Origin of the sequence: Paenibacillus sp. p3-SID1389, from assembly GCF_025151705.1 — a bacterium.
Taxonomy (GTDB): domain Bacteria; phylum Bacillota; class Bacilli; order Paenibacillales; family Paenibacillaceae; genus Fontibacillus; species Fontibacillus phoenicis.
The window spans coordinates 1-57671 of the sequence record NZ_JALXVO010000003.1; the positions used below are offsets into that span (position 1 = coordinate 1).

At 53.4% G+C, this 57671-nt stretch carries 57 protein-coding genes, 1 pseudogene and 1 riboswitch (1 of these 59 running past the window's edge); of the genes and pseudogenes, 46 read left to right on the plus strand and 12 right to left on the minus strand.

Features of this window, described 5'->3' with window-relative positions; all coding sequences use genetic code 11:
* Positions 1-20 precede the first annotated feature (20 nt).
* Together M3G15_RS01855 and M3G15_RS01860 are read right to left on the minus strand one after the other, a co-directional pair.
* On the minus strand, positions 21-473 hold the full coding sequence (locus M3G15_RS01855) for a DUF441 domain-containing protein (protein ID WP_009223120.1): 453 nt from the start codon (positions 471-473) through the stop codon (positions 21-23).
* 30 nt (positions 474-503) lie between these two features.
* A complete protein-coding gene (locus M3G15_RS01860; RefSeq protein WP_009223121.1) occupies positions 504-1496 on the minus strand; it encodes a YpdA family putative bacillithiol disulfide reductase in 993 nt (330 codons plus the stop codon).
* Positions 1497-1716: 220 nt separating this feature from the next.
* On the opposite strand from M3G15_RS01860, the gene M3G15_RS01865 reads away from it, so the two are divergent.
* Together M3G15_RS01865 and M3G15_RS01870 are read left to right on the plus strand one after the other, a co-directional pair.
* Positions 1717-2193 (plus strand): DUF3939 domain-containing protein, encoded by a 477-nt coding sequence (locus M3G15_RS01865; RefSeq protein ID WP_260069914.1) that lies wholly within the window; start codon positions 1717-1719, stop codon positions 2191-2193.
* Between the two features lie 98 nt (positions 2194-2291).
* The gene (locus M3G15_RS01870; RefSeq protein ID WP_036643783.1) at positions 2292-3002 is read left to right on the plus strand and encodes an HAD family hydrolase; all 711 of its coding nucleotides are present in this window, start codon (positions 2292-2294) and stop codon (positions 3000-3002) included.
* Positions 3003-3358: 356 nt separating this feature from the next.
* On the opposite strand, the gene M3G15_RS01875 is transcribed toward M3G15_RS01870, so the two are convergent.
* Positions 3359-4144, minus strand: coding sequence for an alpha/beta hydrolase (locus tag M3G15_RS01875; protein ID WP_009223124.1), 786 nt, complete (start codon positions 4142-4144; stop codon positions 3359-3361).
* A 237-nt stretch (positions 4145-4381) separates the two neighbouring features.
* Between M3G15_RS01875 and M3G15_RS01880 the strand changes: the two genes are divergently transcribed.
* Entirely contained in the window at positions 4382-5593 is a 1212-nt protein-coding gene (locus tag M3G15_RS01880; protein WP_036643950.1) for an MFS transporter, read from the plus strand.
* 126 nt (positions 5594-5719) lie between these two features.
* Here the strand turns inward: M3G15_RS01880 and M3G15_RS01885 are convergent, their stop codons facing one another.
* The gene (locus tag M3G15_RS01885) at positions 5720-5959 is read right to left on the minus strand and encodes a hypothetical protein (RefSeq protein ID WP_009223126.1); all 240 of its coding nucleotides are present in this window, start codon (positions 5957-5959) and stop codon (positions 5720-5722) included.
* Positions 5960-6283: 324 nt separating this feature from the next.
* Here M3G15_RS01885 and M3G15_RS01890 point away from each other — a divergent pair, with 324 nt between their 5' ends.
* From M3G15_RS01890 to M3G15_RS01900, 3 genes are all read left to right on the plus strand, one after another.
* A complete protein-coding gene (locus M3G15_RS01890; RefSeq protein ID WP_260069915.1) occupies positions 6284-7102 on the plus strand; it encodes a hypothetical protein in 819 nt (272 codons plus the stop codon).
* A 143-nt stretch (positions 7103-7245) separates the two neighbouring features.
* Complete coding sequence (locus tag M3G15_RS01895) at positions 7246-8055, plus strand: SDR family oxidoreductase (RefSeq protein ID WP_009223128.1); 810 nt, start codon at positions 7246-7248, stop codon at positions 8053-8055.
* A 162-nt stretch (positions 8056-8217) separates the two neighbouring features.
* Positions 8218-8589: a DnaJ family domain-containing protein gene (locus M3G15_RS01900; RefSeq protein WP_009223129.1), complete on the plus strand. Its 372-nt coding sequence runs from the start codon at positions 8218-8220 to the stop codon at positions 8587-8589.
* Positions 8590-8593: 4 nt separating this feature from the next.
* On the opposite strand, the gene gluQRS is transcribed toward M3G15_RS01900, so the two are convergent.
* On the minus strand, positions 8594-9565 hold the full coding sequence (gene gluQRS / locus M3G15_RS01905) for a tRNA glutamyl-Q(34) synthetase GluQRS (protein ID WP_260069916.1): 972 nt from the start codon (positions 9563-9565) through the stop codon (positions 8594-8596).
* 99 nt (positions 9566-9664) lie between these two features.
* The gene (locus M3G15_RS01910) at positions 9665-11023 is read right to left on the minus strand and encodes a hemolysin family protein (protein WP_260069917.1); all 1359 of its coding nucleotides are present in this window, start codon (positions 11021-11023) and stop codon (positions 9665-9667) included.
* A gap of 79 nt (positions 11024-11102) precedes the next feature.
* On the opposite strand from M3G15_RS01910, the gene hrpB reads away from it, so the two are divergent.
* The 7 genes from hrpB (at position 11103) to M3G15_RS01945 (ending at position 20984) form a co-directional block, all read left to right on the plus strand.
* The gene (gene hrpB / locus M3G15_RS01915) at positions 11103-13826 is read left to right on the plus strand and encodes an ATP-dependent helicase HrpB (protein WP_260069918.1); all 2724 of its coding nucleotides are present in this window, start codon (positions 11103-11105) and stop codon (positions 13824-13826) included.
* Positions 13827-14464: 638 nt separating this feature from the next.
* Positions 14465-16555 (plus strand): glycosyl hydrolase family 18 protein, encoded by a 2091-nt coding sequence (locus M3G15_RS01920; protein WP_009223134.1) that lies wholly within the window; start codon positions 14465-14467, stop codon positions 16553-16555.
* Between the two features lie 288 nt (positions 16556-16843).
* Positions 16844-17341 carry a PTS sugar transporter subunit IIA gene (locus M3G15_RS01925; RefSeq protein ID WP_009223135.1) on the plus strand — a complete coding sequence of 166 codons (498 nt, stop codon included), beginning with the start codon at positions 16844-16846 and terminating at the stop codon, positions 17339-17341.
* A gap of 32 nt (positions 17342-17373) precedes the next feature.
* Positions 17374-18837 carry an N-acetylglucosamine-specific PTS transporter subunit IIBC gene (gene nagE / locus M3G15_RS01930; RefSeq protein WP_260069919.1) on the plus strand — a complete coding sequence of 488 codons (1464 nt, stop codon included), beginning with the start codon at positions 17374-17376 and terminating at the stop codon, positions 18835-18837.
* A gap of 166 nt (positions 18838-19003) precedes the next feature.
* The gene (locus tag M3G15_RS01935; protein ID WP_260069920.1) at positions 19004-19867 is read left to right on the plus strand and encodes a sensor histidine kinase; all 864 of its coding nucleotides are present in this window, start codon (positions 19004-19006) and stop codon (positions 19865-19867) included.
* A complete protein-coding gene (locus M3G15_RS01940) occupies positions 19839-20486 on the plus strand; it encodes a response regulator (protein WP_260069921.1) in 648 nt (215 codons plus the stop codon). Before M3G15_RS01935 ends, M3G15_RS01940 begins: the two co-directional genes overlap by 29 nt.
* Positions 20487-20597: 111 nt before the next feature.
* Positions 20598-20984, plus strand: a complete 387-nt coding sequence (locus M3G15_RS01945; protein ID WP_260069922.1) for a cupredoxin domain-containing protein — start codon at positions 20598-20600, stop codon at positions 20982-20984.
* A gap of 112 nt (positions 20985-21096) precedes the next feature.
* Here the strand turns inward: M3G15_RS01945 and M3G15_RS01950 are convergent, their stop codons facing one another.
* Genes M3G15_RS01950 through M3G15_RS01965 form a run of 4 tightly spaced genes read right to left on the minus strand, consistent with a single transcriptional unit; the run spans position 21097 to position 24282 of the window.
* Positions 21097-21396 carry a metal-sulfur cluster assembly factor gene (locus M3G15_RS01950; protein ID WP_036643790.1) on the minus strand — a complete coding sequence of 100 codons (300 nt, stop codon included), beginning with the start codon at positions 21394-21396 and terminating at the stop codon, positions 21097-21099.
* Positions 21397-21423: 27 nt separating this feature from the next.
* Positions 21424-22665, minus strand: a complete 1242-nt coding sequence (locus tag M3G15_RS01955) for a cbb3-type cytochrome c oxidase subunit I (RefSeq protein WP_260069923.1) — start codon at positions 22663-22665, stop codon at positions 21424-21426.
* A 13-nt stretch (positions 22666-22678) separates the two neighbouring features.
* Positions 22679-23239: a DUF2249 domain-containing protein gene (locus M3G15_RS01960; protein ID WP_260069924.1), complete on the minus strand. Its 561-nt coding sequence runs from the start codon at positions 23237-23239 to the stop codon at positions 22679-22681.
* A 44-nt stretch (positions 23240-23283) separates the two neighbouring features.
* Complete coding sequence (locus tag M3G15_RS01965; RefSeq protein WP_009223143.1) at positions 23284-24282, minus strand: multicopper oxidase domain-containing protein; 999 nt, start codon at positions 24280-24282, stop codon at positions 23284-23286.
* 219 nt (positions 24283-24501) lie between these two features.
* Positions 24502-24699: riboswitch (cobalamin riboswitch) on the plus strand.
* 143 nt (positions 24700-24842) lie between these two features.
* Between M3G15_RS01965 and metE the strand changes: the two genes are divergently transcribed.
* The 25 genes from metE to M3G15_RS02090 all read left to right on the plus strand — a co-directional run bounded on the left by metE (position 24843) and on the right by M3G15_RS02090 (position 51207).
* Complete coding sequence (gene metE, locus M3G15_RS01970; RefSeq protein ID WP_260069925.1) at positions 24843-27149, plus strand: 5-methyltetrahydropteroyltriglutamate--homocysteine S-methyltransferase; 2307 nt, start codon at positions 24843-24845, stop codon at positions 27147-27149.
* A gap of 140 nt (positions 27150-27289) precedes the next feature.
* Positions 27290-27916, plus strand: coding sequence for an FMN-dependent NADH-azoreductase (locus M3G15_RS01975; protein WP_009223145.1), 627 nt, complete (start codon positions 27290-27292; stop codon positions 27914-27916).
* A gap of 436 nt (positions 27917-28352) precedes the next feature.
* Positions 28353-29066, plus strand: coding sequence for an MgtC/SapB family protein (locus tag M3G15_RS01980; protein WP_009223146.1), 714 nt, complete (start codon positions 28353-28355; stop codon positions 29064-29066).
* Positions 29067-29179: 113 nt separating this feature from the next.
* The gene (locus M3G15_RS01985; RefSeq protein ID WP_260069926.1) at positions 29180-31012 is read left to right on the plus strand and encodes an ABC transporter ATP-binding protein; all 1833 of its coding nucleotides are present in this window, start codon (positions 29180-29182) and stop codon (positions 31010-31012) included.
* Positions 31005-31685, plus strand: coding sequence for a response regulator transcription factor (locus tag M3G15_RS01990; RefSeq protein ID WP_260069927.1), 681 nt, complete (start codon positions 31005-31007; stop codon positions 31683-31685). The genes M3G15_RS01985 and M3G15_RS01990 overlap by 8 nt, the downstream gene beginning before the upstream one ends.
* A 26-nt stretch (positions 31686-31711) precedes the next feature.
* The gene (locus M3G15_RS01995) at positions 31712-32746 is read left to right on the plus strand and encodes a sensor histidine kinase (protein WP_232282199.1); all 1035 of its coding nucleotides are present in this window, start codon (positions 31712-31714) and stop codon (positions 32744-32746) included.
* Between the two features lie 105 nt (positions 32747-32851).
* A complete protein-coding gene (locus M3G15_RS02000) occupies positions 32852-33556 on the plus strand; it encodes a response regulator transcription factor (protein WP_009223150.1) in 705 nt (234 codons plus the stop codon).
* Positions 33546-34637: a sensor histidine kinase gene (locus M3G15_RS02005; protein WP_009223151.1), complete on the plus strand. Its 1092-nt coding sequence runs from the start codon at positions 33546-33548 to the stop codon at positions 34635-34637. Before M3G15_RS02000 ends, M3G15_RS02005 begins: the two co-directional genes overlap by 11 nt.
* A 191-nt stretch (positions 34638-34828) precedes the next feature.
* Positions 34829-35320 (plus strand): sigma-70 family RNA polymerase sigma factor, encoded by a 492-nt coding sequence (locus M3G15_RS02010; RefSeq protein WP_009223152.1) that lies wholly within the window; start codon positions 34829-34831, stop codon positions 35318-35320.
* A 375-nt stretch (positions 35321-35695) separates the two neighbouring features.
* Entirely contained in the window at positions 35696-36940 is a 1245-nt protein-coding gene (locus M3G15_RS02015) for an MFS transporter (RefSeq protein WP_260069928.1), read from the plus strand.
* On the plus strand, positions 36940-37527 hold the full coding sequence (locus M3G15_RS02020; RefSeq protein WP_260069929.1) for a nucleotidyltransferase family protein: 588 nt from the start codon (positions 36940-36942) through the stop codon (positions 37525-37527). The genes M3G15_RS02015 and M3G15_RS02020 overlap by 1 nt, the downstream gene beginning before the upstream one ends.
* Before the next feature lie 322 nt (positions 37528-37849).
* Positions 37850-38248: a hypothetical protein gene (locus M3G15_RS02025; protein WP_009223155.1), complete on the plus strand. Its 399-nt coding sequence runs from the start codon at positions 37850-37852 to the stop codon at positions 38246-38248.
* Between the two features lie 48 nt (positions 38249-38296).
* Entirely contained in the window at positions 38297-39187 is an 891-nt protein-coding gene (locus M3G15_RS02030) for an NAD-dependent epimerase/dehydratase family protein (protein WP_009223156.1), read from the plus strand.
* A 10-nt stretch (positions 39188-39197) separates the two neighbouring features.
* Positions 39198-39947 carry an SDR family NAD(P)-dependent oxidoreductase gene (locus M3G15_RS02035; RefSeq protein ID WP_260069930.1) on the plus strand — a complete coding sequence of 250 codons (750 nt, stop codon included), beginning with the start codon at positions 39198-39200 and terminating at the stop codon, positions 39945-39947.
* Between the two features lie 139 nt (positions 39948-40086).
* On the plus strand, positions 40087-41352 hold the full coding sequence (locus M3G15_RS02040) for an MFS transporter (RefSeq protein ID WP_260069931.1): 1266 nt from the start codon (positions 40087-40089) through the stop codon (positions 41350-41352).
* A gap of 42 nt (positions 41353-41394) precedes the next feature.
* Entirely contained in the window at positions 41395-42417 is a 1023-nt protein-coding gene (locus M3G15_RS02045; RefSeq protein ID WP_397376578.1) for a TIR domain-containing protein, read from the plus strand.
* Positions 42414-42641, plus strand: coding sequence for a hypothetical protein (locus tag M3G15_RS02050; RefSeq protein ID WP_009223167.1), 228 nt, complete (start codon positions 42414-42416; stop codon positions 42639-42641). Before M3G15_RS02045 ends, M3G15_RS02050 begins: the two co-directional genes overlap by 4 nt.
* A gap of 153 nt (positions 42642-42794) precedes the next feature.
* Positions 42795-43727, plus strand: coding sequence for a Gfo/Idh/MocA family protein (locus M3G15_RS02055; protein ID WP_260069933.1), 933 nt, complete (start codon positions 42795-42797; stop codon positions 43725-43727).
* 91 nt (positions 43728-43818) lie between these two features.
* A complete protein-coding gene (locus M3G15_RS02060; protein ID WP_009223169.1) occupies positions 43819-44748 on the plus strand; it encodes a hypothetical protein in 930 nt (309 codons plus the stop codon).
* A 103-nt stretch (positions 44749-44851) separates the two neighbouring features.
* Positions 44852-46549: a glycoside hydrolase family 13 protein gene (locus M3G15_RS02065; RefSeq protein WP_260069934.1), complete on the plus strand. Its 1698-nt coding sequence runs from the start codon at positions 44852-44854 to the stop codon at positions 46547-46549.
* A 94-nt stretch (positions 46550-46643) separates the two neighbouring features.
* Complete coding sequence (locus M3G15_RS02070) at positions 46644-47585, plus strand: DUF7916 family protein (RefSeq protein ID WP_260069935.1); 942 nt, start codon at positions 46644-46646, stop codon at positions 47583-47585.
* A 5-nt stretch (positions 47586-47590) separates the two neighbouring features.
* Positions 47591-48097 (plus strand): metallophosphoesterase family protein, encoded by a 507-nt coding sequence (locus tag M3G15_RS02075; protein WP_009223172.1) that lies wholly within the window; start codon positions 47591-47593, stop codon positions 48095-48097.
* 280 nt (positions 48098-48377) lie between these two features.
* On the plus strand, positions 48378-49457 hold the full coding sequence (locus M3G15_RS02080) for an ABC transporter substrate-binding protein (protein WP_009223173.1): 1080 nt from the start codon (positions 48378-48380) through the stop codon (positions 49455-49457).
* A gap of 38 nt (positions 49458-49495) precedes the next feature.
* The gene (locus M3G15_RS02085) at positions 49496-50410 is read left to right on the plus strand and encodes an ABC transporter permease (RefSeq protein ID WP_009223174.1); all 915 of its coding nucleotides are present in this window, start codon (positions 49496-49498) and stop codon (positions 50408-50410) included.
* Entirely contained in the window at positions 50410-51207 is a 798-nt protein-coding gene (locus M3G15_RS02090) for an ABC transporter ATP-binding protein (protein ID WP_260069936.1), read from the plus strand. The genes M3G15_RS02085 and M3G15_RS02090 overlap by 1 nt, the downstream gene beginning before the upstream one ends.
* 74 nt (positions 51208-51281) lie before the next feature.
* On the opposite strand, the gene M3G15_RS02095 is transcribed toward M3G15_RS02090, so the two are convergent.
* The gene (locus tag M3G15_RS02095) at positions 51282-51656 is read right to left on the minus strand and encodes a DUF2512 family protein (RefSeq protein WP_009223176.1); all 375 of its coding nucleotides are present in this window, start codon (positions 51654-51656) and stop codon (positions 51282-51284) included.
* A 95-nt stretch (positions 51657-51751) separates the two neighbouring features.
* Between M3G15_RS02095 and M3G15_RS02100 the strand changes: the two genes are divergently transcribed.
* From M3G15_RS02100 to M3G15_RS02125, 6 genes are all read left to right on the plus strand, one after another.
* On the plus strand, positions 51752-52702 hold the full coding sequence (locus tag M3G15_RS02100; protein WP_260069937.1) for an NAD(P)/FAD-dependent oxidoreductase: 951 nt from the start codon (positions 51752-51754) through the stop codon (positions 52700-52702).
* Entirely contained in the window at positions 52692-52994 is a 303-nt protein-coding gene (locus M3G15_RS02105; protein WP_009223178.1) for an antibiotic biosynthesis monooxygenase family protein, read from the plus strand. Before M3G15_RS02100 ends, M3G15_RS02105 begins: the two co-directional genes overlap by 11 nt.
* An 11-nt stretch (positions 52995-53005) precedes the next feature.
* Positions 53006-53134, plus strand: a complete 129-nt coding sequence (locus tag M3G15_RS02110) for a hypothetical protein (RefSeq protein WP_260069938.1) — start codon at positions 53006-53008, stop codon at positions 53132-53134.
* 10 nt (positions 53135-53144) lie between these two features.
* Positions 53145-53660 (plus strand): GNAT family N-acetyltransferase, encoded by a 516-nt coding sequence (locus tag M3G15_RS02115; RefSeq protein ID WP_009223179.1) that lies wholly within the window; start codon positions 53145-53147, stop codon positions 53658-53660.
* A gap of 30 nt (positions 53661-53690) precedes the next feature.
* On the plus strand, positions 53691-54299 hold the full coding sequence (locus tag M3G15_RS02120) for a TVP38/TMEM64 family protein (RefSeq protein ID WP_009223180.1): 609 nt from the start codon (positions 53691-53693) through the stop codon (positions 54297-54299).
* A 64-nt stretch (positions 54300-54363) separates the two neighbouring features.
* Positions 54364-55602 carry an MFS transporter gene (locus M3G15_RS02125; RefSeq protein WP_311202246.1) on the plus strand — a complete coding sequence of 413 codons (1239 nt, stop codon included), beginning with the start codon at positions 54364-54366 and terminating at the stop codon, positions 55600-55602.
* A gap of 53 nt (positions 55603-55655) precedes the next feature.
* Here the strand turns inward: M3G15_RS02125 and M3G15_RS02130 are convergent, their stop codons facing one another.
* The gene (locus M3G15_RS02130; RefSeq protein ID WP_260069939.1) at positions 55656-56342 is read right to left on the minus strand and encodes a metal-dependent hydrolase; all 687 of its coding nucleotides are present in this window, start codon (positions 56340-56342) and stop codon (positions 55656-55658) included.
* A 200-nt stretch (positions 56343-56542) separates the two neighbouring features.
* Between M3G15_RS02130 and M3G15_RS02135 the strand changes: the two genes are divergently transcribed.
* Positions 56543-57181, plus strand: coding sequence for a DsbA family oxidoreductase (locus M3G15_RS02135; RefSeq protein WP_009223183.1), 639 nt, complete (start codon positions 56543-56545; stop codon positions 57179-57181).
* 266 nt (positions 57182-57447) lie between these two features.
* Positions 57448-57671, plus strand: a pseudogene (gene rpoD, locus M3G15_RS02140) (RNA polymerase sigma factor RpoD); its annotated part runs 664 nt beyond the window's last position; the annotation flags it as partial.

The window sequence follows — 57671 nt, forward strand, 5'->3', positions numbered from 1 at the left end:
CTGCAGCTTAATGCTGAGCCTCACAGCTTCCCGATCACCAGCGACAAAATGCCGGCGGCGATCAGCGGGCCGACAGGGACGCCGCGGAAGAAGGCGACGCCCAGCACGGTGCCTATCAATAGGCCGGCGACGACAGTCGGCTGATTGCCCATCAAGGTCGCGCCGCGACCGCCGAGCCAGGCGACAAGCATGCCGACGCCGATGGCGAGCAGGGACTTCCAATGGAAGAAGGAAGCCCATAGCGTCTGGATGGAGATTTTGCCGCTGGCGACCGGCGTCATCACGCCGATGGTGAGGATGATGATGCCCAGCGTCAAGCCGTATTTCTCCAGCCAAGGGAAGGTATAGTGCAGATGCAGCACGCGAAGCAGCAGCAAGACAATCATCGCCACGGTAATGGGCATGTTGCTGCTGAAAATGCCCAGCGCGGCTAACAACAACAGCAGCAAGGCTGTCACGTCAATTTGTTGCATGATCCACCTCCTGCGGTGAATATCGATAATTTATACGTTGCTCGAAGTTCTCGACCCTACGATATGCTCTGCGATCAGCTTCCCGTGGCCGCGACCGGTTTCGATGAACACCTCGTTGGCGTTACGTCCGGAAGCGATAACCCCGGCAACGTATAGACCGGGCACGTTCGTTTCCATCGTCTCCGGATTAAACACCGGCTTCTCCATGTCACCGGTCATTTCAACTCCGGCGGAGAACAACAGCTTGCGATCAGGGCGGAACCCGGTTAACGCCAAGACAAAATCGTTTGCCAGTTCGGACGTTTTACCGTCAGCACCTTCGATGATCACGCGGTCAGGCAGGATTTCGATGACCCGGGATTTCAGGCGCAAAGCGACCTTTCCTTTGTTGACCGCACTTTCGAACAGCGGCCGTACCCAAGGCTTGATGTTCGCGGACAAGTCCTCTCCGCGATACACGACAGTAACCTCGGCGTTCACACGCACCAGCTCCAGCGCGGCATCCACTGCGGAGTTGCTACCGCCGATAATCGTCACTTTCGTACCGGTGTACGGATGCGCCTCTTGGAAGTAATGCGTCACCTTGTCGGTATTTTCTCCCGGAATTCCTAAAATATTGGGGTGATCGAAATAACCTGTCGAGATGATGACATAACGGGCCTGGTATTCCGCCTGCTCACCGCCGCGTTTCACCGAACGAACCACAAACGTGCCGTCCGGCTGCCGCACCACTTCGGTGGCTTCTTCATAGGCCGATACCGGGACGTTATAATGATCGCTGACCTTGCGGTAGTAGGCTAGCGCTTCATGGCGGTAAGGTTTGTCGTTCGCCGAAGCAAACGGTACATCTCCGATTTCTAGCAGCTCAGCGGTACTGAAAAACTGCATATACGTAGGATAAGAGTAGATGGAATGGACAAGGCAATGTTTCTCTAGAACAAGCACCTGCAGTCCGCGACGCTGGCATTCGATGGCTGCCGATAGACCGCAAGGCCCTGCTCCGATGATGATCACATCCAGCATGAGAACCTCCTCATAGACATTGAGTTCAAACGAATTTTCAAAACAATTCCATCCTACCGCAAATGACGGAGAATTGCCAACCATCCGCTGCGGATTTTCCAGGGGAAGGATGTGGCAATCCGATGAAATCTTTGGCTTCGGGGGTTCAAAGCAGGAGATTTGGAGTACACTAATAGTGTAAGCGGTTACCTTGGTTTAGAAAGTGAAGGAGGTGCCGAACATGCTGTCCTGGTTTAAAAAACGCAAGCCCAAACAGGTAAAACAGGTAACGGTTCCTACAGCCATCAAGGTTACGTTGGATGAGGTTCGACGCGCGGTGCTGCGTTATGAAGCCGACATGCCGGAAGGGATCAACCGGTTGTCGTTGCTGCTGCCGGACGGAAGTCTGGATATGAAACGCCTGTCGCGATATTTGGGCGGAGTGACGGACCAACGTTTTTACTTGTCGAGGGAAACCTATGAAATATTTCCGGAAGAAGAGCGTGACATCCCTTATTATCTAGACATGGTGCAGGTTGCGGTGGATCATTACGTGGAGGACCAAGGCAAGCTGCCGGTGCTGGAGGACTCTCGCCAGTTGGAGGTCGATTATCGTCTGCTGATGCGGGAGCATTATTTGAAGGAGATGCCGCCGTTTCCGCTGTACGTGACAGATCAAGAGATGTTGTTGACCCATCGCCCCAAACAAGTGATATAACGCGGAAAGCGCATTTTCCGGTGAGCCGGAGGTGCGCTTTTGATTTGACAGACTGTTTTACAATAGAGAGAGACAACTGGGGAAAGTGGGGAAAAAGTTTGCAGCTAAAAGCCGTACTGTTTGACCTTGATAATACGTTAATGGATCGCGATCACATGTTCCGCAGTTTCGCCTCTCAATTAGTACAGGAGTGCCTGGTGCCAATAGACGAGACGCAGCGGGGAGCGTTGATCGCTGAGATGATTGAACGGGATAACGATGGATATCGGCCGAAGGAGGGCTTTTTTCAGGAGCTGTTGGATTGGTTGCCTTGGCGTCAAGAGACGAGCTTGGAGGAAGTGAAAGCCTATTACAACCGACATTATATGACCTATGCGAAGGCGATGGACTATGCGGAGGATACCCTGCGGTATTGCCGTGATCAGCAGCTTCGGCTGGGGATCGTCACGAACGGACACAGCCACAGACAGCATGAAAAAATCGATTTGATCCACCTGCGGCCGTTCTTCGATGCGATCATCGTATCCGGGGACGTGGACATCCAGAAGCCCGATCCTCGGATCTATCAACTGGCATTGGATCGGCTTGGTGTTCAAGCGGAGGAGACGGTGATCGTTGGCGATCATCCTCGCAACGATATTTGGGGAGCCGCTCAGGTGGGGATCCGCGGCATTTGGCTGAAGCGCAAGCATGAGTGGGACGAGACGCTGGAAGGCGGCACACCGTGGCGGACGATTCACGAGCTGAAGGAAGTCCCGGCGCTGTTGGACCAATATACCCAGAAGCTATGCGGGACAAAAATGGATTGACAAAGCTTGCCAAGACGCGGGATGCGAGGATCCCGCGTCTTTTTTTGCGGCTAAGGAGACGGGAAGGGAAGTTGGAACAGGGTTGAACCATTTTGATCGTATAGGAGGAATTGGGATTGAATTTATATGAACTCGGATGGAACCCGGAGCGGGAGAACGCTTTTCGCGAAATGGGTTTAGAGCATGTCTCACCGGGGCGGATCATCGCGGATCATGGCCACAAATATCGCGTGGCAACCGAGCGGGGAGAAGGCTGGGCTGAAATGAGCGGCTGCCTGCAGTTTGAATTCATAAATGCGGACAAAAACCTAGCCGGCCGAGAGGAAGCTCCCAGCCGGCTAAGTGTACTTGTAAGATTAAGCTTCTTTCGGTTGAAGCGGCAGCCATTTCAGCACGTCCTGAATCTTCGCATCCCAATAGCCCCATTCGTGGGAGCCAGGTCCTTCTTCATAGGTGAGAGGCAGGCCGGCGCGGGTGCATGCTTCGCGGAACGTTTGGTTGTCCTCGTACAGGAAATCTTCCGTCCCGCAGCATTGGTACAGCTGCGGAACCGGCTTCCCTTCCTGCATGGCCTTGGCGAGCGGGTCCAGCAGTGTCAGCAGGTCGTTATCCGTGCCCTTAGGTCCGGATTCGCCGAAAATCCGCAGGAACAGCGGCGACAGCCCATGCCGGCTGTTCGCGATATCAAGCGCCCCCGATAAGCTGGCAGCAGCAGCGAACGTCTCGGGCTTGCGCAACGCCAGCTTGAAGGCGCCGTAGCCGCCCATCGACAACCCGGCAACGAAGGTGTCCTCGCGTCGATCGGACAATGGGAAGAACGACCGGCAAAGGCGAGGCAGCTCCTCGCTGACGAACGTCCAATAGTTGTTGCCGTACGCCATATCCGCATAGAAGCTCAAATCAACCTGAGGCATCACTACGGCCAGACCCATACCCGAAACATAACGTTCAATCGAGGTGCGGCGCAGCCAGATCGAGTCGTCGTCGGACATGCCGTGCAGCAGATAGAGGGTTGGATAAGGTCCGGCGATCGCCGGTGCGGACATCCCGATTTGCGATTGCGCAGGTTCCGGCAGGATGACGGTCATGGAGGTGCTCAGCCCTAATACTTCGGAGAAAAAACGACATTGAAATAGTGCCATAATGCTCAAGCTCCTTTGGCTCCATGCCATCTCGGTGCAAACAGCAAGTAAGCGCTTACCGAAACGGGCATGGATTATTTTTACTAAACAGATCATCCAACTTCCATTATATCTCGAACATCTTGACCTCGAAATCTAAAATTCGAAATCTTTCGAACAGTTGTCAACGAATTGTGCTAGAATAAAAAAACGGGTTAGTTCCAGGGTTGGCAAGTAACAATGCTGGGGGTGGATGAAGTGAATTTCCCCTGGAAAAGAAATCTGTACGTGCTGTGGCTTGGCGTTTTTTTTTGCAGCACCGCGTATTCCATGGTCATTCCATTCATGTCTCTGTTTATTGCTCATGATCTTGGAGTAACGAAGCATCTCACCCTCTGGTCGGGGATCGCGTTTGGGGTGACGTTTTTGGCCGGCGCGTTGATCTCTCCGTATTGGGGTTCGCTGTCGGATAAGTACGGCCGGAAGCCGATGCTGCTTCGATCCGGGTTTGCGCTTAGTGCGGTGTATATCCTTTACTTCTTCGTCCGGGATCCTTATCAGCTGATCGCCGTCCGCATTTTGTCCGGGCTCTTGGCCGGGTATGTGCCTTCCGCGATTGCGTTGGTTGCAACCAATACGCCAGAGAAGCATGTCGGATATTCGCTGGGAGTCATGTCGACAGCTGGAGCGGCCGGAGGTATTATCGGACCTTTGGTGGGCGGTTCCCTCAGCAAGTTTATCGGTTATCGGGAGGCGTTTCTGGCGTCGGGTGCCGTCGTGTTGATCTCAGCACTGATAGCCTTGATCTTCGTGAAGGAGCAGAACTTCGATCGTAACCGGGAGCGTTCGCATGTGCTGGATGATCTCAAGGAGGCGTCAGCTAACCGGCCGTTGATGGGCAAGCTGCTTGTCGTGCTGATCGTCACCTCTTCCGTGATGGTGCTTGAGCCGCTGCTTTCGCTGTATGTGCTGGATCTGGGCGCTTCGGCTTCCGACGCTTCGCTTAGCTCGGGCATTATTTTCTCGGCGGTAGGTATCTCCACGATCATCGCCGCACCGTTCTGGGGCAAAATTGGGGAGAGGATCGGCTACCACAACACGTTGATGATCGGATTGATTGGTGGCGGGGTTGGCAACATTTTGCAGCATTTCTTTCATTCGTTGGTTGGGTTCGGAATTCTGCGCTTTGTGTACGGCTTGTTCTTCGCCGCCGTGTTCCCGGCGTTAAACGCTTTGATCGTACAGTCGACTAAACCGGAATTCCGCGGCCGCGCCTTCAGCTTGAACCAGTCCGCCAGCCAGCTTGGCAATATGTTCGGACCGATTGCCGGCGGGGCGCTCGGGTCATGGATCTCTATCCCGGTGGTGTTTGTCCTGAACGGGTCAATCCTAGCAGTAACGGCAATGACACTCCGGTTCAAGTCCCTCTTTGGAAACCGCCGCTTGAACGAAAGCGAAGTTCGAAATTGAGAGGGTAGCCGGAACGAAACGGAACGTAAGATGGATATCGATTTGAAAAAAAGCTCCGTGCCATCAGCGTGATGCTGAGGTACGGAGCCTTTTTTCTACAAAACGGTCATCGCAACTAATACTAGATTAATAGAGTGAAAGCGCAAGAGAATCAAATTCGCTCTTACTGTGGAGAATCGCTTCGGAACCTTCGATTTCAATGCTGATTAAGGAGTTCAAGCACTTCTTCAAAGCTTGCTTGCCGTTATAGTATTTGTACTCGAGCGCGCTCGTCAGCAGCTTCAATGTACGCTGCACAGGTTGCTTGCTATCGACGTTGAAATAAACCGGAACCAGATTATTTTGGAAGTTGATCAGGATTTTCATTAGAATCACCTCTATACAGTGGTTTCATATTAAACATTGTAGATCGAAAAACTTAAGAAAAGATTAAAAAAACATGATATTTCGATAAATGTTTAATGACAGCGAACGAAACAGGACGGAAGTCTCGGTTTTGCACGCTTACATCAATATTACGGATAGGCGGATTAAAAAGTTTCAGCATCTTTAAAAAATTGTGCTTCACCTCCTATTTTTATGGGTACATTGTAATAGATTGGTAAAAAATTCCGAGCACAGGGAAATTGAATAGTGGTATGATTACTGCATCGGAAGCGAGACCCAATCTGTAGGAGGTGGAAGAAATTGATGACAGATTCCTCCCGCAAGGAAAATGTGGTGCTTCAAGCGAAAGAATGGCTAACTTTGATAGAGTGGTTAGGAATTCAAACGTGGCAGGATCCAGAGCATCCCTTTCACGTTTTTTTGCAGGCGATGCTAGATTCGGATGCCGAAGACACGCGTGAGACGTTGAAAAGCAAGGAAGAGGTGTCGGAGACGGTGCAAGGAGCTCGGATCAGCTTGCCGCAGCACGTCCTAGACGACCTGACCGCCGCATCGGCGGCCGTCAAGGCTTGCTGGCTAACCTATACTTGCGGAAAGCAAACCTTTGAGGAATATCTGCATATCACCGGCAATCAGATTATCCGATTCAGACGGCTGCCCGGGAAAATCAACCGCTTATTCGTCGAACGAATTACCGAAGGGAAACAACTAAGCGTTTTGTTAGCCGGTCGGATGAAGTGGAACTCGCGCACGCCGGGGGAGCTTCCCGCCTTGATGATGTCAAGAAAACAATTTGACGCAGCACTGAGCCAGGCCCGGGAGCTGGAACTTAACCGCTTGGCCACCCTCCTGGCTGACATGACGAACGATGAAGAAGGCAGTATCGCCTTAGCAAAATGTATGAAATCTCCGCTCGCGCATGGGGATATCCGGTTCTATGCGAACTGCGGCGGACGCTGGGAGATCCAGCAGATGCAGTTTATGAACAACCCGCAGTTGAACTGGTTGATCCGTTGCAGCGCGAAGGACGAAGAGGATTGGATGATTGCGACGCCCACGCCCCGCCAGCAATTTCAGAAGATTTTGCTGAAGTGGTTCCGTAAGCCGCATAACGCTGAGTGAGTGGGACCTAAGGAAACCCAAGTTTTTTTCATGGTATAAACCAGCCATCCCTGACTAAAAAACACTCCGAAATGGGCAATCTGGATAGAGGCAGGTAAAAAGTTTCACCAATGAACCCATTTCATCTTCAGGAGTGTGAAGTCATGACAAGCAATCAGACGACGAACCGCGAACGGTTTCGGGGCAAAACGGCGATCATCACCGGAGCCGGTTCCGGGATCGGCAAGGCGGCTGCGGTGAAGCTGGCCAGCGAGGGGGCGGGGGTCGCGCTGTTCGATCTGTTGGATGAGCGCACGGAGCAGGCAGCGCGGGAAATCAATGCCATGCGCGAGGGTGCGGCCCGCGCGTATGATGTCGACGTGGCGGACCCGGCGCGGGTCGAACAGGCGGTACGCGAAGCTGCCGAGCATTTTGGCGGCATCGATATCGTCTTCGCCAATGCAGGCGTCAACGGCAAGCTGGCGCCAGTCGAGGATTTAAGCTTCGAGGATTGGGAGAAGACACTGAGCATCAATCTGACGGGTACGTTCCTGACCGTGAAATATACGGTTCCCTACTTAAAGCAACGGGGCGGCGGCAGTATTATCATTACCAGTTCGATAAACGGCAATGATAAATTTTCCGGCTTTGGGATGTCGGCTTATAGTACGACGAAAGCGGGACAAGTTGCTTTCGCGAAAATGCTGGCGCTGGAGCTGGCCCAATTCAAAATTCGCGTTAATGCCATCAGTCCCGGCGCCATCGCCACCAATATCGATACATCAACGGAGAAGAGCAAGGAGCTGCAGGAGATCGTCATTCCGGTAAAATATCCAAAGGGCTCGCAGCCCTTAGCGGACGGCCCGGGTCAACCGGAGAACGTCGCGGATCTCGTCGCCTTTTTGGCTTCGGACGAGTCCATCCACATTACCGGAGCCCGAATTGTCATCGATGGGGCGGAGTCGCTGTTATAACGTTTCACCTGATGGAGAAACGATCCTAGAGTTTAACGCTTTCGCAATCGCGGAGGCGTTTTTTTAAGATTCAGAAAGTATAAACTTTCGGGGCATGGCATCTGCGGAGATGATTCCGATGGCGGCTGTGGTATGATACAGGAAGGAAACGCTTGAGGAGGGATGGATATGCTGTCCTGGTTAGCGGAACAGAAGATTGCAGAAGCGATGGCCCGCGGGGAGTTTGATCATTTGCCCGGGAAGGGCAAGCCGCTGAAGGTGGAGGATTTATCCGGGGTTCCGGAGGATTTGCGGATGGCCTATAAGCTGATGAAAAATGCGGGTTACGTTCCCGAAGAAATTCAGCTGCAGCAGGAGATGGTTCGGCTTACCGACCTGCTTGCCGCTTGTGAGGACGGGCCGGAGAGGCAGGCTTTGAAGAAGCGGCTGACGGAGCAGGAGCTGAGGCTGAATATGCTAATGAGCGAGCGCGGTCTATCAACGAATCCGGCGTTCCGGCAGTATGAAGATGCAATCCGCCGGAAGCTGGAATAGGAAGTCAAATTGGGGTGTCAGGCATCAGCTTCCGTATCATCGCTTCGGTTAACAGAAACGGCTCTCGCGAGATCCGGTCCAGCCGGAAGCCGGAGATCAACTCTTTGGCCGTTACAGCTTCAGGGCGGTCGATCAAGCCGCTGATGTAGGCCAGCCAGCCGATGACCGTCTCCGGCTTCGTACCGGCGGCGCGCAGCGCGGGGAGCCCTAAATCGCCATGCCGTTTGGCCAACCGCCGTCCGTCCTCTCCGAGGATGAGCGGGGCATGGGCGAACTTAGGCGGCGTCAAGCCTAACGCTGCATAGAGGTGGAGCTGGCGGGGCGTGGAGTCGAGCAAATCGTCACCGCGCAGTACATCGGTGATCCCCATCAAGGCATCGTCTACGGTCACCGCCAGTTGATAGGAATACATATGGTCGGCCCGGCGCACGACAAAATCCCCGCCGCTGCCCGGCGGGAAAACCTGCGGCCCGGCGATGCCGTCGACGAAGCGAATTTCCTCCGGGCCAATCGCAAATCGGAGTGACGGATCTTTGTGTTGCGCTCGGCGCTGCTGCTCCTCCGGGCTTAAGCCGCGGCAGGTTCCGGGATAAGGCGCCCCTTCCGAGGACAAGCCGTGCGGCGCCCCGGCCACCGCGAGCAGCTCCGCCCGGCTGCAGAAGCAAGGGTACAGCCGGCCGGCCGCGTCCAGCTTGGCCAGCGCCTCCTCATAAAGCTCGGTCCGCTGGCTTTGCAGGTAAGGACCGGACGCATCCGAAGCGCCTGGTCCTTCATCCCAGTCCAGCCCCAGCCAACGAAGGTCGGCGAGAATCCGTTCCGTGATCGCCGGCTTGGAGCGTTGGGTGTCGATATCTTCAATGCGCAGCACGAAGATTCCTCCGGCTGCGCGCATTTGCAGCCAAGAGAGCAGCGCGATTTTGGCGTTGCCTAGATGCATGTCGCCGGATGGCGTAGGTGCAAATCGTCCGCGTTTCATGATGCTTCACTTCCTCGATTGTTCACTTGTTCACTTTTTGTAGAGTTGTCCGAATGTCCCATTTGATGAATGTGGACGAGGACGACGTCGGAACGAGCATTACAAGCCTGCTTCGGGGCCTTGGGCGTTCCGGGCTTCGTCTTCACCCTCTGATGTATACGCGCTGTCCATGAGGGGCATGTCCAGCCTTTTGATTTCAATTTTCCGTATCCGGGTGTCTTCGCGCTCGAGGACTATAAACTGCAAGTCCCCATAGACCAGCTGGGTTCCTTCTTCGATGTCCAGGTTATGCCCATAGATCCAGCCGCCGATTGTATCCGCGTCATCTTCCTCCAAATCGGCGTCCAGCAATTCGTTGATCAACGACACCGAAACTTTGCCGTCAACTATGAGGTGATTCGCCGCGACCTCGGTAATTTCCTGCTCTTCCTCCGCATCGAATTCGTCGCGGATGTCGCCGACGATTTCCTCCAGTATATCCTCTATCGTCACCATCCCGCTCGTACCGCCGTATTCGTCGATCAGCACAGCAATATGCGAACGTTCCTTCTGCATCTTGGTCAGCAGCGCCGGAAGGGGGATGTTCTCCGAGACGGTCATCACAGGCCGGACCAGGGAAGCCAAAGGGACATCCGCCTGATTTTCGGGGGCCAGGAACAACGCTTTTGTATTAATGACCCCGATAATATTATCTTTATTTCCACGGATGACGGGAAATCTCGTGTATTGCTCCCGGCGAATGATCCGCAAGTTTTCCTCGCGCGACTTGGCCGCATCCAAGCAGACCATATCGGTTCTCGGAACCATGATATCTTTGGCGAGCAGATCATCAAAGGCGAAAATCCGGTTCATGAAGCGGTACTCGCTTTTGTTAATCCGGCCGCTGGCCAGGCTTTCCCTCAGCAATATTCGCAGCTCCTCCTCGCTGTGCGCGTCGTCCCAGTCCGCAGCAGGTTTAAGGCCTAGCCATGCGACGATGCGGCCGGAGGAACGGTTGAGCAGCCAGAGGAACGGGGACAGCAGGGTGCTGAATGCCAGGAGCGGCCGGGCAAACGCCAAGATGATGGCTTCGCCCCGTTGAGCAGCCAGCACCTGCGGGACTAATCCGCCAAGCACCACATGCAAATAGGTAATCGACACGAACGCGATGAGAAAAGAGAAAAAGGTTTCTACGGAATCCGATAAGGGCAGGCGAACAAATAACGGGGCGAGCAGGCTGCGGACAGCCGGCTGGCCCAGCCAACCCAGGGTCAGCGAGTTCACCGTAATGGCCAGTTGGCAGGCCGACAACGCCTGGTCGATCCGCTGCGACAGGGCGCGGAGGGCGGAGGCCCCACGATGGCCTTCCCGCGCCCAAGCTTCGATGGTCCGCGGGTGCAATGAACGCAGCGACGCTTCAATGATGACGAACAATGCGGTGAAGACGATAAGCAGTAAAAGGACGAGCAGCTTCAACAATCGTTTTTCCTCCGATCCCTTCGTTTCTTAGAACCGTATGGTAAAATGTTTTCATAGTGTAACCCGTAAGGAGAGAATCATGACAAAGCTTCCTTTGCCTATTGATGAAGTAATCCCTGAGCTGCAAAAAGCGCTTGACCAAACGGGAACCGCCGTGCTGCTGGCGGAGCCCGGGGCGGGCAAAACGACGCGTGCTCCGCTGTCGCTCCTTAGCGAACCATGGCTTAGGGGACAGCGGATTTTGCTGCTGGAGCCGCGCCGGTTAGCGGCTCGGGCTGCCGCTGTATATATGGCGTCCCAGCTAGGTGAAGCGGTTGGTGAGACGGTGGGCTACCGCATGCGAGGCGACAGCCGGGTGTCGGCAAAAACGCGGATCATGGTCGTCACCGAAGGGATTTTAACGCGAATGCTGCAGCAGGACCCGGCCTTGCTCGGGACGGGTCTGGTCATCTTCGACGAATTTCATGAGCGCAGCCTGCATGCTGACCTTGGCTTGGCCTTGGCTTGGCAAAGCCGCCAGCTGCTCCGCGACGACCTGCGGCTGCTCGTCATGTCGGCGACGCTGGACGCCCGGCCGATCGCGGAGATGCTGGACGGCGCACCGGTTGTGCAAAGCCGGGGACGCATGTTCCCGGTGGAGACGGTATATGCGCCGGGAGCAGCAAACGAGCCGCTGGAACGGAAGGTGGACCAGGCGGTTCGCCGGGCCCTTGCCGAGCATGACGGCAGCGTGCTCGTGTTCCTGCCAGGCGCACGGGAAATCCGGCGCACCGAGTCGTTGCTGGCCGCGGGCGGGCTGCCGGCGGGCGTGATGTTGGCGCCGCTGTACGGCGCGATGCCGCAAGCGGAGCAGCGGCGGGCGATTGAGCCCGCGCCGGCGGGGCAGCGCAAGGTCGTGCTGGCGACGTCGATCGCCGAGTCGAGCCTGACCGTGGACGGCGTGACCGTGGTGATCGACAGCGGCCTCCGCCGCACGTCGCTGTTCTCGCCGCGCACTGGCATGAGCCGGCTCGTGACGGTGCGGGCGGCCCGCGACTCCGCCGACCAGCGGCGGGGCCGCGCCGGGCGAACGGCGCCCGGCGTGTGCTACCGCCTCTGGAGCGAGGCGGAGGACCGCCTGCTTCCCGCGCGGACGGCGCCGGAGATGCTCGAGGCGGACCTCGCGCCGCTCGCGCTGGAGCTGGCGGCGTGGGGCGCCGCCGCGCCAGACGAGCTGGCGTGGCTCGACGCGCCGCCGCCGGCGCCGTACGCGCAGGCGGTCCAGCTGCTGCGCCAGCTGGACGCCTTGGACGCGGCCGGGCGCATCACCGCCCACGGCCGCCGCATGGCCGCGCTCGGGCTGCACCCGCGCCTCGCGCACATGCTCCTGCGGGCGCGCGAGCGGGGGCTCGGCGCGCCGGCATGCGCGCTGGCCGCGCTGCTCGAAGAGCGCGACCTGCTGCGTGGGCCAGCCGGGCGCGACGCGGATTTGCGCGGCCGGCTGGCGCTGGTGCTGGCCGCGTCCGGACGCGCGGCCGAGGCCCCGGGCTCCCGGGGCAGGGGCGGCCTGGCGGCCGCCGCCGCAACACAGGAGCCCGGGCCCGACGGGCTGCGGCGCATCGCTGCGCTCGCCCGCCAGTGGGAGCAGCGGCTCGCTGAGCTGGAGCCGCTTGCTGAGGCTGTGCCGCCCGGCGCGCCCGATGTGTCCGCCGAGCTCGGCGAGTGGGTCGTCCCGGATGCCGGAGACGACCCCGATTTCGAGCCGCCGGACGGCGAAGCAGCGGCCGGTGCCGAGCTGGCCGATCCAACGCCGCCGACAGCTCCCGTGCCGGCAGCCTCCGTTCCAACGGATCTGGACCGCTGCTGCGGCTTGCTGGTCTCCTTCGCTTATCCGGATCGGATCGCGTTCCGCCGCCCGGATGGGCGGTATTTGATGCGGAACGGGCGGGGGGCGCAGTTGCTCCACAAGGATTCCCTAGGCCAATCCGCGTTCCTGGCGATTGCCGAGGTTGACGACGAAGGAGCAGAAGGACGTATTTTGCTGGCGGCCCCGCTGGAGGAAGAGGACGTGTACCGCCATCATGCGGAGGGGATTACCGAGGAGCGAAGCGCGGAATGGGATGATGCTTCGGGAACGGTGCGGGCGAGAATCCGCCGGACGTTTGGCGCGATCGTTCTGCGGGAGCAGCCGGACCCGTCGCCGAGTCCAGAGCAGATCACACAAGCCTTGCTCGAGGCCGTTGCCGCCAAAGGCGTCGCCATCTTGCCGTGGACGGAGAAGGCGCGGAAGCTGCAGGAGCGGCTGATGTTTTTGCACTGCCTAAATCCTGACTGGCCGGATGTATCGGATGAGACGCTAGCCGCAACCGCCGAGGAATGGCTGGCACCGTATTTGTCCGGCGTGCGTAAGCGGGCGGATCTGCAGGCGCTGTCCTTATACAACATACTGGAGGGCCTTCTGACTTGGCCGCAGCAGCAGGAGTTAAACGCCGAAGCGCCAACGCACCTGCTTGTCCCCAGCGGCTCCAAAATTCAAATTCACTACGACGGCCCCCAAGCCCCTTATGCGGCAGTACGCTTGCAGGAAGTGTTTGGCATGATGGAAACGCCGCGGATCGGGTTTGGACGGGTTCCAATTACGCTGCATTTGCTGTCGCCCGCCCGCCGGCCGGTTCAGGTCACGTCGGACCTGCGCAGCTTTTGGCAACACACTTATTTTGAGGTCAAAAAAGACCTGAAAGGCCGTTACCCGAAGCATTACTGGCCGGACGATCCGCTTCAGGCCACCGCGACCCGAAAAGTAAGGCCGGATGGACAACGTTAGTTTAGTTTGGAAGTAAACGGACGGCTAGATCCGGGCTTGCACGTGATTGTATGCGAAAAATCGAATACATTCAGCGGACAGGGGGCCATTTTTGCCAGTTATATATGAAATTTCATATAGATTCGGGCTGCGGGGAGCCGAAAGCCACATTTTTATATGAAAAATCATATAGATTTCCCAATTTCAACGTTTTGCCACAAAATGTGTATGAAAAATCGAATATATCGACCGAACCAGCGTCATATATCATTCTTAAGACGCGGCGATCTTCTCAGATCGTCGCGTTTTTATTGCGCTTTATAGCCGATGTTCGATTAAATAATAGAAATTTATCCTTTTATCACCAAATCTATTATGATTTAATAGTTTTGTAAACACTTCAGAGAAATCCTATAGGCGCCGGGATTGGCTTTGAGGGCTTACAAGGAATGAAATGAGATCTGAATTTGCGGAGGTGATCGGCTGCGGCGGACAGAGGACAAGCGAGGAGTCCATCGGTTAGTTCCATAAGGAAAGGAGATTTGCTGACGAGCACGGAAGATTTGTGACGTTGGTCCGTTTTGTGGATCTTACAGCCAGAGTTCTTGCTGCTAGCTTTATTCCAATTCAATTTCGATTGAAAGAGAGGGATTTAAGTGATGCAATCGATAAGAACCCGAAGCTTCGCCAAGAAGTGGAAGCTGTTTACTCTGACCTGTCTGGCTTTATCTCTGCTGCTGCCGGGCGGCCTGCTCCAACCGAAAGCCGCTGAGGCTGCCGATCCTTACAAAATCGTTGCCTATTACCCATCCTGGGGGGCTTATGACCGCAATTTTAATGTCTATGATATCGATGCATCCAAAATCACCCATATCAATTATGCCTTCGCCGATATCGCCTGGGACGGCCGTCACGGCAATCCGGATCCGGCCGGGCCGAACCCTGTGACCTGGCCGACGCAGGACGAGAAGGGCCAAACGATTAACGTGCCCAACGGCACGATCGTCTTGGGCGATCCTTGGATCGATACCGGCAAGCTATTTCCCGGCGACACCTGGGATCAACCGTACGCAGGCAATATTCATCAGCTAAATAAACTTAAACAGGCGAATCCGCACTTGAAGACGATTATATCGGTGGGCGGGTGGACCTGGTCCAACCGATTCAGCGATGTGGCTGCCAGCCAAGTCACGCGCGAAACGTTCGCCAACTCGGCCGTTGACTTCCTGCGGAAGTTCAATTTCGACGGCATCGATTTGGACTGGGAGTATCCGGTTGCCGGTGGATTGCCCGGGAATAGCTATCGTCCGGAGGATAAGCAGAACTATACGAAGCTGCTCCAGGAGATCCGGAATAAGCTGGATGCAGCCGGAACGGTGGATGGCAAAAGATATTTGCTGACGATCGCTTCCGGAGCTTCGCCTTCCTTCGTTAGCAATACGGAGCTCGGCAATATCGCATCCATCGTCGACTGGATTAATATTATGACTTATGATTTTAACGGCGGATGGCAGCAAATTACGGCTCACAATGCACCGCTGTACTACGATCCGGCCGCAGGCAACGCCGGCGTGCCCAGCGCCTCGGTCTTTAATGCCGACGCCGCAGTGCAAGGCCACTTAAATGCCGGTGTTCCCGCCAATAAATTGGTGCTTGGCATTCCATTCTACGGTCGCGGTTGGGATGGCGTAAACAACGCCGGCAACGGGCAATACCAAAGCGCCAGCGGAGCGTCTTCCGTCGGAACTTGGGAGGCTGGTTCTTTTGATTACTACGACCTGGAAGCGAATTATATCAATAAGAACGGGTATAGCCGCTATTGGAACGATACGGCCAAGGTGCCGTACCTGTATAATCCTTCGGTACGGCGGTTTATCTCTTATGACGATCCACAATCCATCGGCTTCAAAACCGATTATATCAAGAGCCGTGGTCTTGCCGGCGCCATGTTCTGGGAACTGAGCGGTGACCGCAACAAAACGCTGCTCACCAAGCTGAACAACGATCTGAGCGGAGGCGTAACGCCGCCGGGAGATACGGTGGCTCCGTCTACGCCTACCGGTGTAAAGGTCACCTCCAAAACGGCGAACTCTGTCACGTTAACCTGGCAGCCTTCTTCTGATAATGTCGGCGTTGTTGGATACAACGTCTTCCGGAACGGAACGCAAGCGGCCAGCGTAACCGGGACGACGGCGACGATCAGCGGTCTTGCCCCCGCAACGACGTATACTTTTACGGTGGTTGCACGGGATGCTGCGGGCAATGTCTCACCGGCCAGCGCTCCGCTGACGGTCACGACCGAGCCTGGAACCGACCCGGGCGACACAATCGCTCCCACCCCGCCGGGCAACGTTACGGTGACGGCCAAAACCTCGACCAGCGTCAGCCTGAGCTGGAGCGCATCGACCGATAATGTCGGCGTGACTGGATATGAGGTATACAACGGTAGTCAACTCGTTGCGACGGTGACGGGGACAACGGCTACGATTAACGGACTTTCGCCATCTACTTCCTATACGTTTACCGTGAAAGCGAAAGACGCCGCCGGTAATCTCTCGCCTGCAAGCAATGCGGTGACGGTCACCACAGATTCGGCAGGGACGGGGCCGACAGCTTGGGCACCTTATACGTCGTATACTGTGAATCAGCTCGTAACGTATAACGGTGTAACCTATAAAGTAATTCAAGCCCACACGTCGCTGCCTGGCTGGGAACCGGATAAGGTACCCGCGTTATTTCAGGCTCTATAAGGATAAAAATTTAAATAATTAACATCTTGTGTGCGCTTTCATTTTTCTATTGACGCTAGCGAGAGCTTGAATTATTATAGTCACATAACCGACCGACAATTGAATGACTTTTGGCGTGTTACCATTGATTCAGAATGGGCATGAGCCAAGGAAAGCAGACCTAGATAAACAATAGGCTTCTTTTCTTGGCTCTTTTTTTCGCCTGTATCTCCCAATATCCGAGAGTAGGGCATATTGATTTCTTAAAGATGCCAGAATATAGGTAATCAGAATTAGGAGGAGAGCCATATGTTTTCAAAATGGAGAAAGAAAAATACGGAGAGTAAAGTGCTGGAGATCCTCTCGCCGCTAACCGGGGAGGCTGTACCGTTAGCTCAAGTTCCAGATGAAGCGTTCGCAGGGGGCCATATGGGTCCGGGGATCGCTGTTGAACCCAGCGAAGGACGTCTGGTTGCGCCGTTTGACGGCAAAGTCGTTCATGTCATCAAAAGTAACCATGCCGTGATGATGGAGCATTCGTCCGGATTGCAGTTTCTATTTCATCTCGGAATCAATACCGTGTCGCTCAAAGGCGAGGGCTTTACTGCCCATGTCTCCGTGGGGGACAAAGTCAAAGCAGGTCAGCTGCTAATCGAATTTGATCTGGCAGCCATTCGCGAAGCTGGTTATCCGGTGATTTCGCCAATTATAGTAACAAACGCCGGAGAAGTGACGAGCAGCGTAGAACCCATCACCGGTCCTGTGACGGCAGGCAGCAGCGTCATTTTAAAGGCGGTTTTACAATAAAATACAAGAAGTAAGGAAAGGATGGTTTGTGCATGCTAGCTAAATTACAAAAGCTAGGAAAGTCGCTAATGCTTCCTGTAGCGACACTGCCGGCAGCAAGTATCTTGCAAAGTTTCGGCCTGCTCAACTATGAGAAAGATCTCCATCTTGGATCGGCGGTAGGCGGCTTCCTGAACACCTATTTCGCCCCGTTTCTGAACGCAGGAGCGGGTGCGATCTTTGGGAATCTGGCACTTATTTTCGCAGTGGGGGTCGCCATCGGATTTGCCGGCGATGCAGTAGCCGCATTATCCGCTCTTATCGCCTATCAAGTATTAATTAAAGTCTTGGAAGTTGTCCCTGCAGCGTTCCCATGGATTGCCGATGACACGGTGCTGAATATGGGCGTGCTCGGTGGGATCTTCGCCGGCGCTTGGTCTTCTTATCTGTATAAGAAGTATCATAATATTAAATTGCCGGAATGGCTTGGCTTCTTTGCCGGCAAACGTTTTGTTCCGATTATTACCGCAGCAAGCACAATGGTACTTGCCGTTCTGATCGGGATGATTTGGAGCCCAATTCAAGATGTAATTAGTAATTTTGGCGAATGGGTCGTAAGTTTGGGTGGAATCGGATCTCTGGTATTCGGTATCGCCAACCGTCTCTTGATTCCAATCGGTTTGCACCATGTCATCAACACGATTGCTTGGTTCCAAATCGGTGACTTTACGAATGCAGCGGGTGAAGTTGTTCACGGTGACTTGTCCCGTTTCTTCGCCGGAGACAAAACGGCGGGTATGTTTATGACCGGCTTCTTCCCGATCATGATGTTCGCTCTGCCGGGCGCAGCTTTAGCTTTTATTCATACGGCAAAGAAAGAAAAACGGAAAGTGGTTGCTTCGATCTTTATCGGGTCAGCACTTGCCGCGTTCTTGACCGGGATTACAGAACCGCTTGAATTCTCCTTTATGTTCGTGGCGCCATTGCTTTATGTCGTTCACGCGATTCTTACAGGGATTGCCGGCTACGTCATGTATGCACTTGATGTGAAACTGGGCTTTGGCTTCTCAGCAGGGTTAATCGATTATCTGGTTAACATGAAGCTGTCCACGAACGCTTGGGTACTTATTCCGGTCGGTCTCGTATTCTTCGTCATTTACTATGTGCTCTTCCGGGTAATCATTCAAGCCTTTAACCTGAAAACGCCGGGACGTTCTGACGATCCAAACGAGTTTGAAATGGAGTCGAAAGAGGCTAGCGAAGGTGTGATTTCGGGGGCTAGTGACAACCGTTCGGCCAAAATCCTGGCCAGCATCGGCGGACCGGAAAATATTGAGTCCGTGGATGCGTGCATTACCCGCCTTCGCCTCGTCGTCAAGGACGATAAACAGGTGAACGATGCCGCATTGAAGCAGTTGGGCGCATCGGGCGTCATGAGACTCGGCAAAGGCGCAGTCCAAGTCGTGTTCGGACCGCAATCCGAAGCGATCAAGGATGACATCAAAAAGATGCTGTAAGGTAACGCACGTATTGCATCGCAGGGCGGAATGGCAGTTCCGCCTTGCTTTTTTATTTTACGGCTTTATCTAACGAAAGGATTCAATTTTTTTGTCTAACGCTTGCCAGCCCAATCTCGGGTTATGTAAAGTTAAGTCGAAGGAAAACGGCTTAAGGGGTTAGACGATGTCCTATAAATTTACGAAATGGTTGATCCTGATTGTTCCAACACTGGTGGTCGGGGTGTGGGAGGTGGTACGCCACCAATTTCTCATGCCGTTTGTGTCGATGGAGCTAGGGAATGTGTTGACGCCGGTCATTTTGTTTGCGGTGAGTATTACATTGCAATATCGCTGGTTTTCGAACTTGGAACGCATGCAGGAGGAATTGCAGCGGGAGCGGGCGCTGAAGGCCCGTTTGGAGCAGCGGGAGCAGCTGGCTCGTGAGCTGCATGATGGGATCGCGCAATCTTTGTTCCTTCTCTCCGTCAAGGTGGACCGGGCAGAACGGCAGCAGCAGGCGGCAGGTAGTTCGTATGATTGGAACGGGCTGCGCAAATCGATCCATGAAGTGAACCGGTATGTGCGGGAGGCGATTTCCGACCTGCGGATTCCGCCAGACTCTCGGGAAGGCGAAGCGGATGAAGCCTCCATGTCGGCAATCGTCCGTCGAATCGCTGTTGAACAGCAGCTCACTTTGCATTTGGACTGGCAGCTGGAGGAAGCGGGCTGGCCGGCGAAGGCGAAGATGGAGCTGGTGTCCTGCCTGCGGGAAGCGGTGATTAACGCAGCCAAGCATGCGGGCGTACAAGCCATCGAGATCTCGGCATCGGGAGATGCGCAGGATTTCACCGTCACGATCACAGATCACGGGTGCGGCTTCGCGCAAGAGGATCAAGCCAGACCGGGCCGCTACGGCCTGCAGATCATGCGAGAGCGGACGAACGAGATGGGCTGGGAGCTGACGGTTGCGTCCCAGCCAGGAGAGACGACGATTCAAATTCGGGGAGGCGGCGGTTCAGATGAAGGTTCGCGTGTTGGTCGTGGATGATCATCCTCATGCCCGGGAAGCGATCGGGGAGATATTAGCCGAGGATGATTCCTTTGAAATCGTGGCTTACGCGGAAAATGGCGACGAGGCCATTGCCCAGACGGAGCGGTGGATGCCGGATTTGATCTTGATGGATATCCGCATGCCGGGCAAGGACGGCTTGGAAACGACCCGCGAGATCAAGCTGCGCTACCCTTATGTGAAGATCGTGCTCATTACGGTATCGGATGACGCCGCTCATCTGTTTGAAGCGCTGAAGCAAGGCGCCCAGGGATACCTGCTCAAAAACTTGGAGCCCGGAACTTGGTTGGAATATTTAAGGGCGATCGCCAGCGATGAAGCGCCATTATCCAGTGAGCTGGCTTTGCGGATTTTGCAGGAGTTTCCGGTGAACAGGCGGACAAGCGGTGAACAACCTCCGCTAACTGCCCGCGAACGGGAGATCCTTGGCTGGGTTGCGCAGGGCATGACCAATCGGGAGATTGCCGGGGTGTTGCACATTTCCGATCAGACGGTAAAAAACCATCTTAAAAACATTTTGCAAAAGCTGCATTTGGAAAACCGGGTACAACTCACGCGTTATGCGCTGGAGCAAGGGTGGATCGACCCGCGAGGGTGATTTCAATGGCTGCAGGGACAAATGTCGAAGTTGTGACGGAAATCACAAAGCGTGAAGCCTTCCCGTTCTAAACTGAGAGTAGCTCTTAGTTCAAGAAGGGGAGAGAAGCTGATGAATCAACGTTTGGGTGCTGTTGCCTGTTTGCTCGCGGCCGGGATGCTTCTGCTATCGGCATGTGCCGACGCCCCAGGGCGCTATATTGGCGAATCTGAGCCGGCGGCGGAAACAACAGGACCGGTGAAGTCGTTTACCGTTCATGCCAGCTCATCGGGATACGACTTGACGGAAATCAAGGTCAAACGGGGCAATACGGTGCAGATTACGCTCAAAAATACGCAGGGGATGCATTCGTTGAAAATCAAAGGATACAACAAAGAAGTCCGCGGAGGCAAAACGATTACGTTTACGGCTGACCAAGCCGGAACCTTTGAGTACTCCTGCAACATCTCCTGCGGCAAGAACCACAAGGAAATGAAAGGCATCTTGATCGTAAAATAAAAAGCTGACGGCTCATCCAGCAGATGAAGTCGCCAGCTTTTTTTGATAAGGAGAGCTGTATTTCTGCATGCGTGTGGCATCCCTTACGTGATTATCCCGTTGCATCACAACCTCAAAAATACCCCAACTGCTCCTTGGCTGCCTCCGACATCTGCTCCGGCGACCAGCGCGGCTCCCAGACGACGTCGATGACCGGGTTTTGGATTCCAAGTTGATCGTTAAGAACCCAACGAACACCGCCAACAATCGTATCATGCATCGGGCAGCCCGGCGTTGTTAAAGTCATCTGAATGTAGACATGATCATCTTCTTCCCGAATGTCGTATACCAGCCCTAGATCAACGATATTTACGCCCAGCTCGGGATCATAAACCTCACGCAGGCATTCACGGATTTGTTCAATTTTATTCATGGCCACTAACCTCCATTTGCATTGTCGTTAATGAGCAAACACCATTGCGATCAAAGCGATATAAGCCACCGAAACGATGGATAATACGGCGCCTCCGATGGCAATAACGATCGATGAGCCGGTCACGATGCCGATGAGGACGGTCAAATTCGCACAGAGAATCAAGGTTAACCCGAGATTCACTTTCCGCTCGTCCAGCAGGTCGGCCAGTACCGGCGTTCCCGGGCGTCCGGCTTGCTTGCCGTATTTGTAGGTCCACCACAGGAACGGTACGATTTTGGACACGTATCCAAGCACAGTGAACGACATCCAGTAGCTTAAGTAAACAAAGCCAGCTGTAAGAACAGTTTGAGTTTCCAGCAGTTGCCCTGGTGACACCAGTGCCCGAACCGCAAACATGACCGCAAAGGCGGCAAAGATTTGGCTTCCGGTGACTGTCCATTCAATGCCTGCCCCCGGGCTGCGTTTATGCCGTTTGCTGCGGATTTGCAACAGATGAACGTTATAACAAAGGACGGCAACAACAATCAGGTGCAGCGCGGCAATTTTGAAGCCTGTTGGCAAACCAAACAGAAAGGAAGTCGCGCCTAGCAGAACCCCTGCGTTCCATACCCCTAAGACGACATATTCCAGCCGGGTTGGATAGTTATGGGACAAATAAAACATCGGCAACAGCTTGTAGCTGAACCCGGTGATCAACAGACCAAACCAGCCTAGCGTCCCCAGCCAGATATGCGTACCAAATAGGTTTTCGTGCAAATCGTTGTAAAGACCGGGCGCAAAATTGATCCCCATCGCCATCCCGGATAACCCCGTGAGCAGCAGGTAAAACACCGCGCAGGCAGTGCTCATGGTGATTGCGTTCCACGTTCTGGCCCGCAGCAACGTAGCTGTCAGGTTCCAGACGAACAAGACAACTCCTGAGAATGCAATTGTCGCAAAGCCGCCAATCCAATACGTATCGCCTTGAATGAAACCAAACAGCAGACCAAACAGCCCAATGGTAAACAGCGCAAAATGCACATACCCGAGACGTTCACTGTAAATTTTCGACTGCAAAATAACGTTGATCAGCTGGTAGACGGCACCCATTGCCAGCATGGTTGCCCAGCCCAGTACAAACAGGTGGACTTGGAACCAGCCGGCCGGGCCGCGGATCTCATCGCCGATCCAGCCTGTGAGTGACATCAGGGAGGTGGCGTGAAACAGGACGAATCCGAAGATTCCGGTGACGATAAAGAGAAAGGGCAGGCGGGACATGGCCGGCATCAGGTTCACCTCCTTAAGGTTTGCGAATTTGGACTTTGGCCGTCCCATCCGGTTGTTCTTCCACCGTATAGGTGCAGCCCAAGCTGTTTAATTCCTCGATAAGAAATACCGGTACCCGGTCGTTGTGAATATGCACCTCATCACCTGATTTGCAGCGATCCAAGGCTGCCAGCGTTCGAACCATCGGTTGCGGCGGTTCCAGACCACGGTTGTCCAGCGTGATGATGTTAGGGCTGGCGGCAGATTCGCCGGATCCACCCGTTGATGCCGGAGCAATCTCTGCGGTTGCTTCAACTGGTACGGATTCGTTTTCCTCTTCGAGCCATGCCTTGTTTTTCTTATGGACAAATGTCGTGATCCAATGCTCTTTGTCTAGCATCACCGCTTTGCCGACGAGTCCCTTCATTTTCAGAAGCTTGAGCAAAGGGGTCGGCTTGAAGGGGGCGTGAAGCACGAAGAGATCGTCTTTTTCCAGCTTTTTGACAGTATCCATGATGAGCTGGAACGGCTCCAGTTTGTTCCGTAGTTGCTCTCGAACGTCCAGCTCTACAATTCTGGCGTCTTGTCGATTCATCCAACGTCACCTCGTTTATGAATTTGCGTGAAAATGGTATTTCATTAATGGCTCATCACCGGTTCTCCATGATCTGTCCCGTCCTGGCTTACGCGCAGGATCGCCGTAGCTCCGAGGTTAGCATCACCCAGCTGATGGGTCAAAATCAGATAATCGCCTTCTTCCATGACGGTAAACTCAACGACTGCGCCGCCGCCGGCCGGAAGCAACACCGTTTGCATGCCGTACAGCTGATTGCTTGGATTCCCGTCCAGATAGACGCGATCAAAGGTCGTCCCAACCACATGGAACGAAGAAACATGATTTGGTCCCGCATTGATGACGTACAGCCGAACCTTGTCGCCGACTTTGGCGAGCAAGGGGTGTTCTTTTAACGTAAAATCATCGCCGTTGAACACAACATACTCCGGATCACCTTGTTGAAAAGCATCCAAATCATTTGCCGCATACCACTCGCTTTGGACGATCGTATATTCTCGGTCGATATCCGAGTCCGTAGGGTATCCGTCCTTCGGTTCAACGATGATCATCCCATACATCCCATTGGCTACATGCAGCAGTACCGGACTTGCTCCGCAATGGTACATGAACACGCCTGGCGTGTTGGCGGGATAAGTAAACGTGCCGTGCTCGTTAGGCATCACTTCAACGAACTTCTCGCTTGGAGCGGCATGGACCGCATGGAAATCCATCGAATGCGGCATATCTGGATCTAGGTTTTTTAAGGTAAACTCCAGCTGATCGCCTTGCTTCACGCGCAACACCGGCCCGGGGGCGGTACCGTTAAGTGTCCAGGCGGGATAAGTGACGCCTTCGGAAATCTCGATATCCGCTTGCTGCGCGGTCATTTCAATGCGGACGGTATGGCCTTCCCGTTGAATGATTGGCTCAACTGGCGGTGGATGGAGATGCTGTTCTTCCTCTTGCAGGACGGTATCACTGACCTGGGGTGTCTCCGATGGGAACGCAAACCATGCTGCGGCAATCATGACCAGACAGCACAAACTAAGCAATAGATGCTTCGGGATGTTCCGCGATTTCATCGGTCATTCCTCTTTCTATCTGAAATGGTTAAGCAATAACTCCTTGATGTACCTTCATCGTACGATGGGTCCGAAGACCGCATTGTGATATGTATCACATGAAAGTTGTCGAAAATGTTGTCATTTGATTCCCATTCTCAGTGCATAAATGAGTTAATCCCGATCTGTTTGATATTGTATTCGCGGGGCAGATGAAGTAAGATGGTAGGTATATTCCAACCGAATATAGCGGAAATAGGTGCTCCGGCCAGGATTGGCCGGAGCTTAAAAGGGAAGTCCGGTGCAATGCCGGCGCGGTCCCGCCACTGTAACGGAGGAGTCGGATGTGTGAGATGCCACTGGTGATGTAATCATTGGGAAGGTCACATCCGGCGATGATGCCGAAGCCAGGAGACCTGCCTATTTCGACAGCACTGCTGTACCTACGGGAGATAGGGAGGTGTTAAAGTTGCAAGCCATCGAACAACGGATCGAAGGTCCTCTTTAGCCATGCTATCGAGGACCTTTTTTGTGCTTTACGGATTGGCGCGTTTTGAACTTACCAATGGGAGGCAATGAATATGGGGAACTTTGTTAGCGGAAATCTGGGGTATCCCAGAATCGGAGGACAACGGGAATGGAAGAAGCAGATCGAGGCTTATTGGGCAGGAAAAATCACGGAGCCGGAGCTCCATGCTCGATTAAAAGAGATTCGCTTGAACAACCTGCGTCTGCAGCGGGATCGGGGACTTGATGTCATCCCGGTGGGCGATTTTACGTATTACGATCACGTCCTTGATACAGCGACGATGTTTGGCCTAGTACCGGAGCGCTTCGTATGGAACGGTGACCAAGTATCGCTTGATCTGTATTACGCCATCGCAAGAGGCGACGACCAAGCGACCGCCAGTGAGATGACCAAATGGTTTAATACGAACTACCATTATATCGTGCCTGAGCTTGGGAACCGAGATCCCAAGTTGACCGTCAATCGGCCACTGGCGGCTTATCTGGAAGCGAAACAGGAGCTCGGGATCAACGGAAGGCCTGTACTGCTTGGGCTGTTTACTTTGCTGAAGCTGTCCAAGGGGGAAACGGCGGGGGAAGTCGAGACTTGGACCCGCAAGCTGCTGCCGCTATACGTACAGGTGCTGCGCGAGCTGAAGGCGGCGGGCGCAGATTGGGTGCAAATCGACGAACCGGCTATCGTTGTCTCTTTAAGTGAGGAGGACGTACACCGGCTTCGCTTGATCTACCAGGCGATCGCGCAGGAGGTTCCGGGACTGCGGCTGATGCTGCAAACCTACTTTGATGCGGTTGAACGATACGAAGATCTGATTGAACTGCCGGTGCACGGCTTGGGGTTGGATTTCGTACACGGCCGGGACGGTAACCTGGAAGCGCTCCGGCGTTACGGCTTTCCCGCTGGCAAGACGATAGGAGCGGGACTGATTGACGGGCGGAACATTTGGCGTACGGATTTAGATGAGGCGCTTAGCCTGGTGAAGACGATTTCGCTCCAGTCCGGAGCGCCGGATGTGATCGTGCAGCCTTCCTGCAGCTTGCTGCATGTCCCGGTATCTGCTGCAGGGGAGGAGCGGCTTAATCCGGTATTGCGCGATGCGTTGGCCTTTGCCGAGCAGAAGCTGGAGGAGTTGGTGAGCTTAAGCAGGGCGGCAAATGGGGAAGAACCAGAGCCGGTGCAGTTCGCCGAGAATCGTCGCGCCTTGGCTGTACTTGCCGCAGATCCGGCCCGCAGCCTTGCTTCGGTGCGGGAAGAAGCAGCGCAGACTGCAGCGGCTCCGGCCGAGCGCGCCAGCGCATTCGCCGAACGGCGGCGTAAGCAGCAGGCGAAGTGGCAGCTGCCGTTCCTGCCTACAACCACGATCGGCAGTTTCCCGCAAACCGCCGAGGTTCGGGCCGCCCGGCAGAAATGGCGTAAAGGCGAGTGGAGCCCAGAGAAGTACGAGGCGTTCATTCTAGCGGAAATCCGCAAATGGGTTGAGCTCCAGGAGGAGATCGGGCTCGACGTATTGGTGCACGGTGAATTCGAGCGCACCGATATGGTGGAATTTTTCGGAGAGAAGCTTCCGGGATTTGCGTTTACGCAAGGAGGCTGGGTACAGTCCTACGGCACGCGCTGCGTAAAACCGCCGATCATTTATGGAGACGTCGAATTTGCGCGGCCAATGACCGTTAAGGAAACGGCCTATGCTCAGAGCTTGACGAACAAACCGGTGAAAGGGATGTTAACGGGACCGATCACTATCCTAAACTGGTCCTTTGTTCGCAGCGACCTGTCCCGGGAGCAGGTGGCTTATCAAATTGCTCTGGCTCTGCGAAGGGAAGTCGAGGCGTTGGAGGAAGCGGGGATCGAGATGATCCAAGTGGACGAGCCTGCGCTGCGCGAAGGGCTGCCGCTCAAGCAGAAGGACTGGGCGAACTATTTGAAGTGGGCGGTGAAGGCGTTCCGCGTGACGACCTCATCGGTCCGGGATACGACGCAGATTCATACGCATATGTGCTACTGCGAATTTGACGATATCTTGGAGGAGATCCGTGCGCTGGATGCCGATGTGATCTCGATCGAAACGTCGCGCAGCCACGGCGAGCTGATCCAGAGTTTTGAGAAGCATACGTATCCGCTTGGAATCGGGCTGGGGGTTTACGACATTCATAGCCCGCGCGTCCCGTCTGCGGAGGAGATGGTACGGTTGATCGAGCGGGCGCTCCAAGTTTTGGACCCGGAACTTTTCTGGGTGAACCCTGATTGCGGCTTGAAAACGAGAGGACAACACGAAACGGTCGCAGCGCTGCGGCAAATGACGGCGGCAGCAGAGCAGGTTCGCAGCAAATTTGGACGTGGAACGCAGGCAACACGGCAGTGAAGGAAGTTTGATTTTTTTGAATCTGTAATTGACAAAGTGGTAGTTAGCCTTTATCATTACCATTGTTAAATCAGTTACAAGATAATATAGAGTAACTAAAAAAAAGAAAGTAAAGATAAAGAGTTGGAGGGAAACCACAGATGTCTAAAGTTTTATTTGTCAAAGCCAATAATCGCCCAGCAGAGCAATCTGCTACTGTAAAGTTGTATGAAAGCTTCCTGCAAACTTACAAAGAAACTCATCCTAATGATGAAATCACCGAGTTGAACCTGTTCGAGTTGAACCTGCCTTATTATGATTTGGATATGCTAAACGGGCTGTTCAAAGTCAATAATGGGATCCCGACAACGCCAGAAGAGCAAAAAGCTGCTGACTTGGCCAATGGTTATCTGGAGCAATTTTTGAATGCGGATAAAGTCGTATTTGCGTTCCCGTTGTGGAACTTCACGATTCCGGCACAGCTGTTGACCTACCTGTTCTACTTGAACCAAGCTGGTAAAACGTTTAAGTACACCGAGCAAGGTCCGGTTGGCCTGGTCGGCGGCAAGAAAGTAGCGTTGCTGCAAGCGCGCGGCGGCGTTTATTCCGAAGGTCCAATGAGTGCGCTGGAAATGTCTCTGAACTATGTAAAGAACACCTTGGCCTTCTGGGGCATTAACGATCCGGAAGCCGTTGTGGTCGAGGGGCATAATCAATTCCAAGACCGCGCCGAAGAAATTATTCAAGATGGCGTAAAACGCGCTGCCGAGCTGGCTGCAAGATTCTAATTTATCTGATATGCAATTTGGGAAGCCTGAGCCGTTTAAAGACGGTTCAGGCTTTTTTCTTCTTGACCAACGAAGCAGGGAAAAAATAAAATGAGTCTAACAGAAAATCTAACAATATTAGAAAATTATCCCTCTAACTATCAAGCCATACGCTGCATGATTTTCAGAAAGTGGATTGTAAGATTCATCTACTGAACCAGGGGAGGTTCACTTTTGAGGGATCATATGATCAATTTGTGCACTCTCATTCTGAAGCGAACCCTGACGATATCTTTTCTGAACTTGTGAAGTAGTAAGTCCAAGAAACTCTTGCTGACAGGGGCAGATCCATCCGTTAGCCGGGTCTCTTTTTTATCTTCTGGGCGGGTATGTTCGATTTGCACCAAAGTGCCGAATACAATTATACTCACCTTATATACTTGAAGGAGTTGCGATCATGAACAACGAAATGGAAATGGTTGTAAAGCTTGGCCTAGCTCTATTGTTCGGGTTATTTATCGGTATCGACCGGCAATTAAAGCAGAAACCGCTGGGAATCAAGACGAGTATGGTTATTTGTATTGCCAGCTGCTTGGTTACGATCGTGTCGATCGAGGCGTTTGCCAAATTCGCCGGACCGGATCATCCGAACATGGATCCGATGCGGCTAGCTGCGCAAATCGTCAGCGGGATCGGTTTCCTGGGGGCAGGGGCGATACTTCGCCGAAGCAATGAGGGGATCTCCGGCCTTACCTCTGCGGCGATGATCTGGGCAGCGTCCGGGATTGGGATCGCAATCGGAACCGGGTTTTATCTGGCTGCTGCATTAACGGTGGTTCTGTTGATCATTTCCGTGAATGTCGTACCCTATATCATTAAATGGATTGGACCCTATAAGCTGAATCAGCGCGATGTCTCCATCAAAATCGTCATGGAGGATCACGGCAACGTAACCGAACTGATTCGTATCATCGAATGCAGCGGTGATCCAGAACAAGGAACGAAAGTGAACAAGCACCGGATTCGGCGGCTGAAAATCAAAGACTTGGAGGAAGGACGCCAGCGGATCGATATGGTGATTACCGCATCGGAGAAGGAGTATACGACGGAGCTGTACCATTTTCTCCGGAAGATTAACCATGTCATCAGCGTGGAAGTGGAGAATCTCTAGTTAAGGTTTTATTTTGTTTAACTTCAGTTTAAATTCCGAATGTAGTCTTTTTCCTAGAGCCGGTATTTCCGGCTCGTCTTGTTTCAGATAGAGATGGAAGGGAAGAGAAACACATGCCAAGGAATAACTTCAATTTTAAAGATACCGATCGTCAAGTGAGCACAAGTGGTGGAAGCTCAAAGGCGTTTTTCCGCCTGCTGCGGGAAACGAAGCCGCCGCTGCCGCTGTTTGCCGTCGCGATCGTCCTCAGCTTGCTGTCAACGTTGGTCAGCCTCGTGATTCCGATGTTCACGAAGAATCTTGTTGACGGCTTTTCGTTGTCTTCCATCAGCGGTTCGCAGATCGTGTGGATCGGCGCCGCATTTGTCGGGATGTCCGTCGCTTCGGGACTATCGATCTTCCTGCTGAATTATACCGGTCAGCGCATGGTTGCTGGCCTGCGGGATCGTTTATGGAAGAAGCTGCTCCGCTTGCCGGTATCTTACTTCGACAACAATCGGACCGGGGAGTCGGTCAGCCGAATGACCAATGACACCGGGATCATCAAAACGTTGATCTCCGAACAGGTCTCCGGCTTTATCAGCGGAATCATCTCGATTCTGGGTGCGGTGGCCGTTCTATTTTACTTGAACTGGAAAATGACCCTGGTGATGTTCGCGGTGATCCCGCTTGCCGCTTTGATTCTTGTACCGCTGGGCCGGACGATGTATAAAATTTCGCTGGCCATGCAGGACGAGACCGCATCTTTTACAGCGGCCTTAAGCCAGGTGTTGTCCGAAATCCGCCTGGTCAAAGCATCGAACGCGGAGCGGAAGGAATATGAAAGCGGCAGCCAAGCGATTGGCAGACTGCTCTCCTTCGGCGTGCGGGAGGGCAAAGTCATGGCATGGATTAGCCCGTTTATGGCCTTTGTCATGATGATGCTGCTCGTCGTGGTAATTGGCTACGGCGGGATGCAGGTGGCGGGCGGCGGGTTGTCCGCCGGGGAACTGGTGGCGTTTATTCTGTACCTCGTTCAGATCGTCATGCCGATGACGCAGTTGACGACGTTTTTCACCCAACTTCAGAAAGCCAAAGGCGCTACGGAACGGATTCTCCAAACGCTGGATGCCGAGGAGGAGCCTTTTGGCCAAGGTCAGGAGATTACGAAGGCGGATCAGCCGTTAATCGTGGACGGGGTTACCTTCGGGTACAAACCGGACGAGCCGGTGTTGCAGGTCGTTTCCTTTACGATGGAGCCGGGGACGGTAACGGCGGTCGTTGGCCCAAGCGGCGGCGGCAAAACGACGTTATTTTCCTTGCTGGAGCGGTTTTACGTGCCGCAGCAGGGCAGTATCCGACTGGGAGATGACCCCATCGATTCGTTTTCGCTTCGCTCCTGGCGTGGGATGATTGGGTACGTCTCGCAGGAAAGCCCGATTATCGCCGGAACCATCCGTGAGAATCTGTGCTACGGCATCGAGCGCGAAGTCAGCGAAGCGGAGCTGCAGCGGGCGGCGGAGATGGCTTATGCTGACGGCTTTATCGCCGAACTGCCGAACGGGTTCGATACCGATGTCGGCGAGCGCGGGGTTAAGCTGTCCGGCGGGCAGCGGCAGCGGATCGCGATTGCACGGGCCCTGTTGCGCGATCCGAAAATCCTCATGCTGGACGAAGCGACCTCGAGCCTGGACAGCCGCTCGGAAATCGTCGTCCAGAAGGCGCTAAATAACCTCATGAAAGGCCGGACGACGATTGTCATCGCCCACCGTCTCTCCACCGTCATTGGGGCGGATCAGCTGATTTTTATCGAAAAAGGGAAGGTTACGGGCCGAGGCACACATGAGCAGCTCTTGCGTCAGCACGCCATGTATCGCGAGTTCGCCTCGCAGCAGCTGCAAATCGCCGCAAGCCGAGAAGAGTCGGAACCGCTCGAAAACGAGGAGGAAGAGATGCAACATGGCTAAAATTCTCGTAGTTGACGACGATCAGCATATCCGCGAGCTGGTTCGCCTGTTCCTGGAGGAAGCGGGCATCGATCAGGTGATGGAAGCCGAGAATGGACGCAAGGCGCTCGCTCTGGTGGAATCGGAGAAGGTCGACATGGTGATTTTGGACATCATGATGCCGGAGATGGACGGCTGGGACCTCTGCCGTGAGCTGCGCCGATACTATGATATGCCGCTGCTCATGCTGACGGCGAAGGGGGAGACTCGGCAGGTGGTTAAGGGCTTCGAGCTGGGCACGGATGATTATCTCGTCAAACCGTTCGAACCGGCCGAGCTCGTCGCACGGGTGAAGGCGCTGCTCAAGCGCTATCAGGTGTCGATCTCCCAAACCGTGACGATTGGCGCGCTGCGAATGAACCGCAAAACATTTGAAGTTGAAAGCGGCGAAAGCAGCATTACGCTGTCGCTTAAGGAGTTCGAGCTGCTGTTCAAGCTTGGCAGTTATGCAGGGCGAACCCTCACCCGGGAGCAGCTTATTGAGGAAATCTGGGGATACGATTTTGAAGGAAATGAACGCACGCTAGATGTGCATATTAATCGATTGCGCGAACGGTTTCCCGAGGAAACGTTTGGATTTAAGATTCGTACGATCCGCGGTCTCGGGTATCGTTTGGAGGTGTGTGAACGTTGACCTTCTGGAGGAGAGCAGGAGAGATATTGCTCCGAATCGGCCAGATCCTCGTCATCCTCGCCTGTTTTGGTACGACTTGGTCTTTGGCGCGCTGGGTAACCGCAGCGGTTTACCGAAAATGGGAGCCTCCTTTTTCTGCTTATGTCATCGATCTGCTGAATGTCATTTTCGGAGTCATCTTATTTTTCTTGGTCGTGCTTCTGATCTCCGCGATGTTCCGGCCCCGTCAACTGAGAAGCCTGAACATCGTGATAGACGCGATTCGCCGGATCTCCCAAGGGGATTTCTCGGTTCGGATCGTCGGATTCGAACGGATGCGAGAGTTTGAAACCATCGTTAACAGCATTAACGAAATGGCCGGAGCTTTGGGACAAATGGAAACGATGCGACAAGACTTCATCTCCAACGTGTCGCACGAAATCCAATCGCCGCTGACCTCGATCCGCGGCTTTGCCAGAGCTTTGCGCAGACCGGACTTATCTCCAGAGAAACGGAACCATTACCTGGAGATCATCGAATCGGAAAGCCGCCGTTTGGCGCAGATGAGCGACAATTTGTTGAAGCTCTCCGCTCTGGAGACGGACCGTGCCTCGCTGCAAACGAACCGGTTTCGGCTTGATCGCCAACTGCAAAACGTAGTATTGGCTTGTGAACCTCAGTGGCTCGCCAAGAACATTCAAATACAGATGGAAGTTTCAGCGTTGGAGGTGGAGGGCGCCGAGGATCTGCTTAGCCAGGTCTGGATGAATCTGCTTCATAACAGTATCAAGTTTACGCCGGAAGGCGGGGAAATTCGAGTTTCCCTCACGTCTGAAGGGGAACGGGCGGTTGTGACGGTGGCAGACAACGGGATCGGTATGTTCGAGCAGGATTTGGTTCATATTTTTGAACGCTTTTATAAAGCGGACAAATCCCGCACGCGCAGCGATGGGGGCAGCGGGCTGGGACTGTCGATCGTCAAAAAAATCGTGGACATCCATCAAGGTGAGATTACGGTGACTTCCGAGCCTGGCAAGGGCTCAAGCTTTAACGTGTTCATCCCTTTCCGCTGGAAACCATAATCGGTGGAAATTGTAACCTTTTATTTGGATTTGGAGGCAAGAGACATGGTATGATGGTATTGTGTGCTCGTGTCTAACCAGCTCAAATAAAGGATGATTGGATGAATGAGTAAACGTATTTTAATTGTCGATGATGACGAAAAAATCGCAAAACTGATCGAAATATATCTGATGAATGAAGGCTATCATGTCCTGAAGGCGGAGGACGGCTTGCGGGCGCTGGAGATCACCGAGCAGGATGAGGTTGATTTGGTGATCCTTGACGTGATGCTCCCCGGGCTCGACGGAATATCTGTCTGTATGAAGATCCGTGAATCGAAGACCACGCCGATCTTAATGCTTAGCGCCAAGGACGGCGATATGGACAAGATTACCGGGCTGATGACCGGAGCGGACGATTACATGGTGAAGCCGTTTAATCCGCTGGAGCTCGTCGCCCGCGTCAAATCGCTGCTTCGCCGCTCCTCCTATACAGCACAGCCGCCAAGCTCAACGCAGTCATCGCAGGATCATATCATCAAGATCGCCTCGCTGGCGATCGACAAAGAAACGCACACGGCGACCGTAGACGGCAACCCGCTGAAGCTGACGCCTATCGAATTTGGCATTTTGCATTTGTTAGCCAGCCATCCCGGGCGGGTGTTTGGTTCTGAAGAGATCTTCGAGCTGATCTGGAAGGACAAATATTTGGACAGCAGCAATTCTGTAACCGTGCATATCAGCCGCCTCCGTGATAAGCTGGAGAAGGAAATGGATGGGGAGAAGCTGATTCGTACCGTATGGGGGGTCGGCTACAAACTTGAAAGCTAGCCTGCGTTTTGTTGCCTGGTTGTTCTGGACCGTCGTCACTTCACTCATTTCGCTGTTTCTGCTTATTTTGCTGGCGCGGTTGTTTTTCCTCACCTTCCCGAGTATGACGGTGTACAATGTGGTGATGTGGATTAACCGAAATATCGGTTTCCCGGAAGCGTATTATTTAACCGGCGTGCCGATTCTTATGCTGTTTTCGTTATATTTTTACCGCCGCAGCCTCCGCCGTCAAGAGAAGCGATACTTGGAGCAGCTGATCGAAGAGGTCCATAAAATCGAAGCCGGCTCCGTACGGAAAATCCCTGTGCAGAACGTCGGGCAGCTTGGACAGCTCGCGACCGATATCAACCGGATGATCGATCGGTTGGTCACATCCATCGAGGACGAGCGACGGGCGGAGCAGACGAAAAATGAGCTGATCACCAACGTATCCCATGATTTGCGCACCCCGCTTACCTCGATTACCGGTTATTTGGGACTTATCGAAGAGGACCGTTACCGCGATGAGGTTGAGCTGCGTTATTATGTCAGCATGGCCTACGAGGAGTCGCTTCGATTAAAGCAGCTGCTGCAGGACTTGTTCGAATATACGCGTATGCAGAATAAGGAGATGAAGCTGGAGTTCAGGCGGATTAATCTGGCGGAGATGCTCCATCAAATGGCTGCCCATTTCGGCTGGCAGTTGCAGGAGAACGGCATGGAATGCCGGCTGTACCTGCATGGGCCGCTGTACGTTCAGGCGGATGGGGACAAGCTTCGCAGAGTCTACGAGAACCTGATGACCAATGCGATCCGGTATGGCCACGATGGCAAGTATTTGGATATTCGCGGCTGGCAGGAAGGCGATGAAATCATCACAGAGGTTGTGAATTACGGCGATCCGATCCCGACCGTCGACTTGCCGCATCTGTTTGACCGGTTCTACCGTGTGGAGAAGTCGCGCGCTTCCCAGACGGGGGGCTCCGGCATTGGCCTCGCGATCGCCAAGCATATCGTCGATTTGCATCATGGCACAATCTCAGCGGACAGCAACGAGTATCGTACCGCGTTTACGGTGCGGTTACGCCGGGACGGTGCATGAACTATCAACTAGAATTCGCATGATGACGCCAGATGGCGTCTTTTTGTTTAAGGAAAACGCAGTAAATTCTTAAGGAAAACTTAACAATTTCTTAGTCGGGACGCAAACTCTATTCGGCATAATGGACCAAGTATGGCGGAGATATAAAGACAGCCTTGCTCTGAAAGCCGGGAGAAAGTGAGGAATCAATCATGAAGACTCGTTCTATGGATTTGCTTTACCGCGAATATAAAAATGACGTTTTTCGATATTTGTATAGTATGTGCCGTAACTCGCATATCGCTGAGGATTTGATGCAGGAGACGTTTTGCCGGGCGCTGATGCACCTGCACGAAGCAGAGGGGAAAAGGGCCAAGGCCTGGCTTCTTCGCGTCGCCCATAACGCTTATATCGACTTGCTGCGGAAGGAAAGCCGGTCGTCCTCGTACGAAAATGAATTTTTCCACCGTTATCCGAGTGACGATACACCGGAGAAATCCGTGCTTGGCGAGGAAAACCGCCGGGAACTATACGCGCAGCTGGCTTTTTTGCAGCCCAATCAACAACATGCGGTGCTGCTGTATGACGTACAGGGCTTCTCTTATCAGGAGTCGGCGGATTTGATGGGCATCTCGTTATCCCATTTCAAAATCGTGTTGTATCGCGCCAGACAAAAGCTGCGCCGGTCTAGAGAAACAGCTTGATCTTATATACTTATACTTAATCATACTTAACTATCTAAATATGAAATTTTCACCTTTGAGGCTGCCTTTGGGCAGTCTTTTTGGTTTGTTCTCTGTTCAATTCGGTTTACTTGATGTAGGATATTACCAGAAATCACCTGAACTGAAGGAGGACGAAACCCATGTCGAAGTTGCCATATCATCTGCAAGACTGCGTTTCATCTGGAAGCCTCGCCGCTGGGCCAAGGTCATTTGCTGGAGCATGAGTTACTGAAAGGCATAGATTCAGGCGATGGATGGGTTAAACCGCAACCAACGTTTTGGGTCAGATCCGGACAAAAACATTCCGAAGTAATGAGCAAACCATCCTATATCAGATAAAAATGTGAGGTCAAGATGAACCAGTCAACCGCCGTCAGAACGGCTAACCCTGCATTCACGGTCTATCCGATTCTTTTTGCGATCAGCACGGTGCATTTATTAAACGATACGATGCAATCCGCGATCCCGGCTTTATTCCCGGTACTGCGCGAATCTCTGTTGTTATCCTACGGCCAAATCGGCTGGATTTCGTTCGCCATGAACATGACGGCTTCCGTGTTTCAGCCATTGGTCGGTTTGTACTCGGATGTTCGGCCCCGGCCTTATATTCTGCCGCTTGGCGTTTGCTTTACGCTGGCGGGCATCGTCATGCTAGCCTTTGCCCCCAGCTATCCATTGATTCTGCTGGCGGTCACCTCTATCGGGCTGGGCTCGTCGGTGTTCCACCCGGAGTCGTCGCGCGTTGCTTATTTGGCTGCAGGTCCGAGACGCGGGCTGGCGCAGTCGATTTTTCAGGTCGGCGGGAATATCGGAGCTTCGTTAGGTCCGATCATGTCGGCTTTGATCTTTATCCCTTTGGGTCAGACCAGCGTCGCTTGGTTTGCTTTGGCGGCAGTGGCGGCGATCGTCATCCAGTTTTTCGTGGCAAAATGGTACAGCGGGCAGGATCTGAAACCGCGTAAGCCGCGTACAACAGGTTCGGCAGCCGCGGGCGGAGCCGCTCGGCCGAAGAGCCGCCTCAGCCGGGGCAAGATCATACTGGCCATCACCGTGCTGGTGCTGTTGTTATTCTCCAAAAACGTCTACTCGATCAGCATCTCGACGTTTTATTCGTTTTTCCTTATGGACCATTACGGCGTTGCTAAAGATACGGCACAATGGTATATTTTCGCCTTTTTGGCGGCTTCGGCGGTGGGCACGTTTTTTGGCGGGCCGATCGCGGACCGCTATGGTCGGCGCAACATCATATGGGTATCTATTCTTGGAACGGCGCCGTTTTCGATGCTACTGCCTTACGCTAACCTGTTCTGGTCAGGTGTACTTGTCGTCATTGCCGGCCTGATCATGTCCTCGGCTTTTTCGATTATCGTTGTGTATGCGCAGGAGCTGCTGCCGGGAAAGGTAGGGCTGATCTCCGGCCTGTTCTTCGGCTTGTCCTTTGGACTTGGCGGCTTAGGTTCCGCCGTGTTGGGGAACTTTGCCGATCAGGCAGGCATTCTGTTCATTATGCAGGTATGCTCCTTGCTGCCGTTGATCGGTCTGCTCACCGTCCTGCTGCCAAAGGATGAAGCATTAAAAGAGCAGGAGGCGGGGAGTTGATGATGCCAACGATTGCAGGTGCAGCCGATTTGCGCGAGGCGATCCGTCGTCAGCCGGAGATAATGGCCGATCTGCAGCTCGTTGCTGAGCTGAGGTTGCCTCAGGGCTGCATTGCCGCCGGTTATATCCGCAACTTTGTCTGGGACGTGCTTCATGGCTATGCCGAACGGACGCCGCTGCACGATGTGGACGTGCTGTATTATGATCCGGCGTGTCTGGATGAAGAGGCGGAGAAAGCCTATGATGAACGGCTGCGCGAACGGAATCCTCGGCTAAATTGGTCGGTGAAAAATCAGGCGCGCATGCATTTACGTAATGGGACGGCCCCTTACCGCTCCGTCGAGGATGCCATGCGCCATTGGCCGGAAACAGCGACAGCCGTTGGCGCACGCTTGAACGCTGCGGGGGAGGTCGAGCTGATCGCGCCCTTTGGGCTGGACGATCTCCTGTCGCTCCAATTTCGGCAGGGTCCGTATTTTCACGATCACGACGTGTTCCGGAAGCGGGTCAACGGCAAAGATTGGCTCAGACGCTGGCCGCTGTTAAAGCTGGTCGAGGGGGAGGAGGGGCTGCGGCTGCCTCATTGAACGAGGGGGTATCGCCAAGACCTAACAGATAACGGACTCAGATGACGTTATTTTGAGTCCAAACGCTTAAAATCGATAATTAACGGACTCCAGAGACCTTATATCCTGGAATTTGCTCCTTTCAAGGCAAACCAAGGGCTAATAACGTCATTGAGGTCCGTTAGATTTTTTACAAGCACAAAATCAACGAAATAAGGACTCTGAGGTCCGTTAGGTTTTTATGCAATCCCTTCCGGCAACAAAACTTCCTGCTTCTCCCTGCGTTTCATGATAAAATTTGATTATTATTGGTTTTGATCCATACATAGGGAGAGTAGGATACATGAAGAGCTCAAAAGGGTATTTTTATTATTTTATCTGGATGCTGGGAGCGCTGGTGCTGATGTATTACGGGCATCAGTTTATCGACATGATGAACAACAAGACGCAAACGCTGGGTAAAATCGATTACGGCTTGATCGGCAAAATCGTGTACGGGTTAGCATTTGGATTGTATTTAAGCTTCCTGAACGGCTTTCCAAACCGGCGGAAGTTCCATCGGCCGCTGTTTGCTTTCGTATTTGTACCGAGCTTCCTGTTGCTGATCTATCCGATTATTACAATTTATGTGAAACAGATTTATATCGTAGGTTATTTCGAGATCGTGCGAGATCCGCAACTGTTTTTCTTTGGGATGCTAAGCGCTTTATCTTTGATCAAAAGTACGTTTGCGACGCGTTAAGCTCGTTAGAAGGTGACTCAATATCCGGCGATGGAGGAGGAAGAAGAAATGGCAAAGATTTTAGTGCTTGGCGGCTCTCGTTATTTTGGCAAAAGATTGGTTAACCTGCTGGCAAGTTCGGGCTTGCACGAGATAACGGTTGCGACCCGGGGACAAACGGAGGTCCAGTTTGATTCTCCAGTTACGCAGCTGCGGCTGGACCGTACAGATGAGAAATCGTTGCAAGCGGCGGCTGAGGCTGGACCTTGGGATCTGGTGTACGATAACATCTGTTTTTCGCCTAACGAAGCGCTTGCCGCGGTGCGGGCATTCAAGGAGCGCGTCGGGAAATATATTTTGACCTCCACCTTATCCGTCTACAAGTTGGGTAAATCGCCTTTAACCGAAGCTGATTTTGATCCCTATCATTATGAACTGAAGCTTGGCGATAAGCAGGCGTTTGATTATGGGGAAGGAAAACGGTTGGCTGAAGCGGCATTCTTCCAACAGGCAGATTTTCCGGTGAGCGCCTTGCGGATTCCAATTGTATTAGGGCCGGATGATTATACACGGCGGTTGCATTTTCATGTCGAGCATGTTCAGCAGGGGTTGCCGATTGGCGTACCGAACCCGGACGCGGCGATCTCGTTTATCACTTCGGCGGAAACGGCGAAGTTTCTGGCCTGGCTGGGGGAATCCGAACTGACCGGGCCGATTAATGCTTGTTCCGATGGGGAAATTACCATTGGAGAAATCATCCGCCTCATTGAATCCATCACCGGCAAAACAGCGTTGATCGAACGCGAAACGGCTCAGGAGCATCGATCTCCATTTGGCATCCCAAGCTCGTGGGTGATGGACAATACTAAAGCGCATGAGGCGGGATATCGTTTCGAAGCGCTGGACGATTGGCTGTCGGGGTTAATCTGTCACATCGCGGAAAGCGGACAGAAGGGGTGAGTTTCGAGACATGTCTTTTGCAAATAGGACTGTGATTGTAACGGGAGCGGGGCACGGCATCGGCCGCGGTGTGGCGGAAGCTTATGCCCGGGAAGGTGCGTCCGTCGTACTGGCGGAGCTTAATGAAGAAACCGGCAGAGCGGCGGCGGAGGCAATTCGCAAGGCCGGGGGCCGAGCCCTATTCGTGCCTTGTGATGTGCGCCAGGAGGCTGATATCGTTCGCTTAATGGAAACGGCCGAGCGTGAGTTGGGGCGGATTGATATTTTGATCAACAATGCGGGAGTATCGCGGTTTAAATCCACCTACGAGCTTACGGTAGAGGAATGGGACGATGTGCTGAATACCAACGTGCGCAGTACGTTTCTAGCTTCCCGTGAGATGGCCAAACGTGTGAAGGGAAGCGGCCGGGGCGGAGCCATCGTGAACATCTCCTCCACGCGTTCGCTCATGTCTGAGCCCGGTTCGGAGGCGTACGCCGCCTCCAAAGGAGCGATTGTGTCGCTTACGCATGCGTTAGCTGTATCGCTTGGCCCGGATGGCATCCGCGTGAACTGCATCAGTCCGGGGTGGATTGAAACCGGGGATTACGGCGCTCTGCGCGAGATCGATCACAAGCAGCATCCGGCAGGACGCGTTGGAACTCCGGAGGATATCGCCCGGGCTTGTCTGTACTTGACTCACCCGGACAATACATTTGTGACCGGTGCACATCTGGTGGTCGACGGCGGGATGACGCGGAAGATGATTTATGAGCCTTAAGGCGAACATTGATGAATCAACATGATATAAGGAGCTTAAGCATGGGACCGATTTGATCCTGCACTCTTGAACCTAACCTTTTTTTTGACCCCGGGGTTTCCGGGTTATTTGGTTTGGAACAAAGGAGTGATACACGGGGATGAAACGGTCCTTTTTATGGTTATGGAGTTCGCAGACCTTGTCCAACATGGCGGACGTCCTGTATATTGTCGCTTTTATTACGCTGGTACTGGATCAGACTGGATCCATCATCTTTGCGACATTAGTTCCTTTTATTCGGGTAAGCTCCCAGTTGATCAGCAGCTTGCTGGCTCCCTTGGTGATTGCCAGATTTCGACTGACCACAATATTATCGATATCGCAAGGCGGTCAGTTTCTGTTGTTTTCGTTGCTCGCATTATATGTCTCCCCATGGGTTGGCGGAACTGCCCCGGGCATTCTGTATGGAATAATCTTGGTGATTTCCTTCCTCGACGGATGGACGACACCGGCGAGGAACGCGTTGATTCCCAGGTTGGTTCAGGACGATACTTTGCTGAAAGCGAATAGTATGATCGCGGCGACGGATCAAATCATCCAGTTTGCAGGGTGGGCACTCAGCGGTGTGGTTGTGGCGAAGTTTGGTTCGTTTCCGGTTCTTGTTGCGGTTGCTGGAGCTTACGGAATCGCCATGTTGGCTACGACCCGAATCGTAGATCCGATCGGAGGGGAACCTCGAAATGCAACATCTATGGCAGCATATGGAGATAGGGGATCCAAACGGGTCATCTCTCATTGGGAAACGTTAAAAGAGGGGTGGATCACCCTATTGCGATTGCCAAGATTGCGCGCATTAACCTGCATGGAGATGACGGAACTGTTAGGCAGTTCGGTATGGTCGGGGGCATTTTTGCTTGTGTTTGTGCGCGATATTTTACACCGGGATGAATCGTGGTGGGGGTATATCAACGCCGGTTATTTTGCCGGGGCCGTATTAGGCGGAATATTGATTGTAGCTCTGGTAAACAAGCTGGAGTATCGGTTGTACCCTGCGCTATGGATCGGTATGCTTGGATATGCCGTCTTGACCTTTGCCTTTGCGCTAAACACTTCCGCTGTTTTGACGCTGGGTATTGTTCTCTTGATAGGTCCGTTTGCCGAACTAGTCGGAGTTGCCCGCCAAACGTATACGCAACGCAGCGCCGATCCGGATCAGTTGCCCAAAGTGCTGTCAGCCCAAGCCGCGTTGCAGAATTTCCTGTTTGGGATATCTCTGCTGCTCATGAGTTTCGTCGCGGAGGGGGTAGGAATTGTCTACGTTTACTTGCTGGCGGGGGGATGGAGCCTACTTTCGGTCTTCATCGGTGTACGACATCGTCAGTTATTCCATCAACCTGCACAAAACGAATCGGGATGGTATAATTAGGAAAAGATGATTCGTTTTTCAAGGAGCTGTGGAGTTGTGGATGTGACCAAGCCGAACGTCTTTATTGGATCCTCACGGGAAGCGATGGATATCGCGAACGGGATCCACGCTCAGATCAACCGATATGCCCAGGTAACTCCATGGTATGCCGGCGCATTTGAAGGCAATGATTACACGATGGAATCGCTGGAGAAGCAACTCCATAAGAATGATTTTGGGGTTTTCATCTTTGCGCCGGATGACATCGCTTTATATCGAGGGAAATTTGTTTTCATCACCCGGGACAACACGCTTTTTGAGATGGGGTTGTTTTGGGGGAGACTCGGGCGAAGGCGAGTATTTGCCATCATCCCGCAGGAGATCAGAGAGAGGGATGATCTGATCCAAGGGGAGAACGTTTCAGAATATCATCTCTTATCCGACCTTCAAGGCTTGACGTTACTGAGATATGAGGTGCGAACGGATGGGAATGAGGAGGCTGCGGTTGCCGTTGCCTGCCGTTCACTGATTAAAGCGATCCTGGCCGAAGGTGTGTACCGTGATCCCCACAATGAAATCGCGAGAATGGAAATGGAGCTGGAGCGCAAACGCCGGATCCTTCATCTTTTTTGGACCTATAATAAAAATATAACCGTCCCCGATGAACAGGATCGTTACAACGGTTTAAGCGAGGCGATTCGGACGTCGATTCTTCCTCCGCAGGGGTATCTGGTTACCGGTGCTGCGCTTTGGAAGGTGCAGGGAGATGAGGGGATTGGGCAAGTCGGCGGCAACGTAGGGAAAGGCCGATTTTTCACCTTTCAGGAGAACCAAGAGCGAGTGGAGTCCGGCCAGCAGCCGATCTACGTGTTAGATGCGTATTTAACCGCAAAATGGGCTTTCTTTAACCGGCTTGAAGTTGAACAGGTATACATCCTATGCTATCCTTTAGGTAGAGAGCATGTGCTGTCGGTTCATTTTTCCGGCAGGCATCACTTGACCGACGAGCAGTTAGGCATCATTGTATCCGATAATAATGAACTCTTACGAACCATTGATTATATCCTTGGAGGGGATTCGATATGAAGCGAGGTAACTTGAAGCTGAAGCAAGGCGCTGCCCCGGTTTCCAAGGCTTCCAAGCGTCTGTCCCCAGCGATGATGGATGCCAAGACGGCAAAAGGACGCAAGCTGCAAGCCAGCCGTTCCAAAGGCATTCTCTATATTGGACCGTCCGTCGAAGGCGGAGATAAGGAATATGTGAAGGTACTCACGGGTGACGTAGACCGTACAAAACCTTCCTTCGTTTAATCGATCAGCCGAGCAGACCCCCATGATCAGCATGGGGGTTTTCTTTTTTGCTGCAGCAAATTTACATCTTCCTTTCCCTATGCCAAAATGAAAGGAAACGTTGACCATTTCACTCTAACGAAATCATGAAGTTATGCTCAGGAGGCAAAAAGGATGCGCATCGGAATCATCGGACTCGGCGATATCGCGCAAAAAGCGTATTTGCCGGTCATTACGGCGAGGGAGGACATCGAACTCGTCTTGAGTACACGAAATCAGGAGACGCTGTCTAAGCTGGCAGCAAAATACCGCATCCCGGAAACGGTGAGCAGCGTGGACGAGCTGGTGAAATCCGGCGTGGATGCTGCATTCGTCCATTCGGCGACGGAGTCCCATCCGGCGATTGTGGAGCAACTGATTGAGAACGGAATCCACGTCTACGTGGATAAGCCTATCGCTTATCATTATGAGGAGTCTAAACGGCTCAGCGAACTAGCGGAGAAGAAAGGCGTGCTGCTCATGACCGGCTTTAACCGCCGGTTCGCCCCGATGAACGCGGCCCTGAAGGAACAGCCGGACCGCCGGCTCGTGCTGTTGCAGAAAAACCGCACCCCATCGCCCGACTATGCTCGCCGCTTCGTGTTGGACGATTATATCCATGTGGTGGATACGCTGCGGTTTTTGGCACCGGGTGAAGTCCAGAACGTTCACGTCTCGACTCGAGTGCAGGAGGGGAAGCTGTACCATGTCACGCTCCAGTTGGAAGGTGACGGCTTTACCTGCATCGGCATCATGAACCGCGATTCGGGGGCCAACGATGAAATCCTGGAGGTGATGAGCCCCGGCCAGACATGGCGGGTGGACGGACTGAACACGACGGAGCATTTTGCCGGCGGTGAAGCGAAACGATTGACCTTTAAGGACTGGGATCCGGTGTTGTACCGGCGGGGGTTTGTGCAGATCATCGATCATTTTATCCGCTGTGTTCGCGAAGGAGGGGAACCGGCCATCTCGCTGCAAGATTCGCTGGAAACCCATCGGCTGTGCGAGGAGATTGTGAAGAGCGCTGAGGCGAACGGCGCTGTGGCTTGGGAACGGCCGCTTTGAAACTTTCGGTCTCGACCAACGTAGAACAGGATAGCGAAACTACGTAGGCCGGACAGGACAACCGTTCCGGCGGTAAAGGGAGGAACCAAGGTTGTTCGAGGATCTTAACGCTCGTATGGCAGAACTCAAAGAGAAAGCCCGGAATCAGGAGAAGTGGCAACAGCGCCTCAAAAATCTCCAGCAGGAGTTGACCGGCCTGCAAGAAGAACGGAACCGTTGGCAGAAGCAGCTGGCTGCAGAGGAAGAAGATGTTCGCAAGCTGTCGACGATGTCGCTGTCAAACTTATTGGCTACCGTGCTTGGCAACAAAGCCGAGAAGCTGGATCGGGAGCAGCGGGAAGTGCTGGAAGCCAAGATGAGGTATGATGCCGCCGAAGCTGCGGTTCGCGATATGGAGCGGCAAATTGCGGATATTGAGCGCAGACTGCTCGAGCTGGGTTCTTGGAAGAACGAATATGAGCGGATTTTTCAAGCCAAAGAGCGGAAGATCCTGGAGGAAGACGGAGAGCTGCGGGAGCTGGCCGAACGCGAAGCGGTCCTCACCGTGCAGCTGAAAGAGGTGGACGAAGCGCTGCAGGCCGGACAATCCGCCCTTCACGATTTAAGCGCAGCCGAGGAAGATCTGCGTTCTGCGAAAAATTGGGGGGTGTACGATATGCTGGGCGGCGGAATGTTGTCGACACATATTAAGCACTCGCGGATTGATGAGGCGATGAGCCATCTAATGGCGGCGCGGCAAAGTCTGCAACGTTTTCAGCGGGAACTCCGTGACATCGGAGCGGACATTTCGACGCATCTGGAGATCGGGGGATTGCTGAAATTTTCCGACTATTTCTTTGACGATTTTATCTCGGATTGGCTAGTGCAGGGGCGAATCAACGTCAGCTTAGATCAAGTCCAAAACCAACTTACGGCGGTAAGCGACGTGCAACGCGAGCTGGAAACAGCCAAACATAAGCTGGAATCGGAGCGGGCCGAAACGCATCGGAAATACGTGCAAGCGGTGGAGCATTATGCTTAGCAGATAACGAGGCTCGGGAACTTTTGGGTTCCCGGGCTTTTTTCGTAATACAAAACTGGTTCGATGCAAATAGCTAAAGGAAAAACGAGAAAGGGAGTCGGACATGAAGCGGACTTGGTGGAAGGAAAGCGTCGTGTACCAAATCTATCCGATCAGCTTCAAGGATTCGAATGGGGACGGGGTGGGTGACCTGCGCGGGATCCTGTCCAAGCTGGATTATTTGCAAGATCTTGGGGTCGACGTCGTTTGGATCTGTCCGATCTATCAATCGCCTGGGCATGATAACGGCTATGATATTAGCGATTATTATAAGATCGATCCCGCATTTGGCACGATGGAGGACTTCGATGAGCTGTTGGAAGCGTTGCACGCGCGCGGAATGAAGCTAATGATGGATCTGGTGCTGAATCACACTTCGGACGAGCATCCCTGGTTCTTGGAATCTCGGAAGTCCAAGGATAATCCGAAGCGGGATTATTACATCTGGCGAAAGGGTAAAAACAGCGGCCCGCCGAACAACTGGGAGTCGTATTTCAGCGGTTCGGTTTGGGAGTATGACGAGCGTACCGATGAATATTACTTACATTTGTATTCCAAGCATCAGCCTGACTTGAACTGGGAAAATCCGTCCGTCATCCGCGAGCTGCATGACATGGTCAAGTGGTGGCTTCAAAAAGGCGTGGACGGCTTCCGGTTCGATGCCATTGCGCATATCGCCAAGGCGAAAGGACTGCCGGATGCAGACAATCCGGAGCAGAGACCGACGGTTCGGGCTTACGAGCTATTTTCGAACCTGGACGATGTACATACACTTCTGCAAAACTTGTACGATAACGTGTTGTATTACTATGACATTATGACCGTAGGCGAAACGTCGGGGCTAGGTCCGGAGCAGGCGTTGAATTATGTTGGCGATGACCGTCGTGAGCTGAATATGACGTTTCAGTTCGAGCATATGTTTCTGGATGCGGGCTCTGCGGGCAGCGGCAAATGGGACGTCGTTCCGTGGAAGCTGACGGACTTAAAGGAAGTCATCACTCGCTGGCAGACTGTGCTGCACGGGCGGGGGTGGAACGCCAATTATTTGTGCAACCATGACCAGCCGCGCTCGGTTTCCCGTTTTGGGAGCGATCAGGAACCTTACCGCATTCCGTCCGCTAAAATGCTGGGGACCTTCCTTCATATGCTGGAAGGGACGCCGTACATTTATCAAGGCGAGGAAATCGGCATGACGAACGCGGTCTTTGATTCAATTGACGATTATCGTGACGTGGAGACGCTCAACTACTATGAGGAGCAGCGAAGAAACGGTGTTCCGGAGGCGGACATCCTGCGGGCGATTCATCTAAAAAGCCGGGATAACGCCCGTACCCCCATGCAATGGGATGCCGGACCGCAAGCCGGGTTTACCACTGCCGAATCCGCCTGGATCCGGGTGAATCCCAATCACGATCGGATTAATGTCGAGGAAGCGATCCGTAACCCCGATTCGATCTACCATTACTACAAAAAGCTGATTCGCTTAAGAAAAGAACATGCCGTGATCGTCTACGGCGAATACGAGCTGCTGCTCCCCGATCATCCGCAGATATATGCGTTTACCCGGAGGTTGGAAACGAGCTGTTTGTTGGTGATCCTGAATTTTAGTTCCGAGGAGCCGGTATTCGAATGGCCTTCTGAGGCGGTGGAGCCGAAGGACATCGAACTGTTAATCTCCAACTACGCTCCACGGGAGCACGAGGATGTATTGAACTTACCGCTGCGCCCCTATGAAGCAAGGGTTTATTTGAAACGATATTGATTCAAGGGGATATCGGATGGCCTGCAGCATTTCGACGTGCTACACTGGAGATATAGCAATTGTGCAGAACTTGGAACGAATGGAGGGGTAGCCCATGAAACGGATATTGGACTGCCGGGCTTCGGATTTTCGCCAAATGGATCGCGAAGCTCTAAGGGGAGCAATTTTGGCAGCGGAAGGGCGAACGGTGATGGCGGAAACGGTGGTTACGTCCCAGCCGCTGCTGCCCGAGATCACCAATGCGGAGCTTGCCAAAGCTTTTGGCGCGGACATGATCCTGCTGAACGTCTTTGACGTGTTTCACCCGCAGATTCGCGGCATAGAGCCGCGGGATTTGTTTGCGCCGGATCGCGGCAGTGGGGAGCCCGGGCCGAGCGCGCGAAATCCGATCGCGGAGCTGCAACGATTAACGGGACTGCCAGTCGGCATCAATTTAGAGCCGGTCGACGCGTCGGCCGATGCGGTTGAAGGGCTTCACGAGCTGCCCGAAGGACGGCAGGCAACCGCTCAGAGCCTGGCCGAAGCCAAGCGGCTTGGCGTGGATTTCGTATGCCTGACAGGCAACCCGAAAACCGGAGTGACCCATGAACGCATCCTGCACGCGATCCATGTGGCAAAACGGGAATTCGGCGGTTTGATCATCGCTGGCAAAATGCATGGCGCTGGTACTCGCGGCAGCGTGCTGGACGGCGAGGCTGCGATCAAGTTCGTTGAAGCCGGCGCGGACGTCGTGCTGCTGCCAGCTCCGGGGACCGTTCCGGGCGTGCGCGAGGAGGAGCTGGCCCGGGTCATTGCGGAAGTCAAGGCGCGGGGGGCCTTGGTTTTGGCGGCGATCGGCACAAGTCAGGAAGGCGCGGACGAATCGACGGTGCGAGAGATTGCTCTCAGCGCCAAACGTGCCGGCGCCGACATTGTACACATCGGGGATGCCGGTTTCGCGGGCATGGCCATCCCAGAAAATATCCAAGCGGTATCAATCGCCATCCGCGGGCGGCGGCACACCTATGTGCGTATGGCCGCTTCGCCGTTGAGGTAACGCCTATGCGGATCGGAGTCATATCGGATACGCATATCCCGCGCCGCGGAGTGGAACTGCCCGCGAAGCTGCGGCAAACCTTCCGCACCTGCGACATGATTCTCCACCTGGGGGATTGGGTGACGATGGAGGTATATGAGCAGTTAAAAACGATAGCGCCGGTTGAGGGTGTGGCAGGAAACAATGACCCAAACGACATTATCCGTAAGTTTGGTTGGCATAAAATTCTCGAGCTGGGCGGCAGACGGATCGGACTGACGCACGGCCATCTCCCCGGCGGCGGGCACGGGGCTAAGAACAATGCGGAGCGCGTCTTTGCTGGCCAACCGGTAGACGCCGTGCTGTTTGGCCACTCGCACAAGCCTTACCTTGCGAAAAGCGGTGGCGTCTTGTGGTTTAATCCCGGGTCGCCTACCGACAAACGGCGGGAACCCAAATACAGCTTTGGCGTGCTTGAGATCACTCCCCAAGCGATCCAGGCGCAACATATTTATTTAGATGCCAAAAAGTAGATCCAAGAACATGTGGAGCTACCAATGCGAGGCCGATTTTCGGTTTTGCTTTGGATGGCTCTTTTTTATACCTATCTTGAGGCAGAAGTCCCTTAACCTGTATTGACGTATAATTGACCACCATTTAATATAGGAATCATACTTCGTGTCCATGTTGGACGAATCCTTGTCCACGGACGCTTTAATCCTTTCATCAACAAAAGCGTTAATCAGATTATGCTTTACTGCAGGGGCACTGCAGGGTCATTAATTTCATGAGAGAGAAAGGGGAAACAAAAACATGAAGAAGAAGCTTGGGATGATTCTCGCCTTGTCGCTGCTGCTGGTCGGCGTTGTTGCTTGCGGCAACAATGGCGGCAACGGAAATGCCGCAAACGGGGGGAATGCCGGGGGAACCGGAACGGAAAATTCCGCGGGTGCGGGGAATACATCGGATTCCGATAAGAAAACGTATAAAATCGCGATTTCGCAAATCGTGGAGCATCCTTCCTTGGATGCAACGCGGGAGGGCTTCCTGGACGCTTTGAAGGACGCAGGCATTGTAGAAGGGGAAAACTTGGAGCTTGATTACAACAATGCGCAGGGGGACCAAACGAACAATACGACCATCGCGCAAAAAATCGCCGGCGAGAAATATGATCTGGTGCTCGCGATCGCTACGCCGCCTGCACAAGCTGTAGCGCAGCAGGTGAAGAACTCCCCGATCCTGTTCGCGGCTGTTACTGATCCGGTTGATGCCAAATTGGTGGACAATTTGGATCATCCAGGTGGGAACATCTCCGGGGCTTCGGATACGAACCCGGAAGCGATTACGAAGCTGATGGACTTCATCGCTGAGCACTTCAAGGATGTCAAATCCGTTGGATTGGTGATCAACCAAGGGGAACCGAATGCCGTCGTTATGGCAAACCATGCAGAGAAAGCATTGGAAGCCCACGGTATCAAATTGGTGAAAGCCTCGGTAACCAATACATCGGAAGTTAAACAAGCGGCCGAATCGCTGGTTGGTCGGGTAGATGCGCTGTACATTACGCTCGATAACATGGTCGTTGAAGCCGTCAGCACCGTGATCCAGGTAGCCAACGATAACGACCTTCCTTTCTTCTCGAGTGACCGGGATACGGTCGAGAAGGGGGCTTTTGCAACGATTGGGTTCAAATATTATGACCACGGGTACCAAGTGGGACAAATGGCAGTCGACGTGCTGAAGAACGGCAAAAAGGTCGGTGACCTGAAAGTGACGGTGCCGGATAAGCTCGACTTGATCATGAACCTGAAAGCGGCAGCCGAGCAAGGGATCGAAGTGACCGATGCCATGAAGGCTCAAATTACGGATAAGGAAAACAATCTGATCGAATAGGCAGCACACGCTCCTAATTTCTTGAGGAGGTACTCATCATGTTGAACTCGCTGCTGGGGGCGCTGGAATCCGGCCTGTTGTATGCGCTTATGGCGCTCGGCGTATATATTACGTTCCGAATTCTCGACTTTCCGGACCTGACGGTGGACGGGAGCTTTACGACCGGCGGTGCGATCGCTGCGGTCATGATCGCAGGGGGAAGCTCTCCCTGGATTGCTACGGTCGTTGCTTTTTTGGGCGGCTTGGCTGCCGGTGCGATCACCGGCATCATTCATACCAAAGGACGGATTAACGGACTGCTCTCCGGGATATTAATGATGATTGCATTGTATTCCATCAATATGCGGATCATGGGCAAACCTAATGTAGGCTTGCTGGGGGAGACAACGCTGTTCAGCTCGGTTTCGCCGCTGGTGTTCATGCCGATCGTTGTTATCGCCATTAAGCTGCTGCTGGATTTGTTCTTTCGTACGGAGCTTGGCTTGGCCCTGCGGGCCACTGGCGACAATAAACGGATGATCCGCAGTTTTGGTGCCAATACGGATAACACAATTATTCTCGGGCTCAGTTTGTCCAACGGGCTAGTGGCTTTGTCCGGGGCGCTCATCGCTCAACAGTCCGGTTTCGCCGACATTTCGTCGGGGATCGGGATGATCGTGATCGGGCTGGCTTCGGTGATTATCGGGGAGGCCATCTTCGGGGCGCGGACGGTATTCTGGGCAACGCTGGCAGCGGTTCTCGGGTCCATCGTTTATCGAGTGGTTGTAGCGCTAGCGCTGCGGATCGAATGGCTGGAGCAAACGGATTTGAAGCTGATTACGGCAGTTATCGTGATCATCGCATTGGTGCTTCCGACCGCACAAAGAAACATGAAGCAGAAAGCCGTAGCTCGCCGGCGCGCCGGTGAAATTACACAAACCGCCGGGCAAAAGAGCGTAGGGGGTGGGTTCTAATGCTGAAGTTAACCCAGGTATCGAAGCTCTTTCACCCCGGCACGCCGGATGAGAAGATCGCGCTGATTGACGTCAATCTGCATCTGCGCAAAGGCGATTTCGTAACGGTCATCGGCAGCAACGGTGCGGGGAAATCCACGCTGATGAATATGATCTCCGGCGTCATCAAGCCGGATGCTGGCGAGGTTCGCCTTGGCGGCGTCGACATCAGCCATCTTCCGGAGCATCGCCGCAGCAAGTGGATTGGCCGTGTGTTTCAGGACCCGATGGCCGGTTCTGCACCGCATATGACCATCGAGGAGAACCTGGCGATGGCTTACTCTCGCGGGAAGGCGCGTGGCCTTGCGCTGGGGGTGAACGCGAAGCGCCGGGCGATGTTCCAGGAGCAGCTGCGCAGGCTGGGCATTGGATTGGAGAACCGGCTGCGCGCCAAGGTCGGTACATTGTCGGGCGGGGAACGCCAGGCGCTCAGCCTGCTGATGGCAACGTTTACCGAGCCGCAGGTGTTGCTCCTAGACGAGCATACTGCTGCACTGGACCCAGCCCGTGCTGAGCTGGTGACGAAGCTTACGCAGGAGATCGTCAGCGAATTGAAGCTGACCACGTTGATGGTCACCCACAACATGGAGCAAGCGATCCGGTTGGGTAACCGCCTCATCATGATGGATGGCGGGCGGATCATCCTTGATGTGGATGAAACGAATAAACGCGAGTTAACGATCGAACGGCTGCTAGGCGAATTCGAACGCATCAGCGGCCACAAGCTGTCCGATGATCGCGTGATGCTGGGCAGTTAAATTGCAACTATACCTGTACACAAAGCGCGAGTGCAAAGGGAGGATTCCCTTGTACTCGCGCTCTTTGTTGTCTTTTAACGAGCATCGCGCACTCGTACGCTGCTGTCCCTGCGGATGCCGTCGCGCAGCATCCAAGCGTGCAAGAACCATTCAAATACGCCCATCACAATGGTAATGGCAAGGATTTCGCCAAGAGATAACGTCCATTCCGCGTTGGCGGAAATCGCCCACAGGAAGATAAAGACGAGAAACGCATCTACAACGGTTGCGATCCCATTGTTCGTTCGCGGAAGGATGAAAAGATCCCCGAATAAATAGGCTAGAATAGACAACGCTAAGGCTGTCAGCAGCGCTGAGATGAATGAGGCGTTGCTTAAGAGCATTACCATGACGATGACGATAATTCCATTTCCAAGTAATTTGACGAGAAACTTGTCCAACCCTTTCACCTCCTTGTTTTACGCTCTAATTTCTCCTAACGGGAAAGCGGCTATACACCAAATTAACGATGTCAATCAATAGCTACGGAAAGCGGGACAACAACATGACTCAAACCACAAACTACGATTGCATGATCATTGGCGGCGGTATTGCCGGATTACAAGCCGCTATTCAGCTAGGCCGGTACTCGGTCCACAACGTACTGGTTATTGACGCGGGTTATGGAAGATCCACGTTATGCCGGCAATATCATAACCTGCTGGGGTTCCCGGAAGGTATTTCCGGGGAAGAACTGCGCAGTCGGGGGAGACGGCAAGCGGCGTCTTATGGCGTAAAGTTTGTGCAAGACACAGTAACCGAAGCGAAGAAACGGGATGAGGGATTTCAGGTAAAAACATTAAGCGGCCAAACGTATTCAGGTCGAACCCTGCTGCTGGCGACCGGTGTGCTGGACCGTTTTCCCGATGTCCCCGGTTTGGTTCCAACGCTTGGGCTAAGCGTCTATGTCTGTCCGGATTGTGATGGGTACGAAATTGAGGGGCGGAAAACGGTATTAATGGGGGCGGGGGACACCGGTGCCAAGATGGCGCTGCTGCTCATCCAGCGGACCCGCGATTTAACCTACATTAATCATGAACAGACATCTGTCGCTGCGTCGCTCCTGAAGCAAATGGAGGAACAGGGGATTCGCTACGAGGAAGGGGCCATCGCCGAAGTCCAACAATCCGAAGGCTTTATCCGCAGCGTGAAATTACAGGATGGCCGGAGCTTTACAGCAGAACGGGGATATATTGCGTTTGGCGGCAATGAGGTTCATTCTGGATTAGCCGCTCAACTTGGCGTACGCATTTCCGAGAACCGTCATGTGGAGGCCAACCCCCGCACAAAGCAGACGAACGTCCCCGGCGTGTGGGTGGCTGGGGATCTAGGACTTCATGCGGAACAGGTTAGCGTGGCCATGGGGGAAGGCTCAATTGCCGCAATTTGGATTCATAAAGCATTAAGTCCGTGCTATAATCAGTTGAACGGAGGGGATGCAGAGGATGATTCTTGAAGTAGCTCAGCTGCAAGTGAAGCCCGGAATGATTAATGATTTCGAAAGCCACTTCCGGAAGGCTTCCAAAATCATCAGCCGGGCGTCCGGTTATCTTGGACATGAGCTCCATAAATGCGTAGAGACGGAGAATAAATATATTCTGCTCGTGCGTTGGCAATCCATTTCCGCACATGAGGTAGGTTTCCGTCAATCTCCGGAATATGAGGAATGGAAAGCGCTGCTTCATCCATTCTACGATCCCATGCCTACCGTGGAACACTACGTGCAAATCAAGCATGAAACGGAGTAGGAGGAAAGAGAATGGAAGAAATCATTTGGCGGCAGCTTGAATTCGGGACGGCGATTTATCGATATTCTGAAGGTGCTCGAGGAACAGCCACAGCAAGTGAAGGCAGAGCTATGTATAACAAAATTATTCAAGGACTGTGAGCATGTACATATGACGGAACATTTCGACTATACCATTGAAGATGCAACGCTTGAGGACTTGCCGGCGATCGTGGCGATTTACAATGAAACGATCGCTGGACGCATGGTTACCGCCGATTTGGAGCCGGTGACCGTTGACGCCAGACGGAAGTGGTTTGATGAGCATTCGCCCGATTTCCGGCCGCTTTTGGTTATGAAATCCGGGGGGAAGGTCATCGCCTGGCTCAGCTTTCAGTCCTTCTATGGGCGACCGGCCTATAACGGCACGGCCGAGATCAGTATTTATATCACCGAAGCCTACCGTTCCCGCGGAATCGGAGGGATCTTGTTAAATCGATCCTTTGCGATTTGCCCTGAGATTGGTGTCCATACGCTGCTTGGGTTTGTGTTTGGTCATAACGAGCCGAGCCTTAAGCTCCTTAGTAAATTCGGCTTCGAGCGTTGGGCGCATTTGCCCCGCGTGGCCAATTTAGACGGCGTGGAACGGGATCTCGTTATTTTGGGGAAACGGGTTGTTGAGGCTTAATATGCTTTTGGGGAATGGGGATCAAATCATTTGAACGAATGGGTTAAGGAAATCACGGACTGGTTTTTGGAGACGACTCAGTTAGGCGGGTACTCCATCCTGCTTTTTACGATCCCACTTGCCGTTGTGCAGGGAGTTTTTGGTTTTTTTCCGTTTGCCACGATCGTGATGTTGCATCTCTCCCTGCTGGGGATTGCGAACGGTTTATTAGCCAGTTGGATTGCCGGTACGGCGGCAGGGATGGTTGTTTACCTGATGTGCAGATATTTTTTTGCTGATTGGTTTAACCGCAGGTGGTTGGCTAAGCTGCAAAAATACGAAAAATGGCAAAAAGGGCTGGACCGCTATGGGGTGTGGGCAGTGATCTTTCTCCGCACGATTCCGATTATGCCAAACAATCTCATTTCGTTTATGTCGGCGGTTTCGAATTTAAAGCTCCGTTCTTATGTCTGGTCCAACCTGGTTGGGAATCTGTCAAGCATTTGGCTGTTCGGGATCTTAAGCGCATCGATTGTATTTCCGGGGGTGAATCTTCAGGAGTTGATTCTCTCCTACGCCCTATTTTTGCTTGTGCTGGGCGTCGCCTTTGTCATTCGCAACCGGTTCCTATCCAAGACGAAAGAAGGCATGAGACCTTAGCATGGATCGACCGCTTTCCGGGATAAGCTACAGAGAGAATAAGATTGGATAGGGGGCGAGTCGTTTGAATACTCAGGAACAGGCTTTATCAGGAAAACCCGCGGCAGCACGGCGGAAGCTGCTGCTCAGCGCCGGGCTCAGCTGGATGTTTGATGCCATGGACGTCGGGATCATTTCGTTTATCGCTGCTGCCCTTGCGGTGGAATGGAGCTTAACGCCGCAGCAGACCGGCTTCTTTACGGCGATCAACTCCGTAGGGATGGCGTTTGGCGCAGCGATTGCCGGTTATATGGCGGACAAGTTTGGCCGCAAATCCGTGCTCCTGTGGACGCTGTTGATTTTCTCCATCGCCAGCGGTTTGTCAGCTGCCGCTACTAGCTTTGCCATGCTTTGTTTGCTTCGCTTTATTGCCGGCTTTGGACTTGGCGGGGAGCTGCCGGTCGCTTCCACACTGGTATCCGAATCGGTGTCGGTACAGGAACGCGGAAGATCCGTCGTGCTGCTGGAGAGCTTCTGGGCTGCCGGATGGATCGCTTCGGCGTTGATCTCGTATTTCGTCATCCCGGATTACGGATGGCAGGCCGCTTTTATCATCGGTGCCATACCTGCGTTATATGCGCTGTACTTGCGCAAATCAATCCAGGAGCCGGCCCGATTTAAAGCGCAGACGGGTTATCATCAAGGACGAGGGCCTTCCTTCAGCGATAGGTTTAAGTCCGTTTGGGCTTCCCCGCACCGTCGTTCGACTGTGATGCTTTGGATTTTGTGGTTTACCGTCGTCTTTTCGTATTACGGCATGTTTCTGTGGCTGCCTTCGGTGATGGTGCTGAAAGGCTTCAGTCTGGTCAAAAGCTTTGAATACGTGCTGATCATGACACTGGCACAATTACCGGGATACTTCACGGCCGCTTATTTCATTGAGAAGTTTGGGCGTAAATTTGTGCTGGTGCTGTATTTGCTGCTCACCGCAGCCAGCGCGGCCTGGTTTGGAAATGCGACTAGTGAGGGAATGCTGATTGCCGCTGGGATTTGCTTATCCTTCTTTAATCTTGGGGCATGGGGCGGCATGTACGCTTATACCCCGGAATTGTACCCGACGCGGGTGCGTTCGACCGGAGTCGGCTTGGCCGCTTCCTTTGGACGGATCGGCGGTATCATCGCTCCGTACTTGGTCGGCATGCTGGTCGCTCGCCACGTCGCCATCGGGGGAATCTTCTGGATGTTCTTCGTGACAATCGTCATTGGGGCACTGGCGGTGTTTTGGCTGGGGACCGAGACGCGGGGGAAGGAGCTGGCGGATTAAAAAACAGCAAAATTGCTGCAGATCCGCAACAATTTTGCTGTTCATCCGTTTAATTAGAAGTTGTCCAGAGAATCGCCCGGCTTCAAGGCATGACCTGTAATGCCGATACGTGCGAGATCTGCGACAAATCGTTCCCCGTCCTGGGCGATTGCATCAAACGTATTGTAATGCACAGGGACAACGTGCTTGGCGCCAATCCATTCAGCTGCGGTCAGAGCATCCTCCGGTCCCATGGTAAAATGGTCTCCAATCGGCAGGAAGGCGAGATCGACCGGGCTCCGGGAGCTGACCAATTTCATATCGCTGAACAGGGCGGTATCTCCGGCATGATATATGGTTGTTCCGTCAATATCGAGCAGGATCCCTGCCGCCACGCCAAGATATACATTTACGCCGTTTTGGTTGACGGACGAGCTGTGCAGCGCAGGCACCCATTTTAATTTACCGAACGGGAACGTGCGGGAGCCGCCAAGGTTCATGCCGACCGTTTGCAGTCCGCTGCCAGCAAAATAATCGGCCAGCTCGACAATGGCGATAATCGGCGCGTTGTTTCGCCGGGCGATGCTTTCCGCATCTGCGATGTGATCGGAATGACCATGGGTCAGAAGCACGTAATCGACTTGAATGTCATCGGCTGAGGCTGCGGCCGCCGGATTCCCGGTGAGAAATGGATCGATGATCAAACGATGCTTCCCTGTGTCCACCAGGATGCAGGAATGTCCCAAATAAGTAACTTTCATAGCAATCACCTCATGTGGAAATATATCCTTCTCGTTTATTATAGCTGCCTTGGACAAGCAAGTCACATCTTGCGGGAGGCGGTGCTGCATAAACGCAAGGAAATCCCATATGATTGTGATTGGGATGGGGCGGCTTGAGCAGGCTCGCGAATGAGGTCTGATCCAGTAAGGACCTTGCGCAAAAAAAGGAGGAGATTGATGTGAAAATCGAAGTGTGGTCGGACTTTGGCTGTCCGTTTTGCTACATCGGCAAGCGTCGCCTGGAAAGGGCGTTGGAATTATTTGGTCATCGGGATGAGATCGAAATCGTTTACCGCAGCTTTGAACTGGATCCGGGTGCCCCTAAGGATACGGAGTCGAGCATCCATGAATTGTTAGCGGTGAAATACGGCCTCAGCCTGGAGCAGGCGCAGGAATCAAACCGCAATGTTGCGCAGCAGGCTCAAACGGAAGGGTTAACGTATAACTTTGATACGATCATTCCTACAAATACGTTTGATGCTCATCGATTAGCGCATTATGCCGGAGAGCAGGGCAAGGCGAAGGAGATGACGGAGCGGTTGTTCCGGGCTTATTTTACGGATTCGCTGCATATCGGGGACCGGGAAACACTGGTTCGTTTGGCGGAAGAGGTTGGCTTGGAAGGCACAGCCGTCCGGGAAGTGCTGGAGCAAAATACGTATGCCGACGCTGTCCGCGAGGATGAGAACGAAGCAAGAAGACTTGGGATTCGCGGCGTACCGTTCTTTGTGCTGCGCGGTAAGTATGCGGTGTCGGGGGCACAGCCGTTGGAAATTTTTCAAGGGGCATTGTTACGAGCATGGGAAGATCGGTCTTAATATCGATTTAGAAAATAAGAAAATGCAAAAAACGCTGATCCCTAAGGATCAGCGTCTCGTTCTGCGAACAAAATAAAAAAATAAATTAATTGTTGTATAAACTAATGAACTGTGGTAAAATGACGGATAGCCAATCACAAAAAACTCACGCAATAATCTCCTCAATAATAGCATAAAATCAATCATTTGTCAAATGGATTTACGGTTTTAGAGATATAGAGTGGTTTTCGCATTTAATTTTTAGGGTGGGGGTCTGGAAGATGACAGAGGACTTGAAGAATAATGAATTGGATTACACCGATGATCTGACGTTACCGCCAGGAATTAAAATCGATGACCCGGTCAGAATGTATCTGAAGGAAATCGGGCGCGTGCCTCTGTTATCCGCAGAGGAGGAAATCGAGCTTGCGCAGCGCATCGAGAACGGGGATGAGGAAGCGAAGCGCCGATTGGCTGAAGCGAATCTCAGATTGGTGGTCAGCATTGCCCG

Excerpts from the sequence above, each read along its gene's own strand:
- M3G15_RS01955 (WP_260069923.1), bottom strand. The coding sequence starts at position 22,665 with ATGCCGGCCATGTCCCGCCTGCCCTTTCTCTTTATCGTCACCGGAATC.
- M3G15_RS02070 (WP_260069935.1), top strand. The coding sequence starts at position 46,644 with ATGAAACGGATATTGGACTGCCGGGCTTCGGATTTTCGCCAAATGGAT.
- M3G15_RS01975 (WP_009223145.1), top strand. The coding sequence starts at position 27,290 with ATGTCTAAAGTTTTATTTGTCAAAGCCAATAATCGCCCAGCAGAGCAA.
- M3G15_RS02040 (WP_260069931.1), top strand. The coding sequence starts at position 40,087 with ATGAAACGGTCCTTTTTATGGTTATGGAGTTCGCAGACCTTGTCCAAC.
- M3G15_RS02115 (WP_009223179.1), top strand. The coding sequence starts at position 53,145 with ATGACGGAACATTTCGACTATACCATTGAAGATGCAACGCTTGAGGAC.
- M3G15_RS02090 (WP_260069936.1), top strand. The coding sequence starts at position 50,410 with ATGCTGAAGTTAACCCAGGTATCGAAGCTCTTTCACCCCGGCACGCCG.
- M3G15_RS01920 (WP_009223134.1), top strand. The coding sequence starts at position 14,465 with ATGCAATCGATAAGAACCCGAAGCTTCGCCAAGAAGTGGAAGCTGTTT.
- gluQRS (WP_260069916.1), bottom strand. The coding sequence starts at position 9,565 with ATGAAACGCGGACGATTTGCACCTACGCCATCCGGCGACATGCATCTA.
- M3G15_RS01935 (WP_260069920.1), top strand. The coding sequence starts at position 19,004 with ATGTCCTATAAATTTACGAAATGGTTGATCCTGATTGTTCCAACACTG.
- M3G15_RS02055 (WP_260069933.1), top strand. The coding sequence starts at position 42,795 with ATGCGCATCGGAATCATCGGACTCGGCGATATCGCGCAAAAAGCGTAT.
- M3G15_RS02030 (WP_009223156.1), top strand. The coding sequence starts at position 38,297 with ATGGCAAAGATTTTAGTGCTTGGCGGCTCTCGTTATTTTGGCAAAAGA.
- M3G15_RS01990 (WP_260069927.1), top strand. The coding sequence starts at position 31,005 with ATGGCTAAAATTCTCGTAGTTGACGACGATCAGCATATCCGCGAGCTG.
- M3G15_RS01965 (WP_009223143.1), bottom strand. The coding sequence starts at position 24,282 with ATGAAATCGCGGAACATCCCGAAGCATCTATTGCTTAGTTTGTGCTGT.
- M3G15_RS02130 (WP_260069939.1), bottom strand. The coding sequence starts at position 56,342 with ATGAAAGTTACTTATTTGGGACATTCCTGCATCCTGGTGGACACAGGG.
- M3G15_RS02025 (WP_009223155.1), top strand. The coding sequence starts at position 37,850 with ATGAAGAGCTCAAAAGGGTATTTTTATTATTTTATCTGGATGCTGGGA.
- M3G15_RS01980 (WP_009223146.1), top strand. The coding sequence starts at position 28,353 with ATGAACAACGAAATGGAAATGGTTGTAAAGCTTGGCCTAGCTCTATTG.
- M3G15_RS01890 (WP_260069915.1), top strand. The coding sequence starts at position 6,284 with ATGACAGATTCCTCCCGCAAGGAAAATGTGGTGCTTCAAGCGAAAGAA.
- M3G15_RS01925 (WP_009223135.1), top strand. The coding sequence starts at position 16,844 with ATGTTTTCAAAATGGAGAAAGAAAAATACGGAGAGTAAAGTGCTGGAG.
- M3G15_RS02020 (WP_260069929.1), top strand. The coding sequence starts at position 36,940 with ATGATGCCAACGATTGCAGGTGCAGCCGATTTGCGCGAGGCGATCCGT.
- nagE (WP_260069919.1), top strand. The coding sequence starts at position 17,374 with ATGCTAGCTAAATTACAAAAGCTAGGAAAGTCGCTAATGCTTCCTGTA.
- hrpB (WP_260069918.1), top strand. The coding sequence starts at position 11,103 with ATGACAAAGCTTCCTTTGCCTATTGATGAAGTAATCCCTGAGCTGCAA.
- M3G15_RS01855 (WP_009223120.1), bottom strand. The coding sequence starts at position 473 with ATGCAACAAATTGACGTGACAGCCTTGCTGCTGTTGTTGTTAGCCGCG.
- M3G15_RS02075 (WP_009223172.1), top strand. The coding sequence starts at position 47,591 with ATGCGGATCGGAGTCATATCGGATACGCATATCCCGCGCCGCGGAGTG.
- M3G15_RS01860 (WP_009223121.1), bottom strand. The coding sequence starts at position 1,496 with ATGCTGGATGTGATCATCATCGGAGCAGGGCCTTGCGGTCTATCGGCA.
- M3G15_RS01865 (WP_260069914.1), top strand. The coding sequence starts at position 1,717 with ATGCTGTCCTGGTTTAAAAAACGCAAGCCCAAACAGGTAAAACAGGTA.
- M3G15_RS01885 (WP_009223126.1), bottom strand. The coding sequence starts at position 5,959 with ATGAAAATCCTGATCAACTTCCAAAATAATCTGGTTCCGGTTTATTTC.
- M3G15_RS02105 (WP_009223178.1), top strand. The coding sequence starts at position 52,692 with ATGATTCTTGAAGTAGCTCAGCTGCAAGTGAAGCCCGGAATGATTAAT.
- M3G15_RS02015 (WP_260069928.1), top strand. The coding sequence starts at position 35,696 with ATGAACCAGTCAACCGCCGTCAGAACGGCTAACCCTGCATTCACGGTC.
- M3G15_RS02110 (WP_260069938.1), top strand. The coding sequence starts at position 53,006 with ATGGAAGAAATCATTTGGCGGCAGCTTGAATTCGGGACGGCGATTTAT.
- M3G15_RS02100 (WP_260069937.1), top strand. The coding sequence starts at position 51,752 with ATGACTCAAACCACAAACTACGATTGCATGATCATTGGCGGCGGTATT.
- M3G15_RS02010 (WP_009223152.1), top strand. The coding sequence starts at position 34,829 with ATGAAGACTCGTTCTATGGATTTGCTTTACCGCGAATATAAAAATGAC.
- M3G15_RS01985 (WP_260069926.1), top strand. The coding sequence starts at position 29,180 with ATGCCAAGGAATAACTTCAATTTTAAAGATACCGATCGTCAAGTGAGC.
- M3G15_RS01900 (WP_009223129.1), top strand. The coding sequence starts at position 8,218 with ATGGATATGCTGTCCTGGTTAGCGGAACAGAAGATTGCAGAAGCGATG.
- metE (WP_260069925.1), top strand. The coding sequence starts at position 24,843 with ATGGGGAACTTTGTTAGCGGAAATCTGGGGTATCCCAGAATCGGAGGA.
- M3G15_RS02065 (WP_260069934.1), top strand. The coding sequence starts at position 44,852 with ATGAAGCGGACTTGGTGGAAGGAAAGCGTCGTGTACCAAATCTATCCG.
- M3G15_RS01875 (WP_009223124.1), bottom strand. The coding sequence starts at position 4,144 with ATGGCACTATTTCAATGTCGTTTTTTCTCCGAAGTATTAGGGCTGAGC.
- M3G15_RS01960 (WP_260069924.1), bottom strand. The coding sequence starts at position 23,239 with ATGAATCGACAAGACGCCAGAATTGTAGAGCTGGACGTTCGAGAGCAA.
- M3G15_RS02085 (WP_009223174.1), top strand. The coding sequence starts at position 49,496 with ATGTTGAACTCGCTGCTGGGGGCGCTGGAATCCGGCCTGTTGTATGCG.
- M3G15_RS01940 (WP_260069921.1), top strand. The coding sequence starts at position 19,839 with ATGAAGGTTCGCGTGTTGGTCGTGGATGATCATCCTCATGCCCGGGAA.
- M3G15_RS02000 (WP_009223150.1), top strand. The coding sequence starts at position 32,852 with ATGAGTAAACGTATTTTAATTGTCGATGATGACGAAAAAATCGCAAAA.
- M3G15_RS02080 (WP_009223173.1), top strand. The coding sequence starts at position 48,378 with ATGAAGAAGAAGCTTGGGATGATTCTCGCCTTGTCGCTGCTGCTGGTC.
- M3G15_RS01895 (WP_009223128.1), top strand. The coding sequence starts at position 7,246 with ATGACAAGCAATCAGACGACGAACCGCGAACGGTTTCGGGGCAAAACG.
- M3G15_RS01950 (WP_036643790.1), bottom strand. The coding sequence starts at position 21,396 with ATGAATAAAATTGAACAAATCCGTGAATGCCTGCGTGAGGTTTATGAT.
- M3G15_RS02050 (WP_009223167.1), top strand. The coding sequence starts at position 42,414 with ATGAAGCGAGGTAACTTGAAGCTGAAGCAAGGCGCTGCCCCGGTTTCC.
- M3G15_RS02035 (WP_260069930.1), top strand. The coding sequence starts at position 39,198 with ATGTCTTTTGCAAATAGGACTGTGATTGTAACGGGAGCGGGGCACGGC.
- M3G15_RS01945 (WP_260069922.1), top strand. The coding sequence starts at position 20,598 with ATGAATCAACGTTTGGGTGCTGTTGCCTGTTTGCTCGCGGCCGGGATG.